The organism is Pseudomonas migulae (assembly GCF_024169315.1).
GTDB lineage: Bacteria > Pseudomonadota > Gammaproteobacteria > Pseudomonadales > Pseudomonadaceae > Aquipseudomonas > Aquipseudomonas migulae_B.
In genome coordinates this window covers 2,371,397-2,426,829 of the sequence record NZ_JALJWR010000001.1, presented here as the reverse complement: position 1 = coordinate 2,426,829, position 55,433 = coordinate 2,371,397, and the positions used below count along the sequence as shown (strand labels likewise).

Genomic DNA, 55,433 nt, shown 5'->3' with positions numbered 1-55,433 from the left:
CCAGTCGGGCGACTTCATTGAGAGTAGGACGGCCAGTGGTTCGCGTATTTTTATCGTTTTTAGGGGAGGTCATCGGGCGGCTTGCCAAACAAAATTCAAGGCACTAAGGTAGCGCTGTCCCGAAGCAGCTGCAAATGCGTAAGCGAGTTTTGCCTGAACCTCGCTTTTCGGCGTCGGGAACGAACACGCTGCAACCCACAAAAATGACAAGAAGGCGTCGGCAACTTCTGCTTTTGAACGAGTGTCACAGCTTTCAAAGGTAGCGCTGTCTGCGCGCTGAGGTGTTACATGAATCATCCCATCACCGCCCTGGTCATCATGGGCGTTGCCGGTTGCGGCAAGACGTGCGTCAGCGAAGCCCTGTGCGAGCTCAGCGGCGCCACTGCCATTGAAGGCGACACTTTTCACCCTGCCGCCAATATCGAAAAGATGAGCGCAGGCATTCCCCTGGACGACGACGACCGTGCCGGCTGGCTCGACAGCCTGTGCGACGAACTGCGCCGCGTCGACGCCACGGGCCAGCGCCCGGTGCTGACCTGCTCGGCCCTCAAACACATTTACCGCGAACGCCTGCGCAGCGCCTTGCCGGGCCTGGGCTTCGTGTTCCTTGAACTCACGCCTGAAGTGGCGGCCGATCGTGTCTCCCATCGGCCGGGCCATTTCATGCCGTCGACCTTGATCGACAGCCAGTTCGCAACCCTTGAATCCCCCGTTGGCGAACCGCTGACCCTGGCTCTCGATGCGTCGAACCACAGCGTCGACCAGTTGGCGAAACAGGCGCATGCCTGGTGGCTGACACACGGCTTGAAACGCGCCGGTTAATTTGCTCGAAGAGATAGCGCTGTCCTTATGGCTTTCGAATTACCCGCTTTAATAACAACAACAACCAGGAGACACCCCTAATGTTTGGCATGTCCCACGAGACGTTCCTGCTGCTCGACGCAGTGGTCACGGTGATCGGGCTTATCGTCCTGATCACCAAGTTCAAGTTCCACCCGTTCATTGCCCTGATCATCGCCGCAGCCTTCCTCGGTCTGACCTCCGGCATGCCGATCGGCACCATCATCAAGGCGTTCCAGGACGGCTTCGGTGGGGTGCTCGGGTTCGTCGGGATCATCCTCGCGCTGGGCACGATGCTCGGCAAAATGATGGCCGAGTCGGGCGGGGCGGATCAGATTGCCCAGACGCTGATTCGCGCGTTCGGCAAAGACAAGGTGCAGTGGGCGATGATGTTCGCCGCGTTCCTGGTCGGCATTCCGCTGTTCTTCGAAATCGGCTTCGTGCTGCTGATTCCGCTGGTGTTCATCGTCGCCCGGCGTACCGGCGTGTCGATCATCAAGATCGGTATCCCGCTGCTGGCCGGCCTGTCCGCCGTGCACGGTCTGGTGCCGCCGCACCCGGGCCCGTTGCTGGCGATTGGCGTGTTCGGTGCCGACATCGGTAAAACCATTCTCTACGGCCTGATCGTTGCGCTGCCGACGGCCATCATCGCCGGCCCGATCTACGGCACCTTCATTGCCAAGTACATTCCCGGTCATCCCAACCAGGAACTGGTGGATCAACTGGCGCGTGAAAACGATTCTGCCGATCTCCCGAGCTTCTCCATCACCCTGATCACCGTGCTGTCGCCGGTGTTCCTGATGCTGCTCAAGACCTTTGCCGATGTGGTGCTGCCGGATGGCAACTTCTTCCGCACCTTCATGGACCTGATCGGTCACCCGATCTCGGCACTGCTGCTGGCCTTGCTGCTGTCGCTGTACACCTTCGGCTACAAGCAGGGCATTGGCTCAAGCCAGATGCTCAAATGGCTGGACGCGAGCCTTGCGCCAACCGCTGCAATCATCCTGATCATCGGTGCCGGTGGTGGCTTCAAGCAGATGCTGGTGACCAGCGGCGTGGGTAATGTCATCGGCAACATGGCGGTGGCTGCGGAAATCTCGCCAATCCTTCTGGCATGGCTGGTGGCGGCGGTGATCCGTATCGCGACCGGTTCGGCGACTGTGGCGACCATTACTGGCGCAGGCATCGTGGTGCCGGTGGTGGGGATGATTCCGGGCGTGAACCGTGAGTTGCTGGTGCTGGCCACCGGTGCCGGTTCGTTGATCCTGTCTCACGTCAACGACGCCGGTTTCTGGCTGGTGAAGCAGTACTTCAACATGACCGTGGCGGAAACCTTCAAGACCTGGACGGCGATGGAAACCATCCTGTCCGTCGTGGGCCTGGGCTTCATCCTGCTGTTGTCGTTGTTCGTTTAAGCACACTGCAGACACAAAAAAACCGCAGCGATGCGGTTTTTTTGTGGGTGATCATTTTCCGGGCTGAACAATGATCCCTGTGGGAGCGGGCTTGCCCGCGAAGGCGTCGTGTCAGTCGACATCAATTTTGCCTGAACCACCGCATTCGCGGGCAAGCCCGCTCCCACAGTGTGAGGTGTCGTCAGCTGGTTTTCTGCACCAACCCATCCGCCCGGAACATCCCGCGAATCCCGCGTACCGCCTGACGAATCCGGTCCTGGTTTTCGATCAGCGCGAAGCGCACATGATCATCCCCATACTCACCAAACCCGACGCCCGGTGACACGCAGACCTTGGCTTCGGCCAGCAGTTTCTTGGCGAACTCCAGCGAACCCAGGTGCGCATACGCCTCGGGAATTTTCGCCCAGACGTACATCGACGCTTTCGGGTTTTCCACCATCCAGCCCAGTTCATGCAGGCCTTTGACCAGCACATTGCGTCGCTGCCGGTACTGCTCGGCGATGTCTTTCACGCACTGTTGATCACCTTCCAGCGCCGCAATCGCCGCAACCTGCAGCGGGGTGAAGGTGCCGTAGTCGTGGTAACTCTTGATCCGCGCCAGGGCGTTGACCAGTTCCGGGTTGCCGACCATGAAACCGATGCGCCAACCCGCCATGTTGTAGCTTTTTGACAGGGTGAAAAACTCCACCGCGATGTCCTTGGCCCCCGGCACTTGCATGATCGACGGGGCTTTCCAGCCGTCGTAGACGATGTCGGCGTAGGCCAGGTCATGCACCACCAGTACGTCGTACTGTTTGGCGAGGGCGATCACCCGCTCGAAGAAATCCAGCTCCACGCACTGCGCGGTCGGGTTGGATGGGAAGCCGAGGATCATCATTTTCGGTTTCGGGATCGAGCCGCGAATCGCCCGTTCCAGTTCGGCGAAGAAATCCACCCCCGGAATCAGCGGCACGGAACGCACCTGGGCGCCGGCAATCACGGCACCGTAAATGTGGATCGGGTAGCTCGGGTTCGGCACCAGCACGGTGTCGCCCTGGTCCAGGGTGGCCAGCATCAAATGCGCCAGGCCTTCCTTGGAACCGATGGTCACGATGGCTTCGCTTTCCGGGTCGATATCGACCTCGTAGCGATCCTTGTACCAGTTGGAAATCGCCCGGCGCAGGCGTGGAATGCCCTTGGACGTGGAGTAGCCGTGGGTGTCTTCGCGCTGGGCGACGGTGACGAGTTTTTCAACAATGTGCGGCGGCGTCGGGCCGTCGGGGTTGCCCATGCTGAAGTCGATGATGTCTTCGCCACGACGACGGGCGGCCATCTTCAGCTCGGCAGTGATGTTGAAAACGTAAGGGGGGAGTCGATCTATGCGCGCAAAGCGGCGCGGCGAACCTGGGTTAGCCATTGTTGCCTCGGATAACGTGAGCGCCCGGAACCGTCCGAGCGACGCTGGTCACTGCGGTGACCTGTTGCGGAAGATAAGGGGTGGCATGGCACACTGTCCAGCTAGTGTGTAAACAAATTTTTCCGAAGGAAATCAGTTGATGGAATTTAGCAGCGGCTTCTTGCTGAGCCTTTCTCTGTGCCTGGACATCGGCGTGGCCAATATCGCGATGATCACTTTGGCCATGCAGCGCGGCTATTTTCAAGGCTTTGCGCTGGGGTTGGGCACCTGCGTCGGCGACCTGATTTATGCGGTGCTGGCGCTGGCCGGCATGACTGTTTTGCTGCAATACGAAACCGTGCGCTGGGTGCTTTGGATCGGCGGTTCGGCACTGCTGGTGTACTTCGCGGCGAAGATGATCTATTCGGCGATTCACCATGAAGCCGTGTTGGCGCAGACCGCTGAAGTCGGTCACAACTCTCACCGCAAAGAATTTTTCCGAGGCATTTTCCTCGCCATGTCGTCACCCAGTGCCATTCTTTGGTTCGCGGCGGTGGGCGGTACACTGATCGCACGGTCCGGTGGCGGTGGCGCCCTCAGTTCGGCGCTGTTTCTCGGCGGATTTCTCTGTGCCGGTGTTCTCTGGTGCGTCGGTCTGTGCTTCGCGGCGAGCCACGGTGGCAAGCTGTTGGGCGACAAACTGCTGCGTTACTCCTACATGGCATCGGCGGCGATCTTCTGTTATTTCGCGGTGTACGTGATTCTATCGGGTTACAACGAGTTTGTAGGCGCGGGCGCCGTCGAGGCGCTGCACAGCCTCTGACTGGGCTAATCGGGTTTGGCTTCTATACTCCCAGCCGAACCCACTTTTTTGATCCAGGAGTCGAGTCATGGATGAGCAAGCAGACGTAAAACCGGCCGAGCCACGTTTTGAGCACGGGCACTTTCTGCTCATTGCGGGGCTGGGTGGTCGATTTACTGCGGATACCACCCAGGCAATTCCCGAGCTTTGGGAGAAATTCATCCCGGAAATCGGCAAGATCCCCGGTCAAAAAAGCGAAGTGACCTACGGCATCTGCTGCAATCCGGATGGCAAGGGCGGCTTCGAATACATTGCCGGCGTCGAGATCGACAAACTAGACGATCTGCCCGAGAAGTATCGCTGGGTTGAAGTCCAACCCCAGCATTACGCGGTGTTCGAGCACACAGGCTCGCTGGATCAGTTGCCCGCGACGTTCCAGTACATCTGGAAAACCTGGTTGCCCCAGTCCGGTAAAGAGGCCGCGGACGCCCCGGAATTCGAACGCTACAGCGAAGACTTCAACCCGAAGCTCAACACCGGCAAGCTGGAAATCTGGCTGCCGCTCAAGGCGTAATGTCTGGCCCGAGAGGCGGATCAACGATTCGCCTCTCGATGTCGTGCTGACACTGATTTATGATCCGCAGCCTTTCCCTCGCTGACTCCCTACCTGTCATGACAACCCTCATCCGCCACGTCCTCCCCACCGACCTCGACCGCTGCTTCGCCATCGAAACCGTTGCCTACGAAGGCGACGAGGCCGCCACCCGAGAAAAAATCGCCACCCGCATCGCCACCTGGCCTGAAGGTTTTATCGTCGCTGAAGTGGACGATGTTGTAGCCGGTTTCATCAACTCCGGTGCGGCGTTTCAGGTCGAGATGTCGGACGAAGCGTTCAAGGAACTGATCGGCCACGACCCGGCCGGTCCGCACGTGGTGATCATGTCGGTGGTGGTGCATCCGGATTATCAGGGGCAGGGTTTGGCGAAACGCTTGATGGGCGAGTTCATCGAGCGGATGCGTGCGTTGGGCAAGACCAGCATCAACCTGATGTGCAAAGAGCGGCATATTCCGCTGTATGCCGGGTTTGGGTTTGCCTATATCAAGCCTTCCGCGTCGGATCATGGCGGGATGGCTTGGCATGAGATGGTGTTGGCGCTCTGATTGATGCGGTGTGGCGTGAAATGCCTTCGCGGGCAAGCCACGCTCCTACAGGTCCTTCGCAAATTCTGTAGGAGCGAGCGGGCGGCGATCCGACTTGCCCGCGAAGGCGATCCAGAGATCGCCCCATCAATTTCTAATAGAGACTATCCCGCACCCGAGCCGGCGCTTCCCGGTCATACGTCTCGGCATCAAACGCCCCATCATTCAAGCGCTTGTGAAACGCCCCAGCCGTCGGCAGCGCCGAGCGATCCAGGTGCTTCTCAGGGTTCCACAGATCCGAACGCACAATCGCTTTCGAGCAGTGAAAAAACGCCGCCTCCACCGTCACCAGCATCACCGTGCGCGCCGGTTTGCCGTTGACCGCGAAGCTTTCCAGCAACTCCGGTTCATTGCTGATCTGCGCCGTGCCGTTGACACGCAACGTCTCGCCGATCCCCGGGATGATGAACAGCAGCGATACCCGTGAATCGAGCACCACATTGCGTAGGGTGTCGATGCGGTTGTTGCCCGGGCGGTCCGGTATCGCCAGGGTGCGCGCATCGATGATTCGCACGAAACCCGGCGTGTCACCGCGCGGCGAGCCGTCCAGGCCGTCGGGGCCGACCGAGCTGATGATCACCAGCGGCGAGGCGCGGACCATCGCTTGATAGTCCTCGTTCAGAAAGGGGATTTGCTTGCGCACGGCCCGTTCATGAGGCTGGCCGTAGATCGCTTCCAATGCTTCGATGCTGTTGAGCATAACCACCTCAGAAAATCAGTCCCATGCGCCGTTCGTAACCGATCCGGCCCTTGTACGCTTCGCCGCTGTCGACCCAGCCGAAACTGGCGTACAGCGCGATGGCCGCCTCGTTGTCCGCATCCACCGACAACTCCAACGCTTTTATTTCCGGAAACGCCTGGCGCGCCACGTCGGGCAGGGCTTGCAGGCAGGCCTTGCCATAACCTTTGCCTTGATGATGCTGGTCGACTTGCAGCGCGTGCAACGTGGCGCTGTGTTCATCGGCCCATGCGGGTAATACCGGCGGGCGTTTGAGCAGCAGGAAAGCAACGGGAATGTCATCGGCCAGCAGGGCAAATCCTTTGACGCCGGGGCCGGGTTTGGACAGCAAGGTGTGCAACGCACCGTGGATGTCGCCGGAGAATTTTATTTGTTCGTTGTGAACTTCGATGGCCTCGACCTGCTGGCGCTGGCGCGTGTTCAGGGTTTCGTAAGGCACGAGTCGGGTTGTCACTGGAGTGTCCTTTTTCCATGAGAAATGAGCCTCGGATTCTAGCGAGTTTGCGTCCATGGATTATTTTTATTTCGACTGTCGATTCGGCGTTTCGCCGAACGACTAAGGGTGTCTTCACAACAAAAACCACGGAGAACCACCATGAACGCTACTCACGAAATCGAGACCCTGATCGACACCTATCGCCAGGCGGTCATCGCCAAGGATGTCGAGAAACTCATGGCCTTGTACGCCGACGACATCGTCTCCTACGACGCGGTCAAGGCCCTGCAATTTCGCGGCAAGCCCGCCTATCGCGCGCATTGGCAGGAATGCATGGAAATGTGCCAGGGCGCGCACAAATTCGACTTCGACCACATGAACGTCGTGGCGGACGAGCACATCGCCTTCGCCCACTGGCTGGCCCATTGCGGCGGCACCAACGACAAGGGCGAAACCCAGGCCTGCTGGATGCGCGTGACCGCGTGCTATCGGCGCGAAGCCGGACAATGGCGCATCGTTCACGAACACTGGTCGGCCCCGTTCGACATGATGAGCGGCTCCGTGCTGTTCAACCTGGAACCCTGATCGTCGGGAAGCCGCGCCAAACCGCCAAACTGCAGCCATAGTTGATCAGTTCGATCGGAGAGCCCCATGAAGTATTTATGCTTGGTCTACAGCAACGAACAGGAGTTGCACTCACTGCCCGAGAGCCCCAAGGACGCCGAGTGCATGGCCTACGCCGAATCGATCCAGGGCAGCGGCCGGATGCTCGCGGCCGAGGCGCTGGAGTCGGTGCAGACCGCCACCACCGTGCGCATGCGCAACGGCAAAATGTCGATCACCGATGGCCCGTTCGCCGAAACCAAGGAGCAGTTGGCCGGCTTCTACCTGATCGACGCCAAGGACCTCAATGAAGCCCTCCAGGTCGCCGGCAACATTCCGGCGGCCCGGGTGGGGTGTGTCGAGGTGCGACCGGTTCGAGAGTTGAATCCTTAACTGGCACAGGCAAGGAGATTCCATGGTGACGCAAGGCATGCAGGACTGATGCCCGGGGTGTCGGTCAAGGCTCGGGTCGAGCAGGTCTACCGCGAAGAGTCGCGGCGGATCCTGGCGACCCTGATCCGTTTGCTCGGCGATTTCGACCTTGCCGAAGAGGCTTTGCACGAGGCGTTCTTCATCGCGGTCGAGCGCTGGCAGCGTGACGGTGTGCCGGACAATCCGCGGGCGTGGCTGGTCTCCACCGGGCGCTTCAAGGCCATCGATGTGCTGCGTCGCCGCGCGCGGTTTGCCGCGTCCCGGCCGATGCTGATCGCTCAGCTGGAGGCGCTGGAACAGGCCGACTGGAGTGACGAAGACGTGGAAGACGATCGCTTGCGCCTGATCTTCACTTGCTGTCACCCGGCACTGGCGGCGGATGCCCAAGTGCCGCTGACATTGCGCGAAGTCTGCGACCTCACCACTGAAGAAATCGCCCGGGCGTTTCTTTCCGCGCCGGCCACCATTGCCCAGCGCATCGTGCGGGCCAAAGCGAAAATCCGCGACGCGAAAATCCCCTATCAAGTGCCGACCCTGGCGGAACTGCCCGAGCGCCTCGACAGCGTGCTGCGGGTGATTTACCTGGTGTTCAACGAAGGCTATTCGGCGTCCGTCGGCACCGAGCTCATCCGTGAAGACCTGATCCGCGAGGCGATCCGCCTTGGGCGTTTGTTGATGGAGTTGTTGCCCGAGCCCGAAGTGATGGGCCTGCTGGCGCTGATGCTGTTACATGAATCACGGCGCCCGGCGCGGACATCGTCGAATGGCGAGCTGATCCTGCTGGATGAGCAGGACCGCTCGCTGTGGGATGCCGGGTTGATTGCCGAAGGTTGCGCGCTGATCGAGCGGGCGCTGACGACCCGGCAATTCGGTCCTTACTGTTTGCAAGCGGCCATCGCCGCGGTGCATGCCGAAGCGCCGACGGCGGGGGAGACCGACTGGCTGCAGATTGTGGGGCTGTATGACGTTCTGTTGGCGGCGGTACCTTCGCCGGTGATCGAGTTGAACCGTGCGGCGGCGATCTCCAGGCGGGATGGACCGTTGGCGGGGTTGACGCTGATTGAAGGGATTCTGGGGCGCGGGGATTTGCTGGATTACCACTTGGCGCATTCGGCGCGGGCGGAGTTTTGTCGGCAGTTGGGACGGGTGGAGGAGGCGCGGGCGGCGTATGAGCGGGCGCTGGAATTGACGCAGCAGGTGCCGGAGCGGCGGTTTATCGAGGCGCGGATCAAGGCTTTAAAGTGATGTGATCTTGCGGGCCTCTTCGCGGGCAAGCCCGCTCCCACAGTGGATCGCGTCGGTCACAAAATTTGTGGGCACCACCAAACCCTGTGGGAGCCCGCTCCCACAGTGGATCGCGTCGGCCACAAAATTTGTGGACACCATCAAACCCTGTGGGAGCGGGCTTGCCCGCGATAAGGTCCGAAGGACCTTCATTCCAACATCTTGCCCAACAACCAACTCCCCGCCGGCCCCGGCGGATGCAGCTGCGACCACAGCGCATCGACGAACAGCGGTTTCGGCCACCCGCGCACGTTCAACTCCTGCAACGTGCCCGCGCCAAACCTCCCCACCAGCCATCGCGGCAACGGCGCCCAACCGAATCCACCCTGAGCCATTTCCAGTAGCATCAAGTAACTCGGTGCCGACCAGACACGCCCCTTGGCGCGGCTTTCATACGGATTGACGATGGTCGCCAGACGCAACTCCCGATGCTGGTGCAGGACGTCCTGATCAATGCGCGCCAGCGCCGCCAACGGATGCTCGCGGGACACGAACAAGGCGATTTCCGTACGCTCTGCCACCGTCGAGCTGACCAGGTCCGGCGGGTAACTTTCCTGTTGCTCGGCGAACGCCACGTGCGCCCGGCCGCTTTGCACGAGCGCCACGAGGTCATCGCATTCGGCAATCAGGCATTCGAGTTCCAGATCCGGGTAGCGTTGTTCGAACGCACTGAGCGCCGCTTCGAAACGGTCGGATTGATAGGTGTCGGAAATCGCCACGGTCAGCTTCGGTTCAACGCCTTGAGCCAACTGGCTGGCGGTCATTTCCAGACGGCTGGTCGCCGCCAGAATCTCCTCGGCACGCTGCAACATCACATGCCCGGCCGGTGTCAGGGTCGGCTTGCGGCTGCTGCGATCGAACAGGATCAGATCCAGATCAATCTCCAGGCTCGCCACTGCGGCGCTGATGGTCGACTGACTGCGCCCGAGTTTACGCGCCGCGGCGGAAAACGAGCCTTGGGTCGCCGCTTGCACAAACGCCTGAAGCACTTCATGAGACGCCATGAACTATCGCCTTGATCGATGGTTATTGGTTATGAAGTATCGGTCCGGGAGTGGATGATGGCAACCACAGTCACTCAGGAGTTCTGCTCATGAACATCCAAAAATCCATCACTGAACGTATTTTCCAGGCCATCGGCTTCGAGCTGCTGGCGATCGTGATCTGCACCCCGTTGCTGGCGTGGATCATGGACAAACCGATGCTCGACATGGGCGTCGTCACCGTGGTGATCGCGGCGTTGGCGCTGGCGTGGAACGTGGTGTTCAACGGGATTTTTGATCGCGTGCTGCAGCGTTTCAACATCGCGCACAACGCTTGGACGCGAGTCGTCCATGCGCTGCTGTTTGAAGGGGGATTGGTCGCGGTCGGTGTGCCGCTGATTGCCTGGTGGCTCAACGTCAGCCTGTGGCAGGCGTTCCTGCTGGATATCGGTGTGTTGCTGTTTTTCCTGCCATACACCTACGTTTATCACTGGGCGTATGACGTGGTGCGCGAGCGTATGGTGGTGCGTAATTCTTGCGAAGGATGAACATTGAGCGGGCTGATATTCAGCCCGCTCGCTCCAGTGCTTGTTACAAAAACATCCCGCCCGACGCCTCGACGCGCTGCCCGTTGATCCACTGGCTGCCGGGTGCCAGAAGCAGCGCAATCGCAGCGCCGATATCGTCCGGCAAACCGACACGACCCAGCGCGGTATTGTCCGCAACCATCTGGTTCACCTGCGCATTGTCGCGCACGGTCCCGCCGCCGAAATCGGTTTCTATCGCGCCAGGCGCCAACGTATTCACCGAAATACCCCGCGCGCCCAGTTCCTTGGCCTGGTAGCGCGTCAGCACTTCCATCGCGCCTTTCATCGCCGCGTAAGCGCCGTAGCCCGGCAGGCTGAAGCGCGTCAGACCGCTGGACACGTTGAGAATCCGGCCTCCATCAGCCATCAACGGCAGCAGGTTCTGGGTCAGGAAAAACGGTCCTTTCAGATGAATATTCATCAGCAGGTCGAACTGCTCGACGCTGGTGTCGACGAAGTTCGCATACACACCGATACCGGCGTTGTTGAGCAAAAAGTCGAAGTGCTGGCGATCAAAACGGCTGCGCAACACCTCGGCGACTTGCGTGGTGAAATCAGCGAAGCCCTCGCTCCGGCCAACGTCGAGTTGCAGCATGGCGGCGCGACCGCCGAGGCTTTCGATTTCCGCGACCAGTGCCTGCGCCTCGTCCGCTTTGCTGTTGTAAGTGCCGATGACATCGATGCCTTGGGCGGCCAGATGCAGGGCTGCGTTTTTGCCGAGGCCGCGGCTGGCGCCGGTGATCAGTGCGATTTTGCGATTCATGGGACTTCCTCAAGGGTGGTGAGTGACGGTGTGGAGGAAGTTTATTTATCCGCCTCAGGGTGATAAACAGACTGAAACTGGAATCACTGATCGGTTAATCCGGACAATCGAAGGTCGACCCATGAACAAACTGGAACTGCTGCGCACCTTCGTTCGCGTCAGCGAAATGTCGAGTTTTACCCTTGCCGGCGAAAGCCTGGGCTTGCCCCGGTCCACCGTGTCGGAACACGTTCAGGCGTTGGAAGCGTTGTTGGGGACGCGTTTGCTGCAACGCACCACGCGCAGGGTTCAGGCGACGCAGGACGGCCTGGTGTTGTACGAACGCAGCAAGGACTTGCTGTCGCACATGGACGAAATCGAAGGGCTGTTTCGCCAGGATGCGGCCTCGCTCACCGGGCGGATCCGCTTCGACATGCCGAACTTTCTGGCGCGCCAGGTGGTGTTGCCGCGGTTGCCGGAATTCATCGCGCTGCACCCCAATCTGGAACTGGAAATCAGCACCACCGATCGCCGGGTTGATTTGCAACGGGAGGGTTTTGATTGCGTCGTGCGGGTGGGGGCGCAGCCGGATCAATCGGTGGTGGCGCGCCATGTGTGCGATTTTTCGATGGTCAATTGCGCCAGCCCCGCTTACCTGCAGCGTTATGGCATACCCGAAACACTCGAGGATCTGGCGCAGCATCGGCTGGTTCATTACGTCGGCGTGCTGGGTTCGCGTTCGGAAGGCTTTCTGTATGAGGTCGATGGCAAGCTGCATCGATTGCCGATGGCAGGCAGCGTCACGGTGAACAGCACCGACGCTTATGAGGCGGCGTGCCTGGGTGGCTTCGGGTTGATTCAGGCGCCGCTGAAGGGCATGCAGTCACGCTTGCTCAGTGGTGAACTGGTGGCGGTGTTGCCGCAATTGAATGCGCCGTCGATGGACGTGGCGCTGCTCTATGCCCGGCAACGGCATTTGCCGTTGCGGGTCAGAGCGTTCATGGATTGGCTGGCGCAGGTCATCCAGTCCAACGCATAACCTGTGGGAGCGGGCTTGCCCGCGATAGCGGTGTATCAGCAAACATTAATGTCGACTGACATGCCGCCTTCGCGGGCAAGCCCGCTCCCACAGGGGTTTGTGGTGGTCAGAAGATTTTGGTGAACAGCCAGTACAAGCTCCCCGACAACAGAATCGCTGCGGGCAAGGTCAACACCCAGGCCATCAGCAGGTTGCGGATGGTCTTCATCTGCAAACCACCGCCGTTGGCGACCATGGTCCCGGCTACCCCCGATGACAACACGTGGGTGGTCGACACCGGCAACCCGAACATGTCCGCCGCGCCGATGGTCAGCATGGCCACGGTTTCCGCCGAGGCCCCTTGCGCGTAAGTCAGGTGGGTCTTGCCGATCTTCTCGCCGACCGTCACCACGATGCGCTTCCAGCCGACCATGGTGCCCAGACCCAACGCAATCGCCACGGCGATTTTCACCCACAACGGAATGAACCGTGTCGCGTTGTCGATCTGTTGCTTGAACAGTTGCAGCTTGCCGGTGGTGTCGGCGTCGAAATTGCCGACCTTGTTCTTGTCCATCAGGCGAATGGTTTCGCTGGTCAGGTACATGTCGTTGCGCACGTTGCCCATGGCCTCGGCCGGGACTTTCGACAGCGAACCATAACCCTTCACTTCGTTGCCGATGCTGCCGGCCAGCGTCGCGAGGGCGGGGATCAGTTGCGGCGTGGCTTCCTTGGTGCGCATGTAATCGGAGAGCACCGGACGCGGATCGGCAGGCGCCGGCAGCGAGGTGTGCTTCATCAGCGCTTGCTGGGTGACCTCGGCCACGGCGGCGAATTGCAGCGACTGATCCGCCGGCATGGTGCGGTTCAGCGCATACGCCATCGGCAGGGTGCCCACCAGGATCAGCATGATCAGGCCCATGCCTTTCTGGCCGTCGTTGGAACCGTGGGCGAAGGACACGCCGGTGCAGGTCAGGATCAACATGCCGCGAATCCACCACGGCGGCGGCGTGTTGCCTTTGGGCTCTTTGTACAGCGCGCGATTCTTGACGAAGGCGCGCAGGGCCAGCAGCAACAACGCGGCGGCACCGAAGCCGACCAGGGGCGAGAGCAGCAGCGCATAACCGACTTTGGTCGCTTGCGCCCAGTCCACGCCGCTGGTGCCGTCGCGCCCGTGCATGAGGGCGTTGGCGACGCCGACACCGATGATCGAACCGATCAGCGTGTGCGACGAAGACGCCGGCAGGCCCAGCCACCAGGTGCCGAGGTTCCACAGGATCGCCGCGATCAGCAGGGCGAAAATCATCGCGAAACCGGCGGAAGACCCGACTTGCAGAATCAGCTCCACCGGCAGCAGCGCGATGATGCCGAACGCCACCGCGCCGCTCGACAGCAGCACGCCAAGGAAGTTGAAGAACCCGGACCAGACCACCGCGAAGTTCGGCGGCAAGGAGTTGGTGTAAATCACCGTCGCCACCGCGTTGGCGGTGTCATGGAAACCGTTGACGAACTCGAAGCCCAGCGCGATCAACAGCGCCACGCCCAGCAGCAGAAACGGCGTCCAGGTGGTGACCACCGTGCCGAGTTCGTTCATGTCGTGCATCAGGCTGTACGCGGTGAACAACAGGCCGATGGCCAGCACGGCAAAGAAAATCACGATGGTCAGCAGGCCGGGTTTTTTATCGAACTGCGGCTTCGCGCTGCTGATGGGCGCCTGGGCGGCGGTGTAGGAAGGAGTAGCCATGACGGACAATCCTGAGGAGGGAAGGAGTGTCAGTCATGATCGTTGCCAAATGTTACAGAGAGGCTGCGTTGGGTCAGTGTTTGGGTAATTGGCGATGCCGCCGATCCGAATCCAGTGCCATCCCCCTGTAGGAGCGAGGCTTGCCCGCGAATGCGGTGTATCAGGTAAAACGCCTTCGTGGGCAAGCCTCGCTCCTACAGAGGAATGCGTTCGCTTAATAATCCTGGCGCTTACGAAAGGCCCAACGCCCGGCAATCACCGTAAATGTCGCCACCAATGCCACCAGAATCCAGAATCCCTCGGGATCCTGGGAGAGCGGCACGCCCCCCACGTTCATGCCAAAGAAACCGGCGATGATGTTGATCGGCAACGCCAGCACCGTCACCACCGTCAGGGTGAACAGCGTGCGGTTGCTCTGCTCGTTGAGGTTGGCGGCGATCTCTTCCTGCAACAACTTGATCCGTTCACCCAGCGCGGTGAGGTCGTTGATGATCAGCGCAAACTCCTCGGTGGACTTGCGCAGCTCCTTCACGTCCTCTTTCTGCAACCACTGCGGCGGACGGTTGAGCAGGCGCAGCAACGAACCCGGCTCCAGCGCCAGCAATCGTTGCAGGCGCACCAACACCCGGCGATTGGCGCCCAGCTCCGCGCGGTTGGTCGACAGCCGCGAAGACAGCAACTCATCTTCGATCTGATCGACACTGAGGCTGGTCTTGCGCACGATCTGCGTCAGCACCTCGCCCTGATCGCGCAGCAAATGCACCAGCAACTCCAGCGGTGAACGAAAACATTCACCGGCCTTCACCGACGAACGCAACTTGTCCACCGAGTGCAGCGGTTGCAGGCGCGCGCTGATGATCAGCCGACTGCGGGCGCATACCCACAGCGTCGACACATCCGAGGAGACCATGCTGCTGAGGTTGAACACCACGTCGTTGACCACCGCCAGCAGTGCCGAATCGACATGCTCGATGCGCGTCGAACGCGAGCCTTCATGCAAGGCTTCGAAAAACTCGTCGGGCAATTCCAGATGACTTTTCATCCAGCGCTCGCACGCGGCGTGGGCGAGGTTCAGGTGCAGCCAGAGAAACTCATCGCTGTCGCCCGGTTGCTGCAGGCACCGCAACGCCATGGCCGAATCGAGCTCGCGGCCACGTTCGCCGGGGCGAAAACTGAAACCGTACAGCAGACCGAACAGGTCCGGATCGCGATGGCTTTGGTCGATGCTGTGGTTCATGAGGTCTCGCTGTGAGGAGGCGCCTGTCGCGGGTTTCACAGGTTCACTTGAGCCGCATCATCGCAAGGTGTCTTGACAGTTTTGTGACGGTTTCGTGAGGCAAGAGAGCATTTGTATCGGTTGGGTACAGACGCAAAAAAGCCACACGATCCGAAAATCGTGCGGCTTTTTTTGTGGGGTATCAGTCGTCTTGTTTGTTCTTCAGGACTTCGCCGGTGGCGGCGTTCAAGTCCACGTCCCATTCAACGCCTTTGGCGTCTTTGAGTTCAACTTCGTACTCATAGAGAGAAGGGTGTTGGTCCAGGTCGCTGTCGGTGATCGTGGCACCCGGGTGCAACTTCATGACGATCTGGTTCAGTTCTTCCAGCGGCTTGATCTTTTTATCCTTGACCAACTGCGGGATCTGATCGACGGGAACATCAGCTGCCTGGGCCAGGCCAGCGGTGAGGGTCAGGGCGGCAGCGGTGAACAGGGCAGTCAAAGTCTTCATGAGGTTCTTTCCTTGGGTGTGCTGTTTAAGTGAGTCCAGATTAACTGTGGCAACTTAATTCACGCTTAATTCCTATAAACGCGTTGTTTGTAAGAAGCTTCGCGGGCAAGCCTCGCTCCTACAGGTTTACGCGAACCTTGTGGGAGCGTGGCTTGCCCGCGATGGCCGCACCTCGGTTCCGGATCAATACCCGTTGTTCGTCAGCAACTGCGCAACCGTGCCCGCCGCCGGGCGCTTATAAAACTTCAACAGCTCGCTGGCACGGTTGGTGAAAATGCCATCAACCCCGGCGTCCATGACCTTCTGATAATCCACCGCATCATCGACCGTGTAGACGTGCACCAACAAACCCTGATCGTGGGTGTACTGGTTCATCCACGGTTTCACCAGGTCCGAGTAGCTCTGATCGCCACCCTTGGTCAGCGCGGCGGAAGGGCCGGTGCCGATCGCGCCCTGGGCCTTGGCGTACTCGACCCACTGCTGGAATTCGGCTTTGTCCTTCGGTTCCTGCTTGGCGTAGTAGACCGCTTTATCCTTGTCGCCGGACTCGGCGAACGTCACCTTGGATTTCGGCTCGATGCTGCCTTCACCGACCCACAGCAACAGGATCTTCGGCACCTGCGGCATTTCTTTTTCCAGCAGTTCGAGGCTGCTCTTCTCGAAGGTTTGCAGCACCACCTTGCCTTTGCCCTGGCCGACCGCCAGATTGCTTTTCGCCAGTTTGGAACCCGCCGGACTCAGCCAGCCGCGATCCTGCAATTTATCCTTGAGGTCGCTTTCGATACCGGGGAATTGCTTGGGCTCTTTGGTTTCGATGTACAGGCCGGGTTTGTGCAGCGGATTGCCCTGGGCGATGTCGATGATTTCGTCGAGGGTCAGGATTTTCAGACCCACGTAGGCAGGGCGTGCGCGCTCCGGGTAAGCGGTGTTGAACCAGCTGCCGGCATCGAGGGTTTTCAGTTCGGCGATGGTGAATGCGTTGGCCGGGCTGTCCTTGCGATCAGGGAATTTGCTGGCGACGTCGGTGGTGCGTTGCAGGTTGTTGTCGTGCAGGGCAAACAGCACGCCGTCCTTGCTGCGCTGCAGGTCCAGTTCGAGGTAGTCGGCACCCAGATCGCGCGCCAGTTTATAAGCGGCAGCGGTGGATTCCGGTGCATCGAAAGACGCACCACGGTGAGCGATCACCGCCGGATGCGGGATACCCGAACGGGACGCCAGTGAAGTCGGACTTGGCTCGCTGGCGGCTTGCGCCTGGCCGAGACCGAGCAGCACGCTCAGCAGCAGGGCGCTCTTGGTGAAAGTAACAGGCATGGTCGAGATCCTTTCGCAGAGAGTTTTCAAAGACGTCTCTTTTAACAACTGAGCGCCGCCAGCGCTATCGCGAGACCGACATAAACGTGTTTAAAGCTGATTTTTTCAGCGCTTTTGTGCGGTTCTTTGCAGTACTCTTGGCCCCGGCAGTTTCCCCGGCAGAGGGAACGCCCTTCATCTTGCCCAGCGTGTAAACCATCGATCACTTGTGTGAGGTTTATATGCGCATCACTTCCCAGCTCATCTGCCAGGCCGCCGAACAGCTCAAAGGTTTCGTCGGCCTCAATCGCAAAACCGGCCAGTACATCGTGCGTTTCAGCGAAGATTCCTTCGGCATGGACGTGGCGGATGACGGCATTATTCCTGCCAGTGAATTTGTCTGGGCGCCAGGGCCGGAGCAGGCCATGACGCTTAAGCGCGAGTTGATTCAGTTGTTGCTGGATCAGAACATCGATGACCGGATCAACATTACCGAGCCGTTGCGGGTGTATATGAATCGGCGGGAAGTGCCGGAGATTTCGGCGGTGCGGAGTTTGGTGCAGGCTTGAGATTTGCAGTGTTCGTGCTGGCCCCTTCGCGAGCAAGCCCGCTCCCACACTTGATCGCCCGTGAACACAGAATCTGTGGTCGGTCGGGATCAAATGTGGGAGCGGGCTTGCTCGCGAAGGCCGCCTAAAGAACACCACATCCTTTACTGTTTAAACCCATAAGCCCGCTCAACCCTGCACACCCGCGTATTGCACGCCGAATACCAGGTCGAGCGCCCCCGCTCACGAATCACACTGTGCTCGGGATGATGTTTCCACGCCAGAATCGCCGCCTCACTGGCCCAATAGGACACCGTAATCCCGAGCCCATCCTCACCCCGCGCCGATTCCACGCCCAGAAAACCCGGCTGCTCACGCGCCAGTTCAACCATGCGCTCGGCAGCTTCGGCGTAACCCTGATCACCGTCAGTACGCAGCGAAGTAAAAATCACCGCGTAATAAGGCGGTTCCGGCGTCCGGGCCATCATGATTTCTGCCGCGCGCACGCTTCGATCAACGCACTGACCGGGGGCGGCAGAACGCCTTTGAGCGCGGCACGTTCCGGTTGAAACAGCGTGGCAACAAAAAACGGATGCCCACGCAATTCCACTGTCCGCAGATCCCCCGTCGAATCATGTCCTGTGGCGCACAGCTGTTGGCTCAATAACGCCCGCTCGAACTCAGGATTCACACCGTAACGGCAGTGATAGCCTTCGTGAATCTGCGAATGTTCATACGCCTTGGCGATCAACGAACCTTCAACCAGATGAATGCTGTCGACGGCTTCCACCAGCGAACAAACCAGCGGTGTGAGCAACGCTCGCGTTGCATCGGGTGCTGTCTCGCCGTGCTCGGCATCTTCCCAGCCCAGAACGTTGCGGGCGTATTCGAGTACGGCGTGCTGAAAACCGCCACACGTCCCGAGGAAAGGTCGCTGCCGTTCGCGGGCAAAGCGGATCGCTCGCACCGCACCGCCCTCATCACGGTAGGGGCTGGCCGGCACACACCAGAAACCATCGAAGTCTTCCAGCGGTGTGTCGTTGTCGATGCGATCGGTGGCCAACCATTGGAACTGCACGTCCAAGCCTGTGTGTTCGGCAGCCATGCCGAGGGCGGCGGGGATGGCCTGGTGAGCGGTGACTTGCGGGTCGTAATCGCCGATCAGGGCGATGCGGATGGCGGTGTTTTCCATGAGTGCTCTCGATGCTTGTTGATTCCTGGAGCCCACTATAGATTGGCGTTCACGCACTCAATATTGGCGTTATCCCAAGTGATCAATGCAGCCACGCACTATCGACTGGATTACCCCGACCTGTCCCTGATCCTCGCCCTGGTGCGTGGCGGCTCGTTGGCCCGGGCTTCGGCGTTGTTGAAAGTCGACGTCTCGACCGTGTTCCGCGCCGTGCGCCGACTGGAAGCCGCACTGGGTCAGCAACTGTTCGAAAAGAGCCGCGCCGGCTACTTGCCCACCAGCCTGGCGCAGACCCTGGCCGAGCAGGCCGAACGCGCCGAACAAGCGCTGGAGGCCGCGCGCATCGGCGTAGAGCAGGGCGGTGAAGTCATCAGCGGCACCGTGCGGCTGACCTGTACCGATTCGGTCCTGCAAGGTTTGCTGTTGCCGGCGCTGGCGCAGTTCATGCCCGGTTATCCGGCGCTGACCATCGAATTGAGTACGTCCAATGACTTCGCCAACCTCAGCCGTCGGGATGCGGACATTGCCTTGCGCCTGACCAATGCGCCGCCCGAGCATTTGGTCGGTCGACGTCTGGCGCAGGTGTCGTATCGTGTTTGTGCGAGCACGGCGTATCTGAAATCGGTCGATGCCGAAGACCTGCCCTCGCTCACGTGGATCGCCCCGGACGACTTCCTCCCCGATCACCCCACCGTCGTATGGCGTCGTCAGCAGTTGCCCGGCGTCACACCGGGTTATCGCTGCAACAGCATGTTGTCGGTGACGGAACTGGTGCGGGCCGGGTTGGGGGTTGCGGCCTTGCCGGACTTTCTGATCGGTAACGGGCTGCAGCCGTTGAGCGAGCCGTTGCACGGTTACGACACCGCGCTGTGGTTGCTGACCCGCCCGGACTGTCGCGCCTTGCGCTCGGTGGTGACGTTGTTCGATGAGTTGGGACGGGCGTTGAAATTGCCTTGAACCGTGTCAGACCTTGCGCACGAAATGCTGGTGCATTTCCGACGTCAGGATTTCGATGCGTTCAGTGAGGGTCTTGGTCATCTCGGTGAGGCGGGTGTTTTGCTCGAGCAATTCGAGCAATTGCGCGGAGTTCTGCGCCGCTTGGGCCTGACGTTCACTGTTGGCCACCGCCAGCGCCTCACGGTGCTGAGCATCGGCTTCGGATTGCGCCTTGTCGCGCGCGGCTTGCCGGGTCTGGGCCAGCAGAATCAGCGGCGCGGCATAGGCCGATTGCAGGCTGAACGCGAGGTTGAGCAGGATAAACGGATAGAGGTCGAAGTGAGCCACGCCGAACACATTGAGGCACACCCACAACACCACGATCAGCGTCTGCGCACCCAGAAAGGTCGGCGTGCCGAAGAACCGCGCAAAGGCCTCGGCGCGCAGGGCGAACTTGTCCGTGCCGAAGGTCGGCGCCAGGTGAGCGTGAGGACGGTGAAAGCGTAAGTGATCGACGGGCGCAGTGGTTTTGGTTTCGGTGGTCATGATGCTCTCTGCAGGGCGCTGGGACTGAGGCCCACTATAGCGCCACCGCCCGGCGAGCCGTGCAGCTTTGGCTAAATCGCCAGCGTGACGGCGGTGTTGCGCTCGGTATCGCGGGTGGCGACAGAGATTTTGTTGCGGCCGGTGTTTTTGGCGGTGTAGAGGGCTTTGTCTGCGTCATCGAGCCAGGCAATGGCATCGGTGAAGGACGGGTGATAAGCGGCCAGGCCGATGCTCAGGCTGACCCGCAATTCGGGAATGTCCTGATGCCGGTAGTCATGCAGCACTTCACGAATTCGTTCCATGACATCCCGTGCCTTATGCAACGGCATGTCGGGCAAGATCACGCAGAACTCATCACCGCCATAACGCCCAGCCAGATCACATTCGCGCAGATTGCGTTTGAGTTCGGCACTCAACTGACGCAGCACCGAGTCACCGACGATGTGCCCGTAAGTGTCGTTGATGGGTTTGAAGTGATCGATGTCGATCAAGGCAGTCGCGGCGGGCTGTTGATGCTCGCGACAGTGGTGGAACTGCAGTTGCAGCAGGTCTTTCCAGGCGCCGTGGTTGAGCAAGCCGGTCAGGCTGTCGGTACGGCTCAGGGCGCTCAAGGCGCGTTTGTGTTCGGACAGTTTGATCGCCAGCCGATAGCAGACTATGCCCACCGCCCACGGGTAGAGCGTGAGGATCGGCAGGCACGCCCAAATCTGTATCGGGGTGGTCGTGGGGTTGAACGTCGCGCCGAACAGCAACCAGGCAATCATCACGCCCATCGCTTGGGTCAAGGTGCCGAGCATGAACAGCCGCAGGCCGCCCGTGGCGACGTTGTTCATCGCCATCATCGCCAGGATGGTCACCGTGGTGAGCGGATTGAGCTGCACCGTCGCCGCCCAGAAACCGCCACACAGCGAATCGAAAAGCAGGTTGCGGCGTTCGGTCTTGTAGGGAAAGTTCGCGCGGGTCGACAGTTGATAAGCAACGTGGGGCCAGACAAAAGCGTTGACCAGCATCAACGCCCACACCCAAAACGGCATGTTCAATGGAGACAGCGCAACGGCCACGCTGATGCAACCGACACCAAGGCCAATGGTTCGGGGCAAGTAAATGCGTCTGGCAAATGACAAGCCCTTGCCGCGTTGGATTTCCATAATGTCCTGCGCCAGATTCATTCTGAAACACATTGCTGTGCTTTATTCAGAGCTACCGTTCATCGGTAAAACGGCGGACATTGTCATTTATTCCAGCGGGAATAATCAGTGTCCTTCGAAGCCATTTAACGGCGGCAGGGCGCAGCGAAAGCTAGATTCAGCGCTGATAGCAGGCGAGGAACATATCCAGCGCAGAGTCCACGACAGTGGCCTGCATCTCGGGTGAAAGCCCGGGCAGTCCCATGGAAATCTGCGGCCAGAAGGCAAAGGATTTGAGCATTCCCTGTATCTGTTGGGCGGCGAACCCCGGGTCGACCGGCTTCAAACGTCCATCGGCCTGAGCAGCGCGAATCCACACGGTCAGGCCTTCTTCGCGTTCGCCCATTCGCGCGACCATGTTCTGCGCACGCTCCGGGGAATGGATGGTGGCCGCGATGGCGACCCGCGCCAGGTCGAGAAAATTGTCATCGCCCAACATCTGCAATTTCGCCATCAGCATCAGGCGCATCTGGTCGCGCAGCGGCAGGTCAGCGCGGTAGGACGTTTCCTGTTCGGCCGTCACCCGCGCCCATAACTGATTGAGGATTTCGGCGAACAACTCTTCCTTGCTCGGGAAGTGGTTGTACACCGTGCGCTTCGACACGCCAGCGGTGGCGGCAATCTTGTCCATGCTGGTGATGTCGAAACCGTTGGCACGGAATTCGGCAATCGCCGCTTGGATGATCGCTTCGCGTTTTCGGTCGGTCAGGCGCTGTGGAGCTGTCATAAGTACGCTTCGGCAGAAGAAGTTAAGAATTACACTCAGCAGTTTACTTGTGATCAGCTTTGATGCAACCTAGAAACTACACTGTGCAGTGTAATGTTTCGTTAATCCTGCGCAGCCATAAATAGAGTGTTCGGCTGATGCGTGCGTGCCTTGGCCATTTATCGTCCCACCGCAGAAACTGCGAATCGTGCGGTTTCCTGGAGTCATTCAGTCATGGCCAATTCCACCAACGCCTCTGCGCCTGAAGCTTCCCGTCAGGTCGAAGGGCATTTCAAAAACCATGTGCCCGTGCAACGTGAAGGCTTTCGCAAAATGCTGCGCATCATGTGGAAGATTATTTTCCACAAGCCGCGCAACACCCGACCGACCACTGCCGTTCCGGTGCAACGCCTGACCCACGACGCCTTGATCGCCGCGCCCAACCACAGCGTTTATCGTCTCGGCCACTCCACCGTATTGCTGAAACTGCGGGACAAATTCTGGATCACCGACCCGGTCTTCGCCGAACGTGCCTCGCCGGTGCAATGGGCCGGTCCGAAACGCTTTCACCAACCGCCCATCAGCCTCGAAGAATTGCCACCGATCGAAGCGGTGATCCTGTCCCACGATCACTACGACCACCTCGATTATCAAGCCGTGCTCAAACTGGCGGACAAGGCCAAATACTTCCTCACCCCACTGGGCGTCGGCGACACCCTGATCAAGTGGGGCATCGACGCCAGTAAAGTGCGCCAACTCGACTGGTGGCAAGGCACCGAAGTCGACGGCATCCAATTCATCGCCACCCCGTCGCAACACTTTTCCGGTCGGGGCCTGTTCGATGGCAACAGCACGCTGTGGGCCTCGTGGGTGATGATCGACGCCGACACGCGCATCTTCTTCAGCGGCGACAGCGGCTATTTCGATGGCTTCAAACGCATCGGCGAACAGTACGGCCCGTTCGACCTGACACTGATGGAAACCGGTGCGTACAACGTCGAATGGCCGCATGTGCACATGCAGCCCGAACAAACCCTGCAAGCGCACATCGACCTGAAAGGCCGCTGGTTACTGCCGATTCACAACGGCACGTTCGATCTGTCGATGCACGCCTGGTTCGAACCGTTTGACCGGATTCTGGCCTTGGCTTGGGAGCGCAGTGTTTCGATTACCACGCCGCAGATGGGTGAGGCGTTTAATGTGATGTATCCGCAGCGGGGGAGTGCTTGGTGGTTGGGGATGGAAAACGTCGGCGATCAGGTGGAAATCCAGAACGCATAACGTTCTGACGCAGGGGCCGCTTGGGATGCAAGCGGCTCGTGCTGACGCCTCAATCAGCCATCGCATATTCCGCCCGTCCCACCGCATCCGCCGATGCACCTTTCATGTTCATCCCCCTACCTGGCGCAAACCCCGGGAAGAACACCAGCCCTTCCGACTCAAACCGATAAGCCAACGCCAGTCGATCAGCATCCGCCACATCACGCTTCGCCTCAAATCGCTCGATCATGTCGACCGAAACGCCAGACTCCCGCGACAACTCATCAACACTCCAACCCAGCATCGCCCGGGCCTGGGCGCAATGTGCAGGGGTGAATTGGAAGAGGGCGATACGTTCCAGGGTGATTTTCATCGCATAAGAGGCCATGGTGTTCTCCGGGCTCAAGAGTGCTGATCCAAAATGTACTGTGTTTTTGTACAGTTGTTTTGCTTCCGGATCAAACTCATTTTTATTTCGCACCCTCCAACCAGACGGACGGCGCCTGACCCAACACACGGCGAAACATCGTCGAGAACGCCGCCGGGCTGTCATAACCAAAATCCAGCGCAATCCGCGTCACCGGCTCACCCACCGCCAACCTTGCGAGCGCCAGCACCACACAGGCGCGTTGCCGCCACTGGCTGAAACTCAGGTCGGTCTGCTGGCGGAACAGGCGATTGAACGTGCGCAAACTGATGTGCAACTGATCCGCCCACTGCTGCGGCGACTGATGGGCATCGGGCCGCTGTAAAAAGCCCTGGCACAACGCGAGCAATCGCGCATCGACAGGCAGCGGAATGTGCAACGGCAAGTGAGCACTGCGCGCCAGTTCATGCAGCAGCAAATCGATCAACGCCCCATCGCGCCCGGCCTCGTCGTACGCCAGCGGAACCTCCACCGCCTCCATCAGCAAATGCCGCATCAACGGCGAAACGCTGATCACCTGACACTGACTCCCCAGGTCCACCACCCCCGGTTCGATGTACAAACTCCGCGTGCTCACCCCCAGCATCAACACCTCATGCGCCACCCCCGGCGGAATCCACACCGCCCGCTGCGGCGGCACCACCCAATTGCCGTCATGCGTGCTGACCTGCATCACCCCGGTCGCGCCGTACAACAACTGCGCCCGTCGGTGTGTATGACGGGGCAACACCTGACCGTAGGAATAATCCGTACCGATCGCCACCACCGACCGTGGCGTGTCATCCAGCAAATTAATCGAAACATTGCGCATCGAGCGGCTTCCAGCAGTTGGCGTAAACGCAAACATTATTGGCTGACTTGCTGAAGCAGGCCAAGTCGCATCTGCTCTATCGTCGACCACCCTAATCAACGGACGACGCGCAATGTTCTATCTCTTGCTGACACTCTTCGGCTGCATGACCGGCATCACCGCCGTGCTGTTCGGTTTCGGCGGCGGCTTCGTCGTCGTGCCATTGCTGTACCGCATGCTCATCGCTAGCCACGGTACCAACGACCTAATTGGTCAATCGGCGATGCACATCGCAGTCGCCACTTCGACCTGCGTGATGATCGTCAACGCACTGGTCGCCACTGGAAAACACCATCGCGCGGGTAATCTGATTCGCCATTACCTGTGGCCGCTGGGTGGGTTTATCGGATTGGGCGCGGTGGTCGGCGCAGTGGCGGCGATGTGGGTCAGTGGCGAGGTGATTCGGTATGCGTTCATTGCCTATCTGGGCGTGACCATTGTGGATTGCCTGTTCAGTCCTGGATTTCTTACGCACACCGATAACGCAATCCCACGGCGATTGGGGAGGGTGGAAGTGTCGGGTGGTGGCGTAGGAATCGGCGCCATCGCCACATTCCTCGGCGTAGGCGGCAGCGTCATGACCGTGCCGTTGTTGCGACGTTGCGGGTTGAGCATGTCGCAGGCGACGTCCATGGCCAATCCACTAAGCCTGCCCGTGGCGCTGGCCGGGACAGTGACTTACATGGCGATGGCGGGGTTCACCGAGTTTGATCTGGGCGCGTGGTTTGTCGGTTATGTGGACGTGCTGGCGTTTGCGGTTTTGACGATGGGATCGTTGGTGGGGATTCGACTGGCCACGCCATGGATCGGGCGGATTCCGGATCGAATCCATGCGCGGGTTTACATCGGTTTGCTGGTATTGGTGATGATCAGTATGTGCCTGAGTTGAACGCCGTCACTTCGCCTCCAACCCCGGCGCCTCACGAATAATGAAGTGATCCAGGTTCTCGATATTCGCACTGAACACCCCGAACGTCTGCTCGGGGTTTTTCTTGCTCGGCACCTGCTTCAACTCCGGCGTCACGCCATAAAAGAAACAAAACAACTCCGCCTCACTGTCGATCGCATGCTTGATCTCCTCCAGAAACGCTTTGCGCTTGCGGTAGTTCTCGATCAACTTCTTGCTCAGGTAAACGTTGACCGAATAAGGCTTCTTCTTCGCCTCATCCGCCTGCTTGAACCAGACCTTCTGCTCGAAATCGATGCGAAAGCTCTGCGTGTAATCCTTGATCTCCTTGATCTTGCCCCAGTAAATCAGCCCCTTGTTGTCCGTCAGGTATTCGATCTTCTTGAAGAACGACCCATAAGGCGCCGTGTGCTCGCCAATCTTCAGCGGCATACGCTTGAGCAGGTCCTTGTCCTCGAAATTTGAGACAAAACACTCCACTGGGTGAGCGAAGATGCTGGTCTTGTCCGGCGCCGACTCATGGATTGGGTGCTCGGTATCGCTGGACCTTGTAAGAGGTTTTGGATCGTCCCGCAGCACATCCGTCACCACGGCCGGGTTCGACGGCTTACGCACATACTGACGCCGAGTCAGCAACAACTCCGACGGAAAATGCTCCTCGCGACTGTCATCCGTTTCCGCACCATCCGCGTCCACGCCTGACGCCGACGCCTTGAGACTGACATAAGGACAATCCGCCACATGCCGCGTGCTGGGCGTGTTCTTGAAGTGCGGGGTGCGAACGTAATTCACATTCTTGGCGTTGAAGGTCGTCAACACATTCGTCGCATCGAAGGCCAAGCGGCAGGCGTCATTGGGGCATTGGAAGTGTTCCCTGGCGGAATCGAACTCCATGGTTTCGTCGAAATTGAGATCGCGCACGTCATAGATCGACAGCTTGTCGTCGAGGCTGAGGCAGTAGGCGAGGTCGAATTTCATGGTGGGCTCGGGTCCTTGAGGGGGGAAGGGTATTAATAGCGGGAGGCGGGGCTGGTTGCACTGACTGTTTTCGGCTTGGTGCAAAATCTGCGCGAGCCTGCTCGCGACTCTCAAAACCAACGCAGCCACCCAGACCGATATAATCGGTATTAAAATACCGGTTTTAGGTATATTCCGCAGATAGTCAGAATTATATTGCTGAAAGCTAAGGGGTGAGCCAGAGTAGGCGGCATCATAGTTCCGATTGTATGGCGCGCCATGTCAGGAAAATTCACGATCCAGACTTTCATTGAAGGCCATTGGCACGATGCAATGACGCTTTCTGTGTCGAACGTTCAGAAGATTGAAGAGTCGCGATGCAGCGCATCTTACGACCAGCACTACCTGGTCGATTTCATCGATAAACTAGAGACGCCGTTCGAACCCGCCATCAGCGTGAACCTACCGCTGAGCTGGAACCCTGTCGATAGCAACGGCTATCCCCCATTTGTCTACGACATCATTCCAGCCGGCGCTGCTCGTAAATCGTTGCAGAAACGATTCGGTGGGGAAAAGCCTGATGGCATGGACATGAGCTTTTTCCTCCTGAGTCGCTGCACGCCTTCCCCCATTGGGCACTTGCGCGTGAAGGAGTCTTTCGAGCATATCGATCAGACTCGCAGGGAGGCGTTTGCGCGCAAAGAAGTCGTAGACAGAACAAATGACTTCCTCGAATACGCCTATGAATCTGGCGCTGCGTTAGGCGGTGCGACGGGCGCTCAGGGGGAAGCTCCAAAGCTGATTATGGTTGAGGATGAGGATGGAGCGCTTCATGCCGACGCGATGCTTTCTGACGAGCTTGCGCGTCGCCATTGGTTGGTGAAGTTTGCTCGCAACCAAGCCACCGAGCGCGACAAAAACATCCTGCGCGCCGAGTACCACTACTACAAAGCGATATCCCAGCTCGGTTTGAACACGATAACAACAGATGAACTGGTGCTGGAGGAAGCTGATAAGCCAAGTCTGTGGATGCCGCGCTTTGATAGGCGAGTCGCCAACGGCGTGGTGGAGAGGATTCCGGTCGAGTCGATTTATTCCGTGTGTGGGAACACCGAGCCCGGTTCGAGGATGAATCATGAGGATGTGCTCAGCCGCCTGATCCACCTGTGGCGTAAGAATGGGCAGGAGGGAGAGCTTGAGGAACTGGTATTTGAGTACCTGCGCCGTGACCTGCTGAACCGTATCCTGGGGAATTCGGATAACCATGGGCGCAACATGGCCATTTTCAGGTATCGGGACAAATTCGAGCTGGCGCCAATATACGACCTTGCACCGATGGTGCTCGATCCGGAAGGCGTTACTCGAGTCACCAAGTGGATGCCCGAGCATATGGGAAGTCCTGACTGGAGAGCGATCTGCGGATACTTCCAAGACGTGGTGGGCCCTGACGTGCTCTTCGAGCGTCTGCTCGAAGCAACTGAGACATTTAGAGCTTTGCCGGATCTGCTGGTCGATCTTCCAGAGGAAGTGAGGCGCGCCCAGTCTATTCCAATGAACAATCTGGATAAGCGCCTGGTTGAATGGGGGCTGCAATGAAAGAGAACACCAACGAGGGGCGCAGGGAACTCATTGACGACATCGTGACTCAGCACGGGATAGGGACCGAAACCCTGGGAACCTCTATCCGTCGGCTACGGCTTGAGGTGACCGGTCTGGATCAGGAAACCTTTGCTGCCATGTGCAACATGTCGACCAAGGCCCTGTACCAAATCGAAAAGGACAAGGGTAATCCGACCATCAGCACCATCGACGCCATCTTGAGGAAATTCGGGTTGCGCCTGGGGCTGACCATGGCTGCCACAACCCTTTACACGCCGCCGCTTGGGCAGCAAAAGCCGGTTTCCAAAGCGCCCGTTCGCGGCGCCAATCCTAAGCGCAAGCTTAATAGAGTGGCTACGTTGCGAGCCACAACGAAGACCAAGGGTGACGATAAGGGCCCGACCGAATGAGTGATGACGCAAAATCTGCAGGTGCGCGTGCATGGCGGGGCGACAGGGTGGTGATCACCGAGGCCGGAAGGCCTTATCTGGACCTGTTGCCCCATGTCGATTGGCCGCAGACCCGCAAGCCTGGGCGGCTGAAGGGGAAGATTCGGATATCGGCGGATTTTGACAGCACCCCTGAGGACATCATCGAAGGTTTTAAGGGCGGGCTATGAGTACAGACAGATCTTCTTGGTCTGAAATTTCAGCAGGCACGTATTTCCTCCAACTGATGTTTCCAAACTCATCCCGATCGCTCGAGTGGTGGCAACGGCGATGACAATTCGAACATAGCGCCACGGCATTGCTTACACCGGGAGCAGGCCCAGCAACAAATTCCTTTGTTGGAGTGAGCTCGCTCGCGAAGGCGTCATTAAAACACCACCAAAAAAAATCCACTGCCTGAAATTCAAGCAGCGGATTTTTTACGGCAATGAACAATCAGAACCCTCGCAGCACTCGTGACACCTTACGCCACCACGACCCGCGTTGATTGAACGGATCATCTGCCAACACGCAAGGCATGTCCCGCAACCGAATCCAGGGTTCATCCTGCCAGTGCAGCATGCAGAGTGACATCTTCGGCCAGTCCAGAACACTCAACGTTGGACGTTCAACTGAACGCGATGGACGCGCATCACGTAACGTGGGAACGACCTGGTGAGTCAGCCATTCCCTCAGAAGTCGATACTCCGGGCAATAGTGATAAACCAGCAACGCATAAACGCCGGACTCGCTGATCATCAGTCGTTCTTCGGCAATACCTTGAGCCTCCACGAGCATCATCCGCCGCTGATCTGCATCCAGTTTGCGAGACATGCGTTCGTCGAGATGTTTGCCCATCAATCTTCCCAGGTCGTGAGCACAGAACCACACCTGGTTCTCCACGAGCAGGGCACGAAGACAGGTGCCGTGACGAAGGAAGAGGGTTGCAAGGAGCGGTTCAGACATGGCTAACCTCCTGAAACGGAAGCGCGCGATTGGGCATACGGGGACGGCGAGTCACCTTCATCGTGAAGGTCGAAATATCAGGCATTTCCTTTACCTCTGGCTGCTTTCTTAGGGCATTCGTTATGGGTGTCGGGAGCTAAGAAACCCACCAGAGACGGGCCGGACATATTCCCCTTTCGGGTCTTGTATTCGCCCACTCCCGACATAACGGGGATTTTTCGCAGACGTAGAGAAACCGCAGACGAAAAAAAGCCGCATGACTGTCGGGTGCGGAGGACCGCTCTGGTTTGTAGAGTTTCTTAGGCTCGGAGTCGAGGGTAGGTGGATCAGAGTGAGTCGTCAACCAGCGACTTTTCCTACCTCCCCAGGAAACAAAACGAAATCTGGACAATGGCAGCAAGTAAATTATGCTGTGTTTATATCCAGTATCTGGTCGCTGATAATTTCTACCTTTCCTTCAATCCGTATTGCCTAAGCCGCATGTCACGGATCCGAAGAAATTTCATTTACTTTGAGGTTTACAGGGCTAGAATGGTGACCATTCGTCACAGCTTTGACCCAGAGGAATTTCGGGCTCATGAATCTATTTGAAACACCATCTTTTGAATCCTTGAGCGAAACGACCTCGGGCACCCATGAGCCGGAAACTCATCCTGTTACTGATCTTGCGCTGTTGCACAAGCTGCTTGAGATTTACGATCAAGGTCAGCTCGCCGAGATTCTCAACGATGTCAGCCCAACCCATTGGTGCCGTGAAACGATTAATCGCTGGGTCAAAGGCAAAGCTTCGCCGAAGCTTTCCCACATTGAGTTCACTCGCCTGGAAGGCTTGTTGCCCAAGCGTTTGAACCACAAACCTTCCTTTACCTTCATCGATCTTTTCGCTGGTATCGGTGGAATCAGAAAAGGGTTTGAAGCTATTGGCGGCGAATGCCTGTTCACGTCCGAATGGAACAAATACGCAGTCAAAACCTACAAAGCTAACCACTTCTGCGATCCTGCACGTCATCGCTTCAATCTGGATATCCGTTCGGTCACGCTTTCTGACAAGCCCGAAATCAGTGACGAGGAAGCCTACAAGAACATTGATCGCAACATTCCTGATCACGATGTTTTATTGGCAGGGTTTCCGTGCCAACCATTTTCCCTTGCTGGTGTTTCCAAGAAGAACTCCTTGGGGCGCAAACATGGTTTCGAATGTGAGACCCAAGGCACTCTGTTTTTCGACGTGGCCCGAATTATTGCCGCGAAACGCCCGGCCGCATTCTTGCTTGAGAACGTCAAAAACCTGAAAAGCCATGACAAGGGCAATACGTTCCGGATTATTTGCGAAGCGCTGGATGAATTGGGCTATGAGGTTGCAGATGTAAATGCGCCGAAGGGTTCAGACCCTAAGGTCATCGATGCCAAGCACTTCGTGCCGCAGCATCGTGAGCGAATCGTGCTGGTGGGTTTCCGTCGTGACTTGAATGTTCACCAAGGATTCACGTTAAGTGAAATCAACAAGTACTTCCCGACGCAAAAACCTACGTTTGGCGATTTGCTCGATAAAGAAGTAGACAGCAAATACATCCTGACGCCAAAGCTCTGGGATTACCTGTATCGCTATGCTGCGAAGCATCGCGAGAAGGGTAATGGATTCGGTTTTGGGTTGACTCGGCCTAATGACGTGGCACGTACGTTGTCAGCGAGGTATCACAAGGACGGCTCTGAAATCCTTGTTGATCGAGGCTTTGTCGAAACTCTGGATTTCAATAGCGAACTGAACCAGATTAATCGGCCTCGTCGATTGACGCCTCATGAGTGTTCACGTTTGATGGGATTTGATAAGCCTGGTGAGAGCGCATTCATCATTCCGGTTTCTGACACTCAGGCTTATCGTCAGTTTGGCAACTCTGTTGCCGTCCCGGTTTTTGAGGCGGTTGCTCGATTGATGAAGGACCGTATCCTGAAAGCGAAAGAGAAAATGACCGACACTGAGCAGCCTCAGTTGGAATTCGCCCTTCCAGCCTGATGAGATAGCCGCGTCGGTCTCAAATCCGGAGCGCCCAGCGCTCCGGTATGGAGGCTATTTGACTGATGTCGTGGATGTAGCTACACGCTCCAGAATGATGGCTGGAATTCAGGGCAAAAATACCAAGCCTGAACTTCTAATCCGCAAAGCCTTGCACGCACGGGGCTTTCGTTTCCGTGTGCATGTTAAAGACCTTCCCGGCAAACCCGATCTGGTGTTACCGAAATACCGTGCACTTGTCTTCATTCATGGCTGTTTTTGGCATGGGCATGCATGCAGGTATTTTAAGGTTCCCCAAACTCGTCCTGAGTTCTGGTTAGAGAAAATCGGAAAAAATCAGACTCGTGACGGCCTTCAGGAAGGCGCCCTTAAAGCAATGGGTTGGAGGGTTCTTATCGTGTGGGAATGTGCTGTAAGGTCGATGAAAAAAGAAAAATCCCCATTGCTCGTTGACCTGATAGCTAGCTGGCTGATAAATGGATCGGAATATTTCCAGATCGACGAGGATGTGTTGAAACTAGGATGTACATCCGCACACTAGGGAAGTTAATTGTTGTGGCTGGGAGCCTGCCAAACACCTTCAAGCAGTTCGAACACACCTGCATCTGTGACAGATGACAAGCGACCAGATTGTTGCCCTGCTGCCAACCTCCTGAGTAGCTCGCCCGAATATCAGAAATAAGGAACAACAATGGGTTTCCATCCGGAATGGAATGATATTTCCACTTTGATCAATCAGAGTGAGAGTCTTTTCATCAAGAAACTGTCTCGTAATGACACATCTTGGGCAGATAGCTCCAAGAATGGGCATCAGAACGGATTTTTTATCCCTCGTCTTGTTGCAGAGTCTGACTTCTTTCCAAAACTAAAAAATTCCAACCCGGAAAAACCGCACATTTACGATGTCGAATACCCAACGTTCTGGCCAGCCTCGGGCGAGATAAAGACATCGACGATCAAACATTTTTCGATGCGCAATCCAACCAATAAAGAGAAAGCAAAGCCAAGGTACGAGTGGCAACACACAGGTATACCCAAGGAGCAATTCCAGGCGCTTTCCCCAGCCTCGTTGCTCGTTATCGGAAAACTCAAACAAGTGAGCTTTGGTTCCAACTATTGGTTCATCGTTGTCGATTCGGTAAGCGAAGAAGCGGAAATTATCGAGACCGCATTCGAGCTGGGTGCCGATTTCCACTTTGGCCTGTTCGATCCTGCTTCGCTTGCTGAGCCGGCTTCCGAAACTGATCAGCTCATTGCCGAGCTTTCGCAGGCGATCAAGGATGGAACCTTGGAGCAATTCATTAAGAAGCAGACTCTTCCATCTCCAGAGACTCTGGCGGGAAAAGCGCAGAGCAAGTGGCTTAGTGAGAGCGGCTTTTGCGACATGAATCCGTTCTCCGTCTCCCATCCTGGTGACGCGGTCATGCGCATCAGCCGGGACATTGAATACTCCATCTACAAGCAGGCAGAACTTCGCTTCCGTGCAGCTCAAGTCGCCCGAATTCTCCTTCACGGGGGAGGTGACCCTGTCGGCAATCTGGTTCGGGCATTCTCTGAACTCGACTCGATATTCCTCAGCGCGGCTCAAACCAGAAAGAGCAGAGCTGGGCTTTCTTTTGAGCATCATGTAGCGAGGCTTTTCAAGGATGGTCGAATTCGTCATGAAGCGCAGGCTGTCTTCGGTGGTCGGCGCCCGGATTTCGTCTTGCCTGACGTCAAGGAACTCAACCTGAAGGGAGATGCGATTATTGTTTCCTTGAAGACAACACTGCGTGAACGATGGAAGCAGTTGGCCTTAGAGAAGCCGCTAGGTGCAATTTTTCTCGCTACTGTGGATGACCGAGTGTCTGGCGAGGCCATTGCTGAAATGGAAAGGAATTCGATTTCGCTGGTTGTGCCGGAGTCTTTGAAGAAAGCTAAAGAGTCAGCTTACGACGGCTACGATAATGTCATTACTTTCAGACAGTTTTTCGACAATGAGGTGAGGTTGAAGCGACCATCGTTGATTCTTCCGCTGTAGCTAATAACTGATAGTGAATAGTCAGAGGGTTTTCCTTCATCCATGCCTATTACTGCTGCCGAGTCGTTATTTTCATCGGAGCCCCGTGGCTGACTTGTCATGACTGACTGGCCTCCAATCGGAGATGTTGTTGGTAAGTGGATCTTGATTATATGTTGTGGGCACAAAAAAGCCTCTTCTGTTGGGCGCGGCAGCCCCTGCGTGCAGTATTTCTGAAGCACTTGGCTGGAGGGCTTGAATCAGCCATCAACGGTCGAACGTTGGGCCGGAAATATTTTTTTGTGATAGATGCGGGTTCCTAGTAGGTCTGATTGAGGAGTAGTTACCTCCTCAGCCAGGATTTTAGGTAAATATATTTTGCTGTGAATAAGTTAAAACCAAGTAAAGGCTTTCACAACTAGTGTGGCTGAATCGACAATGGACTTAATGTTTGTGGCTACTGAGGCCGTAGAGTTAGTTGCTTTCTCCACTTGATTTAGCACTTCTAGCCCTTGTGCTACAACTCGTTTGGCTTCAGTGGTTGATTTCGACACTTTTACAGTGTCTAGTGATGTGGAAATTTCTATAAGTGAAGCACTTTTCTCTGGTGATAATTTGAGGACTTCAGCAATGAGTTTTTTGAACTCGTCTAAGTCTTCAATTCTGACTAAGGATTGAACTCTGCTGGAGTAGTCGTTGCATTTGCATGGGTTAGACCTACAGACAGGGCATCCTTCGTAGTAATATGCGATGAGTGCGTCAGATAACGGGGTTTCTTTATTTTGTATTCCCCATGCGGACAAAAGCCAAGCAAAGACATCTGCTAGTTCGTCACGTATGTTAGCTATAGTTCTTTCGCTACTTACGAAAGCGCCGTAAGCCTCGTGAACTTCACCAATTTCCTCAAATAACCTAGAGAAGTGGTATGTGCTACCGTAAGCCGCCCATACCGCTCTATTAGCTGGATAGATTTTGTTTACGCTCAATACAGCATTATTTATTGAAAAGCTCCCAGCTGGTTGGAAATTAGTTATCGCTAGGTATTTGTGCTCCAGTTCACGCTTGATTTCCCATTCTGCTTTATATTGAGGAGGCTTCTTCGAAGTTTCAGCGCAAATACAAGGACTCGAGATGCAATACGGACAAACGTCGGGAAATTTTTTTCTAAGTGCTTCCTCAAGATTTATTTCTAGCTTTTCAGAAAGGGCAAATAGCCATGAGAAAGATTTTACAAAATAATTTTTATTTTCGCCCGCTCTAAGGATGGAGCGTGATAGGTATGAGCAGTTTCTTGTTAAATAAGAGTAAATGTACTCGACGCTTCTGTCTTTGTTAGAGCTGCCAAACAACTCTTTAAAATATGCTTGAAATTCTGAGACGCTCTGGGGTAGCGGTTCCATACTTTTCATTGTTTCTTTCCGTGATTTTCGAGTGTGCGAAGTTAAACTTAAGCGATTGCCCTAGTGTGATATCAAACTGCCTCTATAAAGTTAACTCTTTATTTCGAGAATGTCTAGCTTGTCCATGATTGTGTGAAGGGGGGGCCAAAAAAAGCCCCGATCAGATCGGGGCTTTTGCTTTTTTCGATTTTCCGATTCTAAGTGCAATCATCAAATCGCGGCGAGCTAGGTAATCAATCCCAGCTCAACGCCCCACCAGTCTGATACTCAATAACCCGAGTCTCAAAGAAATTCTTCTCTTTCTTCAAGTCCATAATCTCGCTCATCCAAGGGAACGGGTTAGTCGTCCCTGGATACTCTTCCTTCAACCCAATCTGCGACAAACGACGGTTAGCGATGAACTTCAGGTAATCCTCCATCATCGCCGCGTTCATGCCCAGCACCCCACGAGGCATGGTGTCACGCGCGTATTCGATCTCCAGCTGAGTCCCCTGCAGAATCATCTGCGAAGCCTCTTCCTTCATCTCGGCATCCCACAAGTGCGGGTTTTCGATTTTGATCTGGTTGATCACGTCGATGCCGAAGTTCAGGTGCATGGATTCGTCGCGCAGGATGTACTGGAACTGCTCGGCGACGCCGGTCATTTTGTTGCGGCGGCCCATGGAGAGGATCTGGGTGAAGCCGCAGTAGAAGAAGATGCCTTCCAGAACGCAGTAGTAGGCGATCAGGTTGCGCAGCAGTTCTTTGTCGGTTTCGACGGTGCCGGTTTCGAACTTCGGATCGGAGATCGAGCGGGTGTATTTGAGGCCCCAGGTGGCTTTTTTCGCGACCGATGGGATCTCGTGGTACATGTTGAAGATCTCGCCTTCATCCATGGCCAGCGATTCGATGCAGTACTGGTAGGCGTGGGTGTGGATCGCCTCTTCGAACGCCTGGCGCAGGATGTACTGGCGGCATTCCGGGTTGGTGATCAGGCGGTACACGGCCAGGACCAGGTTGTTGGCAACCAGGGAGTCCGCGGTGGAGAAGAAGCCGAGGTTGCGCATGACGATGCGGCGCTCGTCGTCGGTCAGGCCTTCCGGGTCTTTCCAGAGGGCGATGTCGGCGGTCATGTTGACTTCTTGCGGCATCCAGTGGTTTGCGCAACCGTCCAGATACTTCTGCCAGGCCCAGTCGTACTTGAAAGGTACGAGTTGGTTGAGGTCGGCGCGGCAGTTGATCATGCGCTTTTCGTCGACGGCGACACGGGCGGAGGCGCCTTCGAGTTCGGCAAGGCCTTCGGCGATGTCGAGGTTGTCCAGGGCAGCCTTGGCGCGAGCGATGGCGGCGGAGTCGGACGCGGTCACAGCGCGAGCTTCTTGAGCGGCAACACCACCAGCGGTGTCGAGGCGGTCCATGTTGGCTTCAGTCGCGTGGCCGGCGTTGGCGCCTTTGACCACGGTTTCGCCGCTGTCTTCTTTGTCGAATTCGTCCCAGCTCAGCATGACGTGTCGTCTCCTGCGTGAGGGCCAGATGCCCGTGTGATGGTTTTTCACACGGTCGGTCTGACCGCGTTGGATCTATAGAAATATCGTTTTTTGCAACAGCTATACGCAGGCATCAAACAGAATTTTGTACGGGTGTTCCGAAGCCGCTGATGGGCGCAGATAGCGTGAACAGTTCTGCGTGGGCTTCAGACTGGCTTTTGACCCCTGTAAGGGAATATTGCAGGCCCGTTTAAGCCGGCATTATAGGGAAATTTTTACGGCCGTGGTGGGGCGAATCCGCGCATGGAGCGGTCGAGAAGGAGGGTTTTTCGGTCGGAGCGAGGGTTTACAGGGCTTTGGCTGGATATCGCGGGTGAAGATTTTTTTTCTTAAATTTTGACGTACTACTTTTTTGTTCAAAAAACAGCCAGAAAAACCGGTTTTTCACTACATCTTGTGTTTTGAGTCGGTTTTGGACGCTGCCAGACACAACTAAGCCCGACCGAAGTCGGGCTGTCAGTCACGCTCGATGATCAGCTCAGGCGAGCGGCACCCACGTGGTCTGCACCATCGGCAGCAACCTTGGCTGCACCGGTGTGATCGCTACCGTCAGCGGCGACTTTGGCAGCGCCGGTGTGATCAAAACCGTCGGAAGCGAGTTTGCCTGCACCGACGTGATCGGCACCATCGGCGGCGACTTTGGCCGAGCCGGTGTGGTCGTAGCCGTCAGAAGCGACAGCCGCTGCGGTGGTGAAAGCGGCCGAACCGGTGCGGTCGTAACCATCAGCGGCGAAGGTGTTGGCGGCCAGAACGGACAGGGTCAGGGCGAGGATCAGTTTGGTTTTCATGGTAGTGGCTCCAGGTTCGTGGGCGTTGTGTGCCTTGGTGTGGAATTCATAATACGCCGACAAATTTGATTAAAAAGCGCAAGTAAACGCTTAAATCTATCTAGTAAATCGATCTATACGGTTCGGCGCTTCATCTGCCTTGAACAGCGGGGCGGGTGGGTCGAACCGTTAAGAGAGGGGCGGGTGATTAGCCGTTAGTGCAGCCGTTACCCATGATGCTGTAGCGCAGAATGTGGCGTTGGCCTTTGGAGTCGTCGTATTCCATTTTCATGGGGACGACTTCGCACACATTGGGGACTTCGCTCATGGAGATCACTTTGGCGATGTCCAGGTGAGTGGAGTACGTGTATTCCTCGATGGACGGTTGTTGCTGTGCGACATCAGTCGGGACCTCGTCTGCCATGGCGGTTGCGCACAGGCTGGAGAGGGCCAGAACTAATAAAGCTTTCATTTCGGTTTTACCTTTTAGAGGTCGAGTGGGGTCACGCAACCTTTTTGGGGTTGCGTGTGGAACTTGATTACCGGTGTTTTTTGATTAACTGCCTTCGTGGGGGCTGCAACTTGGTTAATCAGGGTTTGCCTTGTTGGCGAGGCTGATTTTAGGCGTGGGGGTTGCGTTCATATAGGTGGGGATTTGATAAACACCTTTGACAGATTTCGTAACAATCGCGGAATAGCATCCCTAATGGCCGCCTTGATACGGGGTTTTTCAGGTAGACCGCGTTATCGTTTTTCGCGGGCAAGCCTCGCTCCTACAGGGTGTGTGGTGTGTTTGAGGGGCTTATCACGATAATTTGTAGGGGCTTGTTACTACCATCGTCGAATGGTTCTATAGCCCCGGCCCCGCTACAACTGGGTCATACAAAAACAACTATTCCACCGAGGTAAGAAAGATGAGTGCGGCTTCTGTGTATCCCGTTCGTCCCGAGGTTCTGGCCAATACGCTGACTGACGAGGCGACCTACAAGGCCATGTACCAGCAGTCCGTCGTCAACCCGGACGGCTTCTGGCGCGAACAAGCCAAGCGCCTCGACTGGATCAAGCCTTTCACCACGGTGAAGCAGACTTCCTTCGACGACCACCATGTCGACATCAAATGGTTCGCCGACGGCACCCTGAACGTTTCCTACAACTGCCTCGACCGTCATCTGGCCGAGCGCGGCGATCAAATCGCGATCATTTGGGAAGGGGATGACCCTGCCGAAAGCCGCAACATCACCTACCGCGAGCTGCACGAACAAGTCTGCAAGTTTGCCAACGCCTTGCGCGGCCAGGATGTACACCGCGGCGACGTGGTGACTATCTATATGCCGATGATCCCCGAAGCCGTGGTCGCCATGCTGGCCTGCACCCGGATCGGCGCGATTCACTCGGTGGTGTTCGGTGGTTTCTCGCCGGAAGCCCTGGCCGGTCGCATCATCGACTGCAAATCCAAAGTGGTGATCACCGCTGACGAAGGCATCCGTGCCGGCAAGAAGATCCCGCTCAAGTCCAACGTCGACGACGCGCTGACCAACCCGGAAACCAGCAGCATCCAGAAAGTCATCGTGTGCAAGCGCACCGGTGGCGACATCAAGTGGAACCAGCATCGCGACATCTGGTTTGAAGACCTGATGAAAGTGGCGGGCAGTGTCTGCGCGCCGAAAGAGATGGGCGCTGAAGAAGCGCTGTTCATCCTTTACACCTCGGGTTCCACCGGCAAGCCTAAAGGCGTGCAGCACACCACCGCCGGTTATCTGCTGTATGCGGCGATGACCCATGAGCGCGTGTTCGACTACCGCCCGGGCGAAATCTACTGGTGCACCGCCGACGTCGGTTGGGTCACCGGCCACAGCTATATCGTCTACGGCCCATTGGCCAACGGCGCGACCACGCTGCTGTTCGAAGGCGTGCCGAACTATCCGGACATCACCCGGGTGGCGAAGATCGTCGACAAGCACAAGGTCAACATTCTCTACACGGCGCCAACCGCCATCCGCGCGATGATGGCGTCGGGTCAAGCCGCCGTTGAAGGGGCTGATGGCAGCAGTCTGCGCCTGCTCGGTTCGGTCGGTGAGCCGATCAACCCGGAAGCGTGGGACTGGTACTACAAGAATGTCGGCAAGTCCCGTTGCCCGATCGTCGATACCTGGTGGCAGACCGAAACCGGCGGCAACATGATGAGCCCGCTGCCGGGCGCTCACGCCCTCAAGCCGGGTTCTGCGGCGCGTCCGTTCTTCGGTGTGGTGCCAGCGTTGGTCGACAACCTGGGCAACATCATCGAAGGCGTGGCCGAGGGTAACCTGGTGATTCTCGATTCGTGGCCGGGTCAGGCGCGCACGCTGTATGGCGACCATGACCGCTTCGTCGATACCTACTTCAAGACCTTCCGTGGCATGTACTTCACCGGTGACGGTGCGCGTCGTGACGAAGACGGTTACTACTGGATCACCGGTCGCGTGGATGACGTGCTCAACGTGTCCGGCCACCGCATGGGCACCGCCGAGATCGAAAGCGCGATGGTCGCTCACCCGAAAGTCGCCGAGGCTGCCGTGGTCGGTGTGCCGCACGACATCAAGGGGCAGGGCATTTATGTCTACGTGACCCTGAACGCTGGCGAAGAGACGAGCGAGCAACTGCGTCTGGAGTTGAAGAACTGGGTGCGTAAAGAGATCGGCCCGATTGCTTCGCCGGATGTGATTCAGTGGGCGCCGGGGCTGCCGAAGACGCGTTCGGGCAAGATCATGCGGCGTATTCTGCGCAAGATTGCTACGGCTGAGTACGATGGGTTGGGGGACATTTCGACCCTGGCGGATCCGGGTGTGGTGCAACATTTGATTGATACGCACAAGACGATGAATGTTGCGTAAGTAGCGTTCCGAGTCATCGAAGCCCTGCCAGGTGTTGAGCCTGGTGGGGTTTTTTATTGGCTGATGGTTTTGGGTTGGCCAGTCGGGCCTCTTCGCGGGCAAGCCCGCTCCCACAGGGATTTGTGGTGTGAATGAAATCCAAGTCATCCCCGAAAAACCTGTGGGAGCGGGCTTGCCCGCGAAGAGGCCCGATCAGACACCCCATAAACATCAACCAATAATTATCGGCTTCCCCCGTAGGCCATTTCCCACTGTTACCCGCGACCCTTCAAGTAACTGAATGTGTAACCGCTCGCGCCGATACGGGGCATTGCGAAACGCCATAAGCCCGCAAGAGTGCATTTCAACCACTCAAAAAAATAAGAACCCACGCCAAGCTTGCCGGATTAGAAGGCTTTGCCAATAATAGGCCCGCAATTTGCAGCATAGATCGGTTCTCTGTCTTTTGCTCTTGCATGAAATTGCAAGGCTGTCAACGTGCCCAAACGGCTTTCTCGGTGCTTCTGTAATTTGTTGTCGCATTGAAGAAATATCGGCTTCGGGCCTGTCGTTAGAATGCCGATCACTCGCTCGTTGTGGCTCGCGTTGAAAAAAGCGCGCGATTCCTACAACGCAGCACTGCTTTCCGGTTCCACTCATTCGCATATTGGGCTGTCGCTCACTCTGCCGTTTTAGCCCTTTACCGATGGAGTCCCAAGATGAAGAAACTCGTGCTGCTTGGCGCCCTGGCACTGTCCGTGCTGTCCCTGCCGACTTTCGCTGATGAAAAACCTCTGAAGATCGGTATCGAAGCGGCTTACCCTCCGTTCGCTTCCAAGGCACCGGACGGCAGCATCGTTGGTTTCGACTACGACATCGGCAACGCCCTGTGCGAAGAGATGAAGGTCAAGTGCACCTGGGTCGAGCAAGAGTTCGACGGTCTGATCCCGGCACTGAAAGTGCGCAAGATCGACGCGATCCTGTCGTCCATGTCGATCACTGAAGACCGCAAGAAGTCCGTGGACTTCACCAACAAGTACTACAACACCCCGGCTCGCCTGGTCATGAAGGCCGGCACTCAAGTCAGCGAAGGCCTGACCGAGCTGAAGGGCAAGAACATCGGCGTGCAACGTGGTTCGATCCACGAGCGTTTCGCCCGCGAAGTCCTGGCCCCGCTGGGTGCCGAGATCAAGCCGTACGGTTCGCAGAACGAAATCTACCTCGACGTGGCTGCCGGTCGCCTCGACGGCACCGTGGCAGACGCTACGCTGCTGGATGACGGTTTCCTGAAAACCGACGCCGGCAAAGGTTTCGCCTTCGTTGGCCCGGCCTTCACCGACGTCAAATACTTCGGCGACGGCGTAGGCATCGCGGTTCGCAAGGGTGACACGCTGAAAGACAAGATCAACACCGCGATCGCCGCCATTCGCGAGAACGGCAAGTACAAGCAAATCCAGGACAAATACTTCGCCTTCGATATCTACGGCAAGTAACACGTCCAGGCGACAAGTCCGAAATGGCGCAAGCAACAGGATCTCTGAGGTTTGCGCCATTTTTTCATCCCAACTTTCGAGGACCTGAATCATGTTGAAAGGCTACGGGGCTGTCATCCTCGATGGCGCATGGCTGACGCTTCAGCTCGCCTTGTCGTCCATGGTCCTGGCCATTGTTCTGGGTCTGATCGGCGTTGCGCTGCGTCTGTCCCCGATTCGCTGGCTGGCCTGGCTGGGCGACCTGTATTCCACGGTCATCCGCGGGATTCCCGACCTGGTGCTGATCCTGCTGATTTTCTACGGTGGTCAGGACCTGCTCAACCGCGTGGCTCCGATGCTGGGCTATGACGATTACATCGACCTGAACCCGCTGGCCGCCGGTATCGGCACCCTGGGCTTCATCTTCGGTGCGTACCTGTCGGAAACCTTCCGTGGCGCCTTCATGGCGATCCCGAAGGGTCAGGCAGAAGCCGGCATGGCGTACGGCATGAGCAGTTTTCAGGTGTTCTTCCGGGTGTTGGTGCCGCAGATGATTCGCCTGGCGATTCCGGGTTTCACCAACAACTGGCTGGTACTGACCAAGGCCACCGCGCTGATTTCGGTGGTGGGTCTGCAAGACATGATGTTCAAGGCCAAGCAGGCGGCAGACGCCACCCGCGAGCCTTTCACCTTCTTCCTCGCAGTGGCGGCGATGTACCTGGTGATCACCAGTGTCTCGTTGCTGGCACTGCGTCACCTTGAGAAGCGCTACTCGGTAGGCGTAAGGGCGGCTGATCTATGATCTTCGACTACAACGTCATTTGGGAGGCCTTGCCGCTGTACTTCGGCGGCCTGGTGACCACCCTCAAATTGCTCGCGCTGTCGCTGTTTTTCGGTCTGCTGGCGGCCTTGCCGCTGGGGCTGATGCGCGTCTCGAAGAACGCCGCCGTCAACATGAGCGCCTGGCTCTTCACCTACGTGATCCGCGGCACGCCGATGCTGGTGCAGCTGTTTTTGATCTACTACGGTCTGGCGCAATTCGAAGCGGTACGTGAAAGCTTCCTGTGGCCGTGGCTGTCCAGCGCTACGTTCTGCGCGTGCCTGGCCTTCGCGATCAACACCAGCGCCTACACCGCTGAAATCATCGCCGGCAGCCTGCGTGCGACGCCGAACGGCGAGATCGAAGCGGCCAAGGCCATGGGCATGTCGCGCTTCAAGATGTACAAGCGCATCCTGCTGCCGTCGGCCCTGCGCCGCGCACTGCCGCAGTACAGCAACGAAGTGATCATGATGCTGCAGACCACCAGTCTGGCGTCCATCGTGACCCTGATCGACATCACCGGTGCCGCACGCACGGTCAACGCTCAGTTCTACCTGCCGTTCGAGGCCTACATCACGGCGGGCGTGTTCTACCTGTGCCTGACCTTCATTCTGGTGAAGCTGTTCAAACTGGCCGAGCGCCGCTGGCTGGGCTATCTGGCCCCGCGGAAGCACTGATATGGAACGCATCGATCACGCATTGCCGTGGAGCCACCTGGGCAGTGAACGTCAGATTTCGGTGTTCCGCTTCGGCAGCGGCGAGCGCAAGGCCTACATCCAGGCCAGCCTGCACGCCGATGAACTGCCGGGCATGCGCACGGCGTGGGAGCTGAAAAAGCGCCTGACCGAACTCGAAGCCCAGGGCTTGTTGAATGGTGTGATCGAACTGGTGCCGGTGGCCAATCCACTGGGGCTGGGTCAATTGCTTCAGGGCAATCATCAAGGGCGTTTCGAAGCGGGCAGCGGCAAGAATTTCAACCGTGATTTCGTCGAGCTCAGCGCGCCGGTGGCCGCCGAACTCGATGGGCATCTGGGTGATGATCCGCACGCCAATATCCGCTTGATCCGTCAGGCGATGAGCGATCATCTGGCGGCATTGCCAGAGGCGAGCAGCCAGTTGCAAGGCATGCAGCGCGTCTTGCTCAGCCATGCCTGCACCGCCGACGTCGTGCTGGATCTGCATTGCGACGCCGAAGCCGCGCTGCACATGTACGCCTTGCCGCAACACTGGCCGCAATGGCGTTCGCTCGCCGCGCACCTGAACGTGAAGGTCGGTTTGCTGGCGGAAGATTCCGGCGGCAGCTCCTTCGACGAAGCCTGTTCTTTGCCGTGGCTGCGTTTGTCGCGTCGGTTCCCGGACGCGCAAATCCCACTGGCGTGCCTGGCGACTACGATTGAACTGGGTGGTCAGGCTGACACCGGTCGCGCTGATGCCGAGGCTTACGCCGAAGGTATTCTCGCGTTCCTCGCCGAGCAAGGCTTGATCAGCGGCGAATGGCCGAAACCTGCGCAAGAAGCTTGCGAAGGCATGCCGTTCGAAGGCACCGAATTGCTGTTCGCGCCGCATCCGGGCGTGATCAGTTTCTTGCGTAAACCCGGTGAGTGGATCGAAACCGGCGACGAGATTTTCGAAGTGATCGATCCGTTATCGGATCGGGTCAGCACGGTGTGTGCTGGTACGTCCGGGGTGCTGTTTGCCATTGAACGGCTGCGTTATGCCCAACCCGGTTTCTGGCTGGCCAAGGTGGCGGGGCGCGAAGCGCTGCGTCACGGGCGCTTGCTCAACGACTGACTGACTGTTTTTGTGAGAACCGACCGCATGTACAAACTTGAAGTCCAAGACCTGCATAAACGCTATGGCAGTCACGAAGTGCTCAAGGGCGTGTCCCTGAAAGCGGCGGCTGGCGATGTGATCAGCATCATCGGCTCCAGTGGCTCCGGCAAAAGTACTTTCCTGCGCTGCATCAACCTGCTCGAGCAGCCGCACGCGGGCCGGATTCTGCTCAATAACGAAGAGCTGAAACTGGTGGCGAACAAGGACGGCGCGATGAAAGCGGCCGATCCGAAACAGCTGCAACGCATGCGTTCGCGCCTGTCGATGGTGTTCCAGCATTTCAATCTGTGGTCGCACATGACCGCGCTGGAAAACATCATGGAAGCGCCGGTCCACGTGCTCGGCATGTCCAAGGCTGAAGCTCGCGAGAAGGCCGAGCACTACCTGAACAAGGTCGGCGTGGCGCATCGTAAGGACGCCTACCCGGGCCACATGTCCGGTGGCGAACAGCAGCGCGTGGCGATTGCCCGTGCACTGGCGATGGAACCTGAGGTGATGCTGTTCGACGAACCGACTTCGGCGCTCGACCCGGAACTGGTCGGCGACGTGCTGAAGGTGATGCAGGCCCTGGCCCTGGAAGGCCGGACCATGGTGGTGGTCACGCACGAAATGGGTTTCGCCCGTGAAGTGTCGAACCAGCTGGTGTTCCTGCACAAAGGTGTCGTCGAAGAAAGCGGCAACCCGCGTGAGGTGCTGGTCAATCCACAGTCCGAGCGTCTGCAGCAATTCCTCTCGGGCAGCCTGAAGTAAACCGAACTCCCGTTGCGCACCGGGATAGTGCATGCTTCGCAACCTGAAGGCCGGCCCCGATCCCCTGTGGGAGCGGGCTTGCTCGCGAAAGCGGTGTATCAGTTACATCAATGTTGACTGACACTCCCTCTTCGCGAGCAAGCCCGCTCCCACAATTAGATCGCTGCCGGTTTTGAGATTTGCGTTCATTTACGGGCTAGCATTGGCCCATGCCTTCATCACTGTTTTCGTTTCGGATTGCCCGCCATGACTGCCCATCGAATTGGTTTCCTGATTTGGCCCAGCACTAAAGCACTGACGCTTGCGCTGGCTGAGGAGGCCTTGCGTGTTGCCCAGCGTGTGCATCCGGACGTGGTCTACGAACTGTCGTTCCTGCAGGCCGAACCGCCGACCGAAGGCGCCTGGCAATTGCCGGGTGAACCCTGGGCCGGCAAGCTCGAAAACTTCCAGAAACTGTTCCTGCTCGCCGATGAGCCGCCGACCTCGCTCGCGCCGGCGCTCAGCAGTTCGTTGAAACAACTGGTGCGAGCCGGTTGTGTGATTGGCGGTCTGTCGGCCGGTGTCTATCCGTTGGCGCAACTGGGTTTGCTCGACGGTTATCGCGCTGCCGTGCACTGGCGCTGGCAGGACGATTTTGCCGAGCGTTTCCCGAAAGTCATCGCCACCAGTCATCTGTTCGACTGGGATCGTGATCGCCTGACCGCGTGCGGCGGCCTGTCGGTGCTCGATCTGTTGCTCGCCGTGCTGGCCCGTGATCACGGCGCCGAACTCGCTGGCGCCGTGTCCGAAGAACTGGTGGTCGAGCGCATCCGCGAAGGCGGCGAGCGCCAACGCATTCCGTTGCAGAACCGCCTCGGTTCCAGCCATCCCAAGCTCACCCAAGCGGTGTTGCTGATGGAAGCCAACATCGAAGAACCGCTGACCACCGACGAAATCGCCCAGCACGTGTGCGTGTCCCGTCGGCAACTGGAGCGGATCTTCAAGCAATACCTCAACCGTGTGCCGAGCCAGTACTACCTGGAACTGCGCTTGAACAAGGCTCGGCAAATGCTGATGCAAACCAGCAAGTCGATCATCCAGATCGGCCTGTCGTGTGGCTTCTCCTCGGGGCCGCATTTCTCCAGCGCCTACCGCAACTTCTTCGGTGCCACGCCGCGGGAAGATCGCAACCAGCGGCGCAGCAGCAGTCCGTTCGAATTGTCGTCGGTGCCTTCGGAGCGTGGCTGAGGGCGGCGTTATTCGTCGACTTCGGAACCTTCGGTAGAAGACATTTGCATTTCCCCTCGGTTGATCACTTCATCCACACCGAAATCCACGCCCGTGCGTTCGAAGTAACTGATCATTCGCAACAGGCTCTCCTCAGAAAACCGATTGCCTCGCAAGTTGATGTTTTCTGCGATCTCCTCGGGTAGTTCCAATAACTCACTGGGCATTTCGGTGATGGCGTTGGTGCTCAGGTCGGCCCAATCCAACTCATCCAGGTTAAACAGGCCCCGAGGTATTTCGGTGATGCCGGTTTCATGGAGCAGGACGCTCGCGAGCCCCCTGATCTGGCTCAGGTCGGGCGTTTGTCCCAGAGGGTTGCGGCCCAGATCCAGGTAGTCGAGCCACTCCATTCCCGCCATTGCGTTGGCCGATTCCGGCGACAAAGTGATTCGGCAACCGGGTAGCGACAGTGACCTCAATTGACCCATCTTGAACACGGCGTCGGGAATATTGCTCAGGTTGCAGTCGCGCAGCCTGAGGCTTTTGAGGTTGGGAAAAGATTCCAGGAAGTTTCCGATACCCGTCACGCCATCGATGCTTTGCAGTTCCAGTGCCGAGACATGACTGAAGTCGGCACTGAGCGTCGGCAGATCACCGTGTATGACGGGTCTGATCCTGAGTTCAAAGGTGGGCTCAAGTGCATTATTGAAATCGTCCAGTTCACTTTCGTGCCGCCAGCATTGTTCCACTGCCTGTTTGAATTCATCGCGGTTTGCATGTTCGATGAGCTGTTCTTGCGCATTGAAGGGTTCGCCCGTCAGTGGATGCCGGGGTGGCAGGTTGGCTGTCCATGCCGACAGATCGGTGCTTAGCTGCGCGAGCTCCGCTTCCAGATGGGTCAGTTCTACCCGGCCATCTTCCAGTGTGCCGGGCAGTTCGTAGACATAGTCGCTGGCATGCTCCACCTCCATACTCGGGTACAGCGCCCTGACTCGCTCTATATCCGCCTCGGGGGCGTAGACCCCTAAATCGTAAGAGGTGTCGAAGTATCGAAGCTTGATGAGTTGTCTTGCCTGGTGAGTGAGCGGGTTGTGCGAAAGATGTACCCCGCGTTTGTCGTAGACAGCGCTGTCGAAAATTCCGCCAGGCAGCTCGGTTATCTGGTTGTTCATCAGCATCAGTGTGTCGAGCTTGGGGTGGCGCATGGCGCTGCCGGGAATTTCAGTCAGGCCCGTGTCGCTCAGGTCCAGGTGTACGAGTTCTGATAACGAGTCGATTTCGGGCACCCGTTCAAACGGGTTCTTGTACAGGTCCAGCATCACCAGTTTTTTCAATGAGGTCAGTTTTGACCAGGCAGCAGCATCAAACCTGATCGCGCAATCGCTGAGCACCAAGGCATCGAGGTTTGCCATGTGGGGAATGGCATCGGGCAGGGTGGTCAGGGAGAAACGGCGTAAATCGAGGCGACGAAGATCATTGAAACGTTGCAAGAAACTGTGAATGCCTTGTTCTGCATGACTGCCTTCGAGGCTCAGCAGTGATACGTGACTGAATTCGGCAGTCAGTGCTGGCAGATCACCCAGGATTGGCTCCGCGAACCGCAGTACATATCGGTCACCGCTGTCTGGAGCGTCCAGGTCCCGGTCCGATTGCCGACGCCAGCTACGTTGGATTTCCTGGGCCAGCAACCGACGGTTATGCCGCTGGGCCTGTTGTTCCAGATCGCTGAGCGGCAGCCTGGTTTCGGGATGGACGGTGGGTGAATTATTGATCCAGGTGTTCAGGTCTCGATGCAGTCGTTCAAGTTCGCGGCTCAGGCGTGAAAGCTCTATGCGCGCGCCATCGGGGTGACGTTGCAAATGGGCGACGAAGGACTGGAGTTCCTCTTGGGCAAGGCTGGGATAAACCTCGTGAACCCTGTCGTTGAGTGTGGGTGTTTGGGAATGATTGCGCCTGTAACCGTCGGTGCCTCCGGGGAGGCGCATGGTGGTCGGATCGTAGAAGGGTTTGCGTTGGGGATGTTTCGCGAACAGCTTGCGCAAGGCCGGTTGATCCAGGGCATGTTCTGCGAGGCGCTGTTTGAGTAGGTGCCCGTCGCCATCCGAAATGTTCAGTGCGTTGCGTTCTGTTTCCGTCAGCGCTTTGAGTATGGCGGTGTAGAAGTCGCCGGGCTGTTCATTGTTTTCTGCAACGTGATAGTCGCCATCTTCAGTCGCCACCAGTGTTTTAACGATTGGCGCGTCGGCTCGGCCAATGCTGTCGCGCAACACGCCGTCATGGGAATAATCCCTCACCTCAATACGCAAGGTATCGGGCCAGCCGGGCAGCGACTCCAGGCTATGCAAGGCCAGCCGGTGGGTGTCTGCGGTTTCCAGCGATTCAGAATAAAGCCCCTCGTAGGCGCGACTCGCCCGCACCGCTTCCATGGCTTTTTGCGCCACATCGATGAGGCGTCGGGGCACACGACCGTTGTGCAAGTGCAGCAGTTCGGAGCCTGTCGCATTGCTCACCAGTTCCTGGGCCACATCCGTCGGTAGTCCCTGCACATCGGCAATCAGACGCTGCGCTGCGCGATCTTCGGTGGTTTCAAGTGCCCGGTAGCGAGCTTCGAACAGCAATTTGCGATGGGTCAGGGCCTGATAGTGCTCGGGGTCCGAACTGCCGATCTGCTCGCTGAGCGTCTGGATGTCCCGATCGATTTTGAAGCGCTTGATCACGTCGGTCAGCAATGACGGGGGTGGCAGGTGATCGGCATGCATCTCGCGCAACACATTGTCGTGGTAGCCGCTGACACGCAGGATCTGTTCACGCTCGCCGCTGGAAAACGATTCGACGCTATGGCCGATCCGGCGCATGACTGTCTCTCGGTCCCAGTTCAGCGGTTGTTCGAGTACGGTCTGCCAGGCGCCGTGGCCGTTGTGTTGCAGAGGTGGTTGATACGCATCGGCGCGGTCGGGATGGCGGATTTCGAACTGGCCGGTCTTGCTGTTCCGTTCGACGGCATAGTGGTTGCCTTCAATGCTCAGCAGGTTCTTGCCTTCATGCCGGTACAGGCCGAGGTGGTCGGGTTTGGCCGTTGTCGGCAGGTTCACGGAATGCTCGTAGGGTGAAAGGTCCGGTTTCCAGTAACGGCTCTTGCCATTGGATGCTTTGACCGGTGTGAACTTGTCGAAAAATTCCAGTATGTCCTTGGACAGCAAAGGCTTGAGTTCACCGACGACGAGGGCGCCGCCCACGGCGAATGTGCCCAGTTGGACCACTGATTCGACGACGCCCATCAGGTGGCCGAATGCTTCGGTCTTTAGATTTTCGGCCCAGTCGAGGATGCCTTCGAAGGTTTCATCCAGCACCTGATAGGCCATATAGGCGAGCATCAGCTCTCCAAGAAACGGCACAAACGGCAGGGCAACGAACGCGGCGACCTGAAGAATGGTCGAGGCCACTTTACTCAAGGTGTCCCACAGTGCCCATCGCGCTTTTTGGTCCGCGCTGGCGGTGGAGACGGCGAGGGTGCTTGCATCATTGAGAATCTTGTTCAGCTGTCGCTGATAGAGGTGGGGCCACAGTCCGCCCTTGTGCGCAGTCATCGAAAACCTGAGATTGGGCTTGTCGATGGGCGTTTCGCGCCAACTCGGCAGTGGATCGCCACGGGTATGTTGATGCCATGTGACCGTTTGCAAGCGACTGTTGAGGTCGGCGAAAAAGTGGCCTCGCTCTTGATGATCGACAAAGCGACTGAAGAACGCCTGATAGCCGGGCGAGCGCAGTTTTCGGGTCAGCTCGGCCATGAAGGCCAGGGTGTCTGGATACTCTTTGAGCGGATGTTCCGGATCATCGGGGATATAGGCAATGATCCGCGTTGCCTTGATTGCACGGTCGGGGTTGGCGCCGAAAATCACAATGCCGGTCAGCGACGAGGACATCATCGTAAAGTCGTGACCCTGCAGTGGGTAACCGCCCAGAGGCATTGCCGCGTCGCTGTCCAGTATTGGGTAGAGCGCCTCGTAGGCATCCTCTTGAATATCCTGGCGCACGTGGGCCAGGTGTAGCGCATGCCTGAAGGCGGCTTTGTTCGTATTCATGACCTCGGGCTGCAAAACGGTAGCCACCAGGCGGTTGGTCAGTCCCAGATTGTCTTTCAGGTAGGCGTTGTACTGGCCGCCGATGTCCAGCTCGCGGCACAACCGGACAAAACCCTGAACAGTGATTTTCCGGGAGACCTGCGGCAGCGTGTCGAAGTGTCCCCTGGGCGATGGTTCGGTGATGAAGGTCGAGGCGGGCTCGTAAGCGTCCGCTTCGGCTTCCGACGCCTGAAAGTTGTGCTGCGCGGCATCGAGCAGCGACACCGTCCATGTGCGCGCGGCGCCGGACTTGATCGGGAACCAGGGAATGGTTTGCGGAATGTACAGGCGCAGGAAGGTGGTCTTGACGTCCAGTTCCAGGCCAAACCGGCTTTTCAGGGCTGCACTCAGAAGAGGCTCGGCAAATGCTTGAGCGCTTTGCAGTTTCGCCAGCATCGAGCCCAAGTGATTTCGCTGGGACCAGTACTGCTGGCTTGAGTTTTTCAGTCGCTGATGTTGCAGGCGCGTAGCCGTGCCGTGCCATGTCGGCGCCTCAAGACTGGTGTTCTTCAGGGCAAGGCGAGTGTCGGCTGACGCCTCCAGTACCCAGGCGGGGAGGTTGCTGAAAAGGTGTTGGTAATGGGGGCTTGGGTGAGCGGCAAGCTCGTGAGCGTTTTGATTCATGCGCCAGTCCTTTAGCGTTGGGATGTAGACGCAATCAAAACCGAGTGTCGCGCACTGTGTGCGGTACATAATTACCGCACCGCTCGACAACCCTGCCTATAACCTTTGCCGCCAGTTAAACTGCGCCTTTGCGACCCTATATGTCGCATTGCCGTAAACCCGGGAAAAACCGGGGTTTGCGCTATAAGAAGTTGTCGCTTGGCGGCAAGGCCGGGCTGAAAACTGTCCTTACAATCCCCCCATCGCTCGCCAGTTTCAGGCGAGTGTTCCTCTTCAGGAGACTCCGATGTCCGTTGAGCACGCTGCGGTAGAACGCGCCGATTTCGATCAGGTAATGGTTCCCAACTATTCGCCTGCCGCCTTCATTCCTGTGCGTGGCGCCGGTTCCCGCGTTTGGGACCAGTCCGGTCGCGAGCTGATCGACTTCGCCGGCGGGATTGCCGTTAACGTATTGGGCCACGCGCACCCGGCGCTGGTCGGTGCCTTGACCGAGCAGGCGAACAAGCTGTGGCACGTGTCCAACGTGTTCACCAATGAGCCGGCCCTGCGCCTGGCACACAAGCTGATCAACGCGACCTTTGCCGAGCGTGCGTTCTTCTGCAACTCCGGCGCCGAAGCCAACGAGGCCGCGTTCAAGCTGGCCCGTCGTGTCGGTTTCGACCGTTTCGGCAGCGAGAAGTACGAAATCATCGCCGCGCTCAACAGCTTCCACGGCCGCACCCTGTTCACTGTGAACGTCGGTGGTCAGTCGAAGTATTCCGATGGTTTCGGTCCGAAAATCACCGGCATCACCCACGTGCCGTACAACGATCTGGCCGCGCTGAAAGCCGCCATTTCCGACAAGACTTGCGCCGTGGTGCTGGAGCCGATCCAGGGCGAAAGCGGTGTCATCCCGGCCGAACTCGAATACCTGCAAGGCGCCCGTGACCTCTGCACCGCGCATAACGCGCTGCTGATCTTCGACGAAGTGCAGACCGGCATGGGCCGTACCGGCAAGCTGTTCGCCTACCAGCAATACGGCGTGATCCCGGACATCCTGACCAGCGCCAAGAGCCTGGGCGGCGGTTTCCCGATCGCGGCAATGCTGACCACCGAAGACCTGGCCAAACACTTGGTCGTCGGCACCCACGGCACCACGTACGGCGGCAACCCGCTGGCGTGTGCAGTCGCCGAAGCGGTGATCGACGTAATCAACACCCCTGAAGTGCTGGCCGGCGTCAACGCCAAGCACGACAAGTTCAAGGCCCGCCTGGAGCAGATCGGCGAGAAATACGGCCTGTTCACCAAGGTCCGCGGCATGGGCCTGTTGATCGGTTGCGTGCTGAGCGATGCCTGGAAAGGCAAGGCCAAGGACATCTTCAACGCCGCCGAGCGTGAAGGCCTGATGGTCCTGCAAGCCGGACCGGACGTGGTGCGTTTTGCGCCAAGCCTGGTGGTGGAAGACGCGGACATCGACGAAGGTCTGGACCGTTTCGAACGCGCTGCGGCGAAACTGACGCAAGCCTGATAGACCCTTCGACGCCTGACATTTTCAGGCGTCGATCCAAATTTTTATGCCGGACCCGCTCTTCTGTAGGAGCGAGGCTTGCCCGCGAAGGCGGCGTGTCAGCCACCATCATCATCGGCTGACACGCCGCCTTCGCGGGCAAGCCTCGCTCCTACAAGAGCCCGGCTATTTTCCTCAAAGAGTATGAGAAAGGAGTGACACCATGCTGGTGATGCGCCCCGCGCAAATGGCTGATCTGGGCGAGGTACAGCGTCTGGCTGCGGACAGCCCGATTGGTGTCACTTCCTTGCCGGATGACGTTGAACGCCTGAGCGACAAGATCGCCGCGAGCGAAGCGTCGTTCTCCGCCGAAGTCAGCTTCAACGGTGAAGAGAGCTATTTCTTCGTCCTCGAAGACTCCGCCACCGGCAAACTGGTGGGCTGTTCGGCCATCGTGGCGTCGGCCGGTTATTCGGAGCCGTTCTACAGCTTCCGCAATGAAACCTTCGTCCACGCTTCCCGCGAGCTGAAGATTCACAACAAGATCCACGTGCTCTCCCAGTGCCACGACCTGACCGGCAACAGCTTGCTGACCAGTTTCTACGTGCAGCGCGAGCTGGTGGGTTCGCCTTGGGCCGAACTCAACTCCCGTGGTCGCTTGCTGTTCGTCGCCAGCCACCCGGAGCGCTTTGCCGATTCCGTGGTGACCGAGATCGTCGGTTACAGCGACGAAAACGGCGACTCGCCGTTCTGGGATGCCATCGGCCGCAACTTCTTCGACCTCAACTACGCTGAAGCCGAGCGTCTGTGCGGTCTGAAGAGCCGGACCTTCCTCGCCGAGCTGATGCCGCATTACCCGATCTACGTGCCGCTGCTGCCGGACTCCGCGCAAGAAGCGATGGGCCAGGTGCATCCACGGGCGCAGATCACCTTCGACATCCTGATGCGCGAAGGCTTCGAGACCGATCACTACATCGACATTTTCGACGGCGGCCCGACCCTGCATGCACGTGTTTCGGGGATCCGTTCGATCGCCCAGAGCCGTGTGGTTCCGGTGAAAATCGGTGAGTCGGTCAAAGGCGCCGGTCGTCAGTACCTGGTCGCCAATGCCCAGTTGCAGGATTACCGCGCGGTATTGCTCGAGCTCGATTACGCGCCGGGCAAACCCGTGACCCTGGACCTGGAAGCAGCCGAAGCCCTGGGCGTCGGTGAAGGTGCCAGCGTGCGCCTTGTAGCGGTTTGATTGTCTAGAAAGCAGCGAAGTTTCGCGGGTGGCGTTGGCGGCCCGTTTGAGGAGATAGCATGATCGTTCGTCCCGTACGCAGCAGCGATTTACCCGCTCTGATCGACCTGGCCCGCAGCACCGGCACCGGCCTGACCACCTTGCCGGCCAACGAAGAGCGTCTGGCCCATCGGGTCGGCTGGGCCGAGAAGACCTTTCGCGGCGAAGCCGGGCGGGGCGACGCAGATTACCTGTTCGTGCTCGAAGACGACGATGGTCGCGTGGTGGGGATTTCCGCCATTGCCGGCGCCGTCGGTCTGCGTGAGCCCTGGTACAACTTCCGGGTGGGCCTGACGGTCAGCGCTTCCCAAGAGCTGAACATCTATCGCGAAATCCCGACGCTGTTCCTGGCCAACGACCTGACCGGCAACTCCGAACTGTGCTCGCTGTTCCTGCACGCCGATTACCGCACGGGCCTCAACGGTCGCATGCTGGCCAAGGCGCGGATGCTGTTCATCGCCGAATTCCCGCAACTGTTCGGCAACAAGATCATCGCCGAGATGCGCGGTGTGTCCGACGAAGCCGGGCGTTCGCCGTTCTGGGAAAGCCTGGGTCGGCACTTCTTCAAGATGGAGTTCAGCCAGGCCGATTACCTGACCGGCGTGGGCAACAAGGCGTTCATTGCCGAACTGATGCCGAAATTCCCGCTGTACACCTGCTTCCTGTCGCCGGATGCGCGCAACGTGATCGGTCAGGTTCACCCTGACACCGAGCCGGCGCTGTCGATGCTCAAGAGCGAAGGTTTCAGCTACCAAGGCTACGTCGACATCTTCGACGCCGGCCCGGCGGTGGAATGCGAAACCGGCAAGATCCGCGCGGTACGCGACAGCCAGGCGCTGGTGTTGGCCGTTGGCACGCCGGGTGACGATGCCACGCCGTTCCTGATTCACAACCGCAAGCGCGAAGACTGCCGGATCACTGCCGCGCCAGCACGCTTCGCCGCCGGCACTCTGGTGGTCGATCCGCTGACCGCCAAACGTCTTCAACTCAACGCCGGCGATCAGGTTCGCGCCGTTCCGTTGTCTGCTGCTCGGGAGTCGAAATAATGAATTCGCTATACATCGCAGGTGAATGGCTGGCCGGTCAGGGTGACGCCTTCCAGTCGTTGAACCCGGTGACCCAGCAAGTGCTGTGGACCGGCGAGGGTGCTACCGCCGCTCAGGTTGAATCGGCCGTGCAAGCGGCGCGTCAGGCGTTTCCGGGCTGGGCCCGTCGTACGCTGGATGAGCGCATCAGCGTGCTGGAGGCTTTCGCTGCTGCGTTGAAAAACAACGCTGACGAACTGGCCCGTTGCATCGGTGAAGAAACCGGTAAACCGCTGTGGGAATCGGCGACGGAAGTGACCAGCATGGTCAACAAGATTGCGATCTCGGTGCAGAGCTACCGTGAACGCACCGGCGAGAAGAGCGGCCCGCTGGGCGACGCCACCGCCGTCTTGCGCCACAAGCCGCATGGCGTGGTCGCGGTGTTCGGTCCTTACAACTTCCCGGGCCACTTGCCGAACGGTCACATCGTGCCGGCGCTGCTGGCCGGTAACAGCGTGCTGTTCAAGCCGAGCGAA

General features: G+C 57.9%; 55 protein-coding genes (2 of these 55 running past the window's edge). 31 read left to right on the top strand and 24 right to left on the bottom strand.

Annotated features, from left to right (window positions below):
• A protein-coding gene (locus J2Y86_RS11155) for a LacI family DNA-binding transcriptional regulator (RefSeq protein ID WP_253430996.1) crosses the window boundary here: on the bottom strand, positions 1-73 show its 5' end (the start). The gene continues 959 nt to the left of window position 1, outside the view; the window shows 73 of its 1,032 coding nt (coding positions 1-73); the start codon lies at positions 71-73; its stop codon lies off the left edge, out of view.
• Positions 74-288: 215 nt separating this feature from the next.
• Between J2Y86_RS11155 and J2Y86_RS11150 the strand changes: the two genes are divergently transcribed.
• Together J2Y86_RS11150 and J2Y86_RS11145 are read left to right on the top strand one after the other, a co-directional pair.
• Positions 289-822 (top strand): gluconokinase, encoded by a 534-nt coding sequence (locus J2Y86_RS11150; RefSeq protein WP_253430994.1) that lies wholly within the window; start codon positions 289-291, stop codon positions 820-822.
• Between the two features lie 80 nt (positions 823-902).
• On the top strand, positions 903-2,255 hold the full coding sequence (locus tag J2Y86_RS11145) for a GntP family permease (RefSeq protein WP_253430992.1): 1,353 nt from the start codon (positions 903-905) through the stop codon (positions 2,253-2,255).
• A 181-nt stretch (positions 2,256-2,436) separates the two neighbouring features.
• Here the strand turns inward: J2Y86_RS11145 and alaC are convergent, their stop codons facing one another.
• Complete coding sequence (gene alaC / locus J2Y86_RS11140; RefSeq protein WP_253430990.1) at positions 2,437-3,651, bottom strand: alanine transaminase; 1,215 nt, start codon at positions 3,649-3,651, stop codon at positions 2,437-2,439.
• 139 nt (positions 3,652-3,790) lie between these two features.
• Here alaC and J2Y86_RS11135 point away from each other — a divergent pair, with 139 nt between their 5' ends.
• The 3 genes from J2Y86_RS11135 to J2Y86_RS11125 all read left to right on the top strand — a co-directional run bounded on the left by J2Y86_RS11135 (position 3,791) and on the right by J2Y86_RS11125 (position 5,593).
• Positions 3,791-4,453 (top strand): LysE family translocator, encoded by a 663-nt coding sequence (locus J2Y86_RS11135; protein ID WP_253430988.1) that lies wholly within the window; start codon positions 3,791-3,793, stop codon positions 4,451-4,453.
• 67 nt (positions 4,454-4,520) lie between these two features.
• A complete protein-coding gene (locus J2Y86_RS11130; RefSeq protein WP_253430986.1) occupies positions 4,521-5,006 on the top strand; it encodes a GyrI-like domain-containing protein in 486 nt (161 codons plus the stop codon).
• 98 nt (positions 5,007-5,104) lie between these two features.
• The gene (locus tag J2Y86_RS11125; RefSeq protein ID WP_253430984.1) at positions 5,105-5,593 is read left to right on the top strand and encodes a GNAT family N-acetyltransferase; all 489 of its coding nucleotides are present in this window, start codon (positions 5,105-5,107) and stop codon (positions 5,591-5,593) included.
• Positions 5,594-5,726: 133 nt separating this feature from the next.
• On the opposite strand, the gene J2Y86_RS11120 is transcribed toward J2Y86_RS11125, so the two are convergent.
• Entirely contained in the window at positions 5,727-6,332 is a 606-nt protein-coding gene (locus J2Y86_RS11120) for a pyridoxamine 5'-phosphate oxidase family protein (protein WP_253430981.1), read from the bottom strand.
• 7 nt (positions 6,333-6,339) lie between these two features.
• Complete coding sequence (locus J2Y86_RS11115; RefSeq protein WP_253430978.1) at positions 6,340-6,825, bottom strand: GNAT family N-acetyltransferase; 486 nt, start codon at positions 6,823-6,825, stop codon at positions 6,340-6,342.
• A 141-nt stretch (positions 6,826-6,966) separates the two neighbouring features.
• Here J2Y86_RS11115 and J2Y86_RS11110 point away from each other — a divergent pair, with 141 nt between their 5' ends.
• From J2Y86_RS11110 to J2Y86_RS11100, 3 genes are all read left to right on the top strand, one after another.
• Positions 6,967-7,392, top strand: coding sequence for a YybH family protein (locus tag J2Y86_RS11110; RefSeq protein WP_253430975.1), 426 nt, complete (start codon positions 6,967-6,969; stop codon positions 7,390-7,392).
• A 66-nt stretch (positions 7,393-7,458) separates the two neighbouring features.
• A complete protein-coding gene (locus J2Y86_RS11105; protein ID WP_017340392.1) occupies positions 7,459-7,803 on the top strand; it encodes a YciI family protein in 345 nt (114 codons plus the stop codon).
• Positions 7,804-7,851: 48 nt separating this feature from the next.
• Positions 7,852-9,087 carry an RNA polymerase sigma factor gene (locus J2Y86_RS11100; protein WP_253430972.1) on the top strand — a complete coding sequence of 412 codons (1,236 nt, stop codon included), beginning with the start codon at positions 7,852-7,854 and terminating at the stop codon, positions 9,085-9,087.
• Between the two features lie 188 nt (positions 9,088-9,275).
• On the opposite strand, the gene J2Y86_RS11095 is transcribed toward J2Y86_RS11100, so the two are convergent.
• Complete coding sequence (locus J2Y86_RS11095; protein WP_253430969.1) at positions 9,276-10,130, bottom strand: LysR family transcriptional regulator; 855 nt, start codon at positions 10,128-10,130, stop codon at positions 9,276-9,278.
• 89 nt (positions 10,131-10,219) lie between these two features.
• Between J2Y86_RS11095 and J2Y86_RS11090 the strand changes: the two genes are divergently transcribed.
• On the top strand, positions 10,220-10,657 hold the full coding sequence (locus tag J2Y86_RS11090) for a multidrug/biocide efflux PACE transporter (protein WP_253430965.1): 438 nt from the start codon (positions 10,220-10,222) through the stop codon (positions 10,655-10,657).
• Between the two features lie 43 nt (positions 10,658-10,700).
• Here the strand turns inward: J2Y86_RS11090 and J2Y86_RS11085 are convergent, their stop codons facing one another.
• Entirely contained in the window at positions 10,701-11,459 is a 759-nt protein-coding gene (locus tag J2Y86_RS11085) for an SDR family NAD(P)-dependent oxidoreductase (protein WP_253430962.1), read from the bottom strand.
• A 121-nt stretch (positions 11,460-11,580) separates the two neighbouring features.
• Between J2Y86_RS11085 and J2Y86_RS11080 the strand changes: the two genes are divergently transcribed.
• The gene (locus tag J2Y86_RS11080; RefSeq protein WP_253430958.1) at positions 11,581-12,477 is read left to right on the top strand and encodes a LysR family transcriptional regulator; all 897 of its coding nucleotides are present in this window, start codon (positions 11,581-11,583) and stop codon (positions 12,475-12,477) included.
• Positions 12,478-12,583: 106 nt separating this feature from the next.
• Here J2Y86_RS11080 and J2Y86_RS11075 read toward each other — a convergent pair whose 3' ends face one another.
• The 4 genes from J2Y86_RS11075 to J2Y86_RS11060 form a co-directional block, all read right to left on the bottom strand.
• A complete protein-coding gene (locus J2Y86_RS11075; protein WP_253430955.1) occupies positions 12,584-14,197 on the bottom strand; it encodes an inorganic phosphate transporter in 1,614 nt (537 codons plus the stop codon).
• Between the two features lie 214 nt (positions 14,198-14,411).
• A complete protein-coding gene (locus J2Y86_RS11070; protein WP_253430952.1) occupies positions 14,412-15,434 on the bottom strand; it encodes a transporter in 1,023 nt (340 codons plus the stop codon).
• Between the two features lie 181 nt (positions 15,435-15,615).
• Positions 15,616-15,924, bottom strand: a complete 309-nt coding sequence (locus J2Y86_RS11065) for a PepSY domain-containing protein (RefSeq protein WP_253430949.1) — start codon at positions 15,922-15,924, stop codon at positions 15,616-15,618.
• A 183-nt stretch (positions 15,925-16,107) separates the two neighbouring features.
• A complete protein-coding gene (locus J2Y86_RS11060) occupies positions 16,108-17,235 on the bottom strand; it encodes a glycerophosphodiester phosphodiesterase (protein ID WP_253430946.1) in 1,128 nt (375 codons plus the stop codon).
• Between the two features lie 221 nt (positions 17,236-17,456).
• Here J2Y86_RS11060 and J2Y86_RS11055 point away from each other — a divergent pair, with 221 nt between their 5' ends.
• Positions 17,457-17,783, top strand: a complete 327-nt coding sequence (locus J2Y86_RS11055) for a DUF2025 family protein (protein WP_253430943.1) — start codon at positions 17,457-17,459, stop codon at positions 17,781-17,783.
• A gap of 143 nt (positions 17,784-17,926) precedes the next feature.
• Here J2Y86_RS11055 and J2Y86_RS11050 read toward each other — a convergent pair whose 3' ends face one another.
• Positions 17,927-18,250, bottom strand: coding sequence for an antibiotic biosynthesis monooxygenase family protein (locus J2Y86_RS11050; RefSeq protein WP_253430940.1), 324 nt, complete (start codon positions 18,248-18,250; stop codon positions 17,927-17,929).
• Positions 18,247-18,954, bottom strand: coding sequence for a CTP synthase C-terminal region-related (seleno)protein (locus J2Y86_RS11045; RefSeq protein WP_253430936.1), 708 nt, complete (start codon positions 18,952-18,954; stop codon positions 18,247-18,249). Before J2Y86_RS11045 ends, J2Y86_RS11050 begins: the two co-directional genes overlap by 4 nt.
• A 15-nt stretch (positions 18,955-18,969) precedes the next feature.
• Here J2Y86_RS11045 and J2Y86_RS11040 point away from each other — a divergent pair, with 15 nt between their 5' ends.
• The gene (locus tag J2Y86_RS11040) at positions 18,970-19,911 is read left to right on the top strand and encodes a LysR family transcriptional regulator (RefSeq protein ID WP_253430933.1); all 942 of its coding nucleotides are present in this window, start codon (positions 18,970-18,972) and stop codon (positions 19,909-19,911) included.
• A 6-nt stretch (positions 19,912-19,917) separates the two neighbouring features.
• Here the strand turns inward: J2Y86_RS11040 and J2Y86_RS11035 are convergent, their stop codons facing one another.
• The 3 genes from J2Y86_RS11035 to J2Y86_RS11025 form a co-directional block, all read right to left on the bottom strand.
• Positions 19,918-20,436: a DUF1003 domain-containing protein gene (locus J2Y86_RS11035; RefSeq protein ID WP_253430930.1), complete on the bottom strand. Its 519-nt coding sequence runs from the start codon at positions 20,434-20,436 to the stop codon at positions 19,918-19,920.
• A 71-nt stretch (positions 20,437-20,507) separates the two neighbouring features.
• Entirely contained in the window at positions 20,508-21,584 is a 1,077-nt protein-coding gene (locus J2Y86_RS11030; RefSeq protein WP_253430925.1) for a diguanylate cyclase, read from the bottom strand.
• 157 nt (positions 21,585-21,741) lie between these two features.
• On the bottom strand, positions 21,742-22,350 hold the full coding sequence (locus J2Y86_RS11025) for a TetR/AcrR family transcriptional regulator (RefSeq protein ID WP_253430922.1): 609 nt from the start codon (positions 22,348-22,350) through the stop codon (positions 21,742-21,744).
• Positions 22,351-22,563: 213 nt separating this feature from the next.
• Here J2Y86_RS11025 and J2Y86_RS11020 point away from each other — a divergent pair, with 213 nt between their 5' ends.
• Positions 22,564-23,610: an MBL fold metallo-hydrolase gene (locus tag J2Y86_RS11020; protein ID WP_253430919.1), complete on the top strand. Its 1,047-nt coding sequence runs from the start codon at positions 22,564-22,566 to the stop codon at positions 23,608-23,610.
• 49 nt (positions 23,611-23,659) lie between these two features.
• On the opposite strand, the gene J2Y86_RS11015 is transcribed toward J2Y86_RS11020, so the two are convergent.
• Both J2Y86_RS11015 and J2Y86_RS11010 read right to left on the bottom strand, forming a co-directional pair.
• Entirely contained in the window at positions 23,660-23,977 is a 318-nt protein-coding gene (locus tag J2Y86_RS11015) for an XRE family transcriptional regulator (protein WP_253430916.1), read from the bottom strand.
• 82 nt (positions 23,978-24,059) lie between these two features.
• Positions 24,060-24,827, bottom strand: a complete 768-nt coding sequence (locus J2Y86_RS11010; protein WP_253430914.1) for an AraC family transcriptional regulator — start codon at positions 24,825-24,827, stop codon at positions 24,060-24,062.
• 112 nt (positions 24,828-24,939) lie between these two features.
• Between J2Y86_RS11010 and J2Y86_RS11005 the strand changes: the two genes are divergently transcribed.
• On the top strand, positions 24,940-25,755 hold the full coding sequence (locus J2Y86_RS11005) for a sulfite exporter TauE/SafE family protein (protein ID WP_253430911.1): 816 nt from the start codon (positions 24,940-24,942) through the stop codon (positions 25,753-25,755).
• Positions 25,756-25,761: 6 nt separating this feature from the next.
• On the opposite strand, the gene J2Y86_RS11000 is transcribed toward J2Y86_RS11005, so the two are convergent.
• On the bottom strand, positions 25,762-26,751 hold the full coding sequence (locus J2Y86_RS11000) for a hypothetical protein (RefSeq protein ID WP_253430908.1): 990 nt from the start codon (positions 26,749-26,751) through the stop codon (positions 25,762-25,764).
• A 258-nt stretch (positions 26,752-27,009) separates the two neighbouring features.
• Here J2Y86_RS11000 and J2Y86_RS10995 point away from each other — a divergent pair, with 258 nt between their 5' ends.
• Genes J2Y86_RS10995 through J2Y86_RS10985 form a run of 3 tightly spaced genes read left to right on the top strand, consistent with a single transcriptional unit; the run spans position 27,010 to position 28,948 of the window.
• The gene (locus J2Y86_RS10995; RefSeq protein ID WP_253430905.1) at positions 27,010-28,326 is read left to right on the top strand and encodes a type II toxin-antitoxin system HipA family toxin; all 1,317 of its coding nucleotides are present in this window, start codon (positions 27,010-27,012) and stop codon (positions 28,324-28,326) included.
• Entirely contained in the window at positions 28,323-28,739 is a 417-nt protein-coding gene (locus tag J2Y86_RS10990) for a helix-turn-helix transcriptional regulator (RefSeq protein ID WP_253430902.1), read from the top strand. The genes J2Y86_RS10995 and J2Y86_RS10990 overlap by 4 nt, the downstream gene beginning before the upstream one ends.
• Positions 28,736-28,948, top strand: coding sequence for a type II toxin-antitoxin system Phd/YefM family antitoxin (locus J2Y86_RS10985; RefSeq protein ID WP_253430899.1), 213 nt, complete (start codon positions 28,736-28,738; stop codon positions 28,946-28,948). The genes J2Y86_RS10990 and J2Y86_RS10985 overlap by 4 nt, the downstream gene beginning before the upstream one ends.
• A gap of 265 nt (positions 28,949-29,213) precedes the next feature.
• On the opposite strand, the gene J2Y86_RS10980 is transcribed toward J2Y86_RS10985, so the two are convergent.
• Positions 29,214-29,723 carry a BRO-N domain-containing protein gene (locus J2Y86_RS10980; RefSeq protein ID WP_253430896.1) on the bottom strand — a complete coding sequence of 170 codons (510 nt, stop codon included), beginning with the start codon at positions 29,721-29,723 and terminating at the stop codon, positions 29,214-29,216.
• Between the two features lie 577 nt (positions 29,724-30,300).
• On the opposite strand from J2Y86_RS10980, the gene dcm reads away from it, so the two are divergent.
• From dcm to J2Y86_RS10965, 3 genes are all read left to right on the top strand, one after another.
• The gene (gene dcm, locus J2Y86_RS10975; protein WP_253430893.1) at positions 30,301-31,737 is read left to right on the top strand and encodes a DNA (cytosine-5-)-methyltransferase; all 1,437 of its coding nucleotides are present in this window, start codon (positions 30,301-30,303) and stop codon (positions 31,735-31,737) included.
• Between the two features lie 58 nt (positions 31,738-31,795).
• Positions 31,796-32,278, top strand: coding sequence for a very short patch repair endonuclease (locus J2Y86_RS10970; protein WP_253430890.1), 483 nt, complete (start codon positions 31,796-31,798; stop codon positions 32,276-32,278).
• 150 nt (positions 32,279-32,428) lie between these two features.
• Complete coding sequence (locus tag J2Y86_RS10965; protein WP_253430886.1) at positions 32,429-33,757, top strand: type II restriction endonuclease; 1,329 nt, start codon at positions 32,429-32,431, stop codon at positions 33,755-33,757.
• A 371-nt stretch (positions 33,758-34,128) separates the two neighbouring features.
• Here J2Y86_RS10965 and J2Y86_RS10960 read toward each other — a convergent pair whose 3' ends face one another.
• The 4 genes from J2Y86_RS10960 to J2Y86_RS10945 form a co-directional block, all read right to left on the bottom strand.
• Positions 34,129-35,145: a hypothetical protein gene (locus tag J2Y86_RS10960; protein WP_253430883.1), complete on the bottom strand. Its 1,017-nt coding sequence runs from the start codon at positions 35,143-35,145 to the stop codon at positions 34,129-34,131.
• A 224-nt stretch (positions 35,146-35,369) separates the two neighbouring features.
• On the bottom strand, positions 35,370-36,620 hold the full coding sequence (locus J2Y86_RS10955) for a ribonucleotide-diphosphate reductase subunit beta (protein WP_008034875.1): 1,251 nt from the start codon (positions 36,618-36,620) through the stop codon (positions 35,370-35,372).
• Between the two features lie 515 nt (positions 36,621-37,135).
• Positions 37,136-37,450 carry a hypothetical protein gene (locus J2Y86_RS10950; RefSeq protein ID WP_253430880.1) on the bottom strand — a complete coding sequence of 105 codons (315 nt, stop codon included), beginning with the start codon at positions 37,448-37,450 and terminating at the stop codon, positions 37,136-37,138.
• Positions 37,451-37,637: 187 nt separating this feature from the next.
• Positions 37,638-37,901, bottom strand: coding sequence for a DUF2790 domain-containing protein (locus tag J2Y86_RS10945; protein ID WP_253430877.1), 264 nt, complete (start codon positions 37,899-37,901; stop codon positions 37,638-37,640).
• 442 nt (positions 37,902-38,343) lie between these two features.
• Between J2Y86_RS10945 and acs the strand changes: the two genes are divergently transcribed.
• The 7 genes from acs to J2Y86_RS10910 all read left to right on the top strand — a co-directional run bounded on the left by acs (position 38,344) and on the right by J2Y86_RS10910 (position 46,380).
• On the top strand, positions 38,344-40,299 hold the full coding sequence (gene acs, locus J2Y86_RS10940; protein ID WP_253430874.1) for an acetate--CoA ligase: 1,956 nt from the start codon (positions 38,344-38,346) through the stop codon (positions 40,297-40,299).
• A gap of 698 nt (positions 40,300-40,997) precedes the next feature.
• Positions 40,998-41,771 carry an ABC transporter substrate-binding protein gene (locus J2Y86_RS10935; protein WP_253430871.1) on the top strand — a complete coding sequence of 258 codons (774 nt, stop codon included), beginning with the start codon at positions 40,998-41,000 and terminating at the stop codon, positions 41,769-41,771.
• 91 nt (positions 41,772-41,862) lie between these two features.
• Positions 41,863-42,552: an ABC transporter permease gene (locus J2Y86_RS10930; protein WP_007904805.1), complete on the top strand. Its 690-nt coding sequence runs from the start codon at positions 41,863-41,865 to the stop codon at positions 42,550-42,552.
• Positions 42,549-43,247 (top strand): ABC transporter permease, encoded by a 699-nt coding sequence (locus J2Y86_RS10925; protein WP_253430868.1) that lies wholly within the window; start codon positions 42,549-42,551, stop codon positions 43,245-43,247. Before J2Y86_RS10930 ends, J2Y86_RS10925 begins: the two co-directional genes overlap by 4 nt.
• A 1-nt stretch (position 43,248) precedes the next feature.
• Positions 43,249-44,361: a succinylglutamate desuccinylase/aspartoacylase family protein gene (locus J2Y86_RS10920; protein WP_253430865.1), complete on the top strand. Its 1,113-nt coding sequence runs from the start codon at positions 43,249-43,251 to the stop codon at positions 44,359-44,361.
• 27 nt (positions 44,362-44,388) lie between these two features.
• Positions 44,389-45,153, top strand: coding sequence for an ABC transporter ATP-binding protein (locus tag J2Y86_RS10915; RefSeq protein ID WP_109634103.1), 765 nt, complete (start codon positions 44,389-44,391; stop codon positions 45,151-45,153).
• 246 nt (positions 45,154-45,399) lie between these two features.
• A complete protein-coding gene (locus J2Y86_RS10910; protein WP_253430862.1) occupies positions 45,400-46,380 on the top strand; it encodes a GlxA family transcriptional regulator in 981 nt (326 codons plus the stop codon).
• An 8-nt stretch (positions 46,381-46,388) separates the two neighbouring features.
• Here J2Y86_RS10910 and J2Y86_RS10905 read toward each other — a convergent pair whose 3' ends face one another.
• Entirely contained in the window at positions 46,389-51,104 is a 4,716-nt protein-coding gene (locus J2Y86_RS10905; protein ID WP_253430859.1) for a dermonecrotic toxin domain-containing protein, read from the bottom strand.
• A 286-nt stretch (positions 51,105-51,390) separates the two neighbouring features.
• Here J2Y86_RS10905 and J2Y86_RS10900 point away from each other — a divergent pair, with 286 nt between their 5' ends.
• The 4 genes from J2Y86_RS10900 to astD all read left to right on the top strand — a co-directional run.
• Positions 51,391-52,611, top strand: a complete 1,221-nt coding sequence (locus J2Y86_RS10900; RefSeq protein ID WP_253430855.1) for an aspartate aminotransferase family protein — start codon at positions 51,391-51,393, stop codon at positions 52,609-52,611.
• Between the two features lie 202 nt (positions 52,612-52,813).
• The gene (gene aruF / locus J2Y86_RS10895) at positions 52,814-53,833 is read left to right on the top strand and encodes an arginine/ornithine succinyltransferase subunit alpha (protein ID WP_253430850.1); all 1,020 of its coding nucleotides are present in this window, start codon (positions 52,814-52,816) and stop codon (positions 53,831-53,833) included.
• A gap of 59 nt (positions 53,834-53,892) precedes the next feature.
• A complete protein-coding gene (gene astA, locus J2Y86_RS10890; protein WP_253430846.1) occupies positions 53,893-54,918 on the top strand; it encodes an arginine N-succinyltransferase in 1,026 nt (341 codons plus the stop codon).
• A protein-coding gene (gene astD / locus J2Y86_RS10885) for a succinylglutamate-semialdehyde dehydrogenase (RefSeq protein WP_253440213.1) crosses the window boundary here: on the top strand, positions 54,915-55,433 show its start. 951 nt of this gene lie beyond the right edge of the window; only the first 519 of its 1,470 coding nucleotides appear in the window; its start codon is at positions 54,915-54,917; its stop codon lies beyond the right edge, outside the window. The genes astA and astD overlap by 4 nt, the downstream gene beginning before the upstream one ends.

Bases quoted from the DNA above. Each gene is read 5' to 3' on its own strand.
- J2Y86_RS11085 (WP_253430962.1), bottom strand. From the start codon at position 11,459: ATGAATCGCAAAATCGCACTGATCACCGGCGCCAGCCGCGGCCTCGGC.
- J2Y86_RS11105 (WP_017340392.1), top strand. From the start codon at position 7,459: ATGAAGTATTTATGCTTGGTCTACAGCAACGAACAGGAGTTGCACTCA.
- J2Y86_RS10930 (WP_007904805.1), top strand. From the start codon at position 41,863: ATGTTGAAAGGCTACGGGGCTGTCATCCTCGATGGCGCATGGCTGACG.
- J2Y86_RS11065 (WP_253430949.1), bottom strand. From the start codon at position 15,924: ATGAAGACTTTGACTGCCCTGTTCACCGCTGCCGCCCTGACCCTCACC.
- J2Y86_RS10905 (WP_253430859.1), bottom strand. From the start codon at position 51,104: ATGAATCAAAACGCTCACGAGCTTGCCGCTCACCCAAGCCCCCATTAC.
- astA (WP_253430846.1), top strand. From the start codon at position 53,893: ATGATCGTTCGTCCCGTACGCAGCAGCGATTTACCCGCTCTGATCGAC.
- J2Y86_RS11145 (WP_253430992.1), top strand. From the start codon at position 903: ATGTTTGGCATGTCCCACGAGACGTTCCTGCTGCTCGACGCAGTGGTC.
- J2Y86_RS11055 (WP_253430943.1), top strand. From the start codon at position 17,457: ATGCGCATCACTTCCCAGCTCATCTGCCAGGCCGCCGAACAGCTCAAA.
- J2Y86_RS11150 (WP_253430994.1), top strand. From the start codon at position 289: ATGAATCATCCCATCACCGCCCTGGTCATCATGGGCGTTGCCGGTTGC.
- J2Y86_RS11030 (WP_253430925.1), bottom strand. From the start codon at position 21,584: ATGGAAATCCAACGCGGCAAGGGCTTGTCATTTGCCAGACGCATTTAC.
- J2Y86_RS11050 (WP_253430940.1), bottom strand. From the start codon at position 18,250: ATGATGGCCCGGACGCCGGAACCGCCTTATTACGCGGTGATTTTTACT.
- J2Y86_RS10950 (WP_253430880.1), bottom strand. From the start codon at position 37,450: ATGAAAACCAAACTGATCCTCGCCCTGACCCTGTCCGTTCTGGCCGCC.
- J2Y86_RS11110 (WP_253430975.1), top strand. From the start codon at position 6,967: ATGAACGCTACTCACGAAATCGAGACCCTGATCGACACCTATCGCCAG.
- J2Y86_RS10995 (WP_253430905.1), top strand. From the start codon at position 27,010: ATGTCAGGAAAATTCACGATCCAGACTTTCATTGAAGGCCATTGGCAC.
- aruF (WP_253430850.1), top strand. From the start codon at position 52,814: ATGCTGGTGATGCGCCCCGCGCAAATGGCTGATCTGGGCGAGGTACAG.
- J2Y86_RS11100 (WP_253430972.1), top strand. From the start codon at position 7,852: ATGCCCGGGGTGTCGGTCAAGGCTCGGGTCGAGCAGGTCTACCGCGAA.
- J2Y86_RS11095 (WP_253430969.1), bottom strand. From the start codon at position 10,130: ATGGCGTCTCATGAAGTGCTTCAGGCGTTTGTGCAAGCGGCGACCCAA.
- J2Y86_RS10910 (WP_253430862.1), top strand. From the start codon at position 45,400: ATGACTGCCCATCGAATTGGTTTCCTGATTTGGCCCAGCACTAAAGCA.
- J2Y86_RS11060 (WP_253430946.1), bottom strand. From the start codon at position 17,235: ATGCCTGTTACTTTCACCAAGAGCGCCCTGCTGCTGAGCGTGCTGCTC.
- J2Y86_RS10955 (WP_008034875.1), bottom strand. From the start codon at position 36,620: ATGCTGAGCTGGGACGAATTCGACAAAGAAGACAGCGGCGAAACCGTG.
- J2Y86_RS10920 (WP_253430865.1), top strand. From the start codon at position 43,249: ATGGAACGCATCGATCACGCATTGCCGTGGAGCCACCTGGGCAGTGAA.
- J2Y86_RS11020 (WP_253430919.1), top strand. From the start codon at position 22,564: ATGGCCAATTCCACCAACGCCTCTGCGCCTGAAGCTTCCCGTCAGGTC.
- J2Y86_RS10960 (WP_253430883.1), bottom strand. From the start codon at position 35,145: ATGAAAAGTATGGAACCGCTACCCCAGAGCGTCTCAGAATTTCAAGCA.
- J2Y86_RS11045 (WP_253430936.1), bottom strand. From the start codon at position 18,954: ATGGAAAACACCGCCATCCGCATCGCCCTGATCGGCGATTACGACCCG.
- J2Y86_RS10915 (WP_109634103.1), top strand. From the start codon at position 44,389: ATGTACAAACTTGAAGTCCAAGACCTGCATAAACGCTATGGCAGTCAC.
- J2Y86_RS11035 (WP_253430930.1), bottom strand. From the start codon at position 20,436: ATGACCACCGAAACCAAAACCACTGCGCCCGTCGATCACTTACGCTTT.
- J2Y86_RS10965 (WP_253430886.1), top strand. From the start codon at position 32,429: ATGGGTTTCCATCCGGAATGGAATGATATTTCCACTTTGATCAATCAG.
- J2Y86_RS11000 (WP_253430908.1), bottom strand. From the start codon at position 26,751: ATGAAATTCGACCTCGCCTACTGCCTCAGCCTCGACGACAAGCTGTCG.
- J2Y86_RS11070 (WP_253430952.1), bottom strand. From the start codon at position 15,434: ATGAACCACAGCATCGACCAAAGCCATCGCGATCCGGACCTGTTCGGT.
- alaC (WP_253430990.1), bottom strand. From the start codon at position 3,651: ATGGCTAACCCAGGTTCGCCGCGCCGCTTTGCGCGCATAGATCGACTC.
- J2Y86_RS11025 (WP_253430922.1), bottom strand. From the start codon at position 22,350: ATGACAGCTCCACAGCGCCTGACCGACCGAAAACGCGAAGCGATCATC.
- dcm (WP_253430893.1), top strand. From the start codon at position 30,301: ATGAATCTATTTGAAACACCATCTTTTGAATCCTTGAGCGAAACGACC.
- J2Y86_RS10925 (WP_253430868.1), top strand. From the start codon at position 42,549: ATGATCTTCGACTACAACGTCATTTGGGAGGCCTTGCCGCTGTACTTC.
- J2Y86_RS11080 (WP_253430958.1), top strand. From the start codon at position 11,581: ATGAACAAACTGGAACTGCTGCGCACCTTCGTTCGCGTCAGCGAAATG.
- J2Y86_RS10935 (WP_253430871.1), top strand. From the start codon at position 40,998: ATGAAGAAACTCGTGCTGCTTGGCGCCCTGGCACTGTCCGTGCTGTCC.
- J2Y86_RS10985 (WP_253430899.1), top strand. From the start codon at position 28,736: ATGAGTGATGACGCAAAATCTGCAGGTGCGCGTGCATGGCGGGGCGAC.
- acs (WP_253430874.1), top strand. From the start codon at position 38,344: ATGAGTGCGGCTTCTGTGTATCCCGTTCGTCCCGAGGTTCTGGCCAAT.
- J2Y86_RS10900 (WP_253430855.1), top strand. From the start codon at position 51,391: ATGTCCGTTGAGCACGCTGCGGTAGAACGCGCCGATTTCGATCAGGTA.
- J2Y86_RS11015 (WP_253430916.1), bottom strand. From the start codon at position 23,977: ATGGCCTCTTATGCGATGAAAATCACCCTGGAACGTATCGCCCTCTTC.
- J2Y86_RS10980 (WP_253430896.1), bottom strand. From the start codon at position 29,723: ATGTCTGAACCGCTCCTTGCAACCCTCTTCCTTCGTCACGGCACCTGT.
- J2Y86_RS10945 (WP_253430877.1), bottom strand. From the start codon at position 37,901: ATGAAAGCTTTATTAGTTCTGGCCCTCTCCAGCCTGTGCGCAACCGCC.
- J2Y86_RS11135 (WP_253430988.1), top strand. From the start codon at position 3,791: ATGGAATTTAGCAGCGGCTTCTTGCTGAGCCTTTCTCTGTGCCTGGAC.
- J2Y86_RS11125 (WP_253430984.1), top strand. From the start codon at position 5,105: ATGACAACCCTCATCCGCCACGTCCTCCCCACCGACCTCGACCGCTGC.
- J2Y86_RS11090 (WP_253430965.1), top strand. From the start codon at position 10,220: ATGAACATCCAAAAATCCATCACTGAACGTATTTTCCAGGCCATCGGC.
- J2Y86_RS10990 (WP_253430902.1), top strand. From the start codon at position 28,323: ATGAAAGAGAACACCAACGAGGGGCGCAGGGAACTCATTGACGACATC.
- J2Y86_RS11075 (WP_253430955.1), bottom strand. From the start codon at position 14,197: ATGGCTACTCCTTCCTACACCGCCGCCCAGGCGCCCATCAGCAGCGCG.
- J2Y86_RS11005 (WP_253430911.1), top strand. From the start codon at position 24,940: ATGTTCTATCTCTTGCTGACACTCTTCGGCTGCATGACCGGCATCACC.
- J2Y86_RS11130 (WP_253430986.1), top strand. From the start codon at position 4,521: ATGGATGAGCAAGCAGACGTAAAACCGGCCGAGCCACGTTTTGAGCAC.
- J2Y86_RS11010 (WP_253430914.1), bottom strand. From the start codon at position 24,827: ATGCGCAATGTTTCGATTAATTTGCTGGATGACACGCCACGGTCGGTG.
- J2Y86_RS11120 (WP_253430981.1), bottom strand. From the start codon at position 6,332: ATGCTCAACAGCATCGAAGCATTGGAAGCGATCTACGGCCAGCCTCAT.